General features: G+C 61.3%; 48 protein-coding genes and 1 pseudogene (2 of these 49 only partly in view). 25 read left to right on the top strand and 24 right to left on the bottom strand.

The window, feature by feature from the left end; all coding sequences use genetic code 11:
- Positions 1–893, bottom strand: partial view of a UDP-N-acetylmuramate:L-alanyl-gamma-D-glutamyl-meso-diaminopimelate ligase gene (mpl, locus tag PMI01S_RS10375; RefSeq protein ID WP_084319693.1) — the 5' portion only. The gene continues 457 nt to the left of window position 1, outside the view; the window shows 893 of its 1,350 coding nt (coding positions 1–893); the start codon lies at positions 891–893; its stop codon lies off the left edge, out of view.
- 187 nt (positions 894–1,080) lie between these two features.
- Positions 1,081–2,994, bottom strand: a complete 1,914-nt coding sequence (locus tag PMI01S_RS10370) for a sigma-54-dependent Fis family transcriptional regulator (protein WP_084319692.1) — start codon at positions 2,992–2,994, stop codon at positions 1,081–1,083.
- 397 nt (positions 2,995–3,391) lie between these two features.
- Here PMI01S_RS10370 and exaC point away from each other — a divergent pair, with 397 nt between their 5' ends.
- From exaC to PMI01S_RS10325, 9 genes are all read left to right on the top strand, one after another.
- Positions 3,392–4,912 (top strand): acetaldehyde dehydrogenase ExaC, encoded by a 1,521-nt coding sequence (gene exaC / locus PMI01S_RS10365; RefSeq protein WP_084319691.1) that lies wholly within the window; start codon positions 3,392–3,394, stop codon positions 4,910–4,912.
- 215 nt (positions 4,913–5,127) lie between these two features.
- Complete coding sequence (gene eat, locus PMI01S_RS10360) at positions 5,128–6,498, top strand: ethanolamine permease (RefSeq protein ID WP_084319690.1); 1,371 nt, start codon at positions 5,128–5,130, stop codon at positions 6,496–6,498.
- A gap of 196 nt (positions 6,499–6,694) precedes the next feature.
- Entirely contained in the window at positions 6,695–8,089 is a 1,395-nt protein-coding gene (locus PMI01S_RS10355; protein ID WP_084319737.1) for an ethanolamine ammonia-lyase subunit EutB, read from the top strand.
- A gap of 8 nt (positions 8,090–8,097) precedes the next feature.
- Positions 8,098–8,922 carry an ethanolamine ammonia-lyase subunit EutC gene (gene eutC, locus PMI01S_RS10350; protein ID WP_174602659.1) on the top strand — a complete coding sequence of 275 codons (825 nt, stop codon included), beginning with the start codon at positions 8,098–8,100 and terminating at the stop codon, positions 8,920–8,922.
- Between the two features lie 114 nt (positions 8,923–9,036).
- The gene (locus PMI01S_RS10345) at positions 9,037–9,498 is read left to right on the top strand and encodes a GNAT family N-acetyltransferase (RefSeq protein ID WP_008042983.1); all 462 of its coding nucleotides are present in this window, start codon (positions 9,037–9,039) and stop codon (positions 9,496–9,498) included.
- A gap of 295 nt (positions 9,499–9,793) precedes the next feature.
- A complete protein-coding gene (locus tag PMI01S_RS10340) occupies positions 9,794–10,450 on the top strand; it encodes a DedA family protein (protein WP_084319688.1) in 657 nt (218 codons plus the stop codon).
- Positions 10,451–10,453: 3 nt separating this feature from the next.
- Complete coding sequence (locus PMI01S_RS10335; RefSeq protein ID WP_084319687.1) at positions 10,454–11,266, top strand: M90 family metallopeptidase; 813 nt, start codon at positions 10,454–10,456, stop codon at positions 11,264–11,266.
- Positions 11,267–11,379: 113 nt separating this feature from the next.
- Positions 11,380–11,907, top strand: coding sequence for an inorganic diphosphatase (ppa, locus tag PMI01S_RS10330; RefSeq protein ID WP_003205933.1), 528 nt, complete (start codon positions 11,380–11,382; stop codon positions 11,905–11,907).
- 226 nt (positions 11,908–12,133) lie between these two features.
- Positions 12,134–12,886, top strand: a complete 753-nt coding sequence (locus PMI01S_RS10325) for a S24 family peptidase (RefSeq protein ID WP_084319686.1) — start codon at positions 12,134–12,136, stop codon at positions 12,884–12,886.
- A gap of 453 nt (positions 12,887–13,339) precedes the next feature.
- Here the strand turns inward: PMI01S_RS10325 and PMI01S_RS10320 are convergent, their stop codons facing one another.
- Genes PMI01S_RS10320 through PMI01S_RS10295 form a run of 6 tightly spaced genes read right to left on the bottom strand, consistent with a single transcriptional unit; the run spans position 13,340 to position 23,516 of the window.
- Positions 13,340–14,155 (bottom strand): YfaP family protein, encoded by an 816-nt coding sequence (locus PMI01S_RS10320; protein WP_084319685.1) that lies wholly within the window; start codon positions 14,153–14,155, stop codon positions 13,340–13,342.
- 3 nt (positions 14,156–14,158) lie between these two features.
- On the bottom strand, positions 14,159–15,778 hold the full coding sequence (locus PMI01S_RS10315; RefSeq protein ID WP_084319684.1) for a DUF2300 domain-containing protein: 1,620 nt from the start codon (positions 15,776–15,778) through the stop codon (positions 14,159–14,161).
- A gap of 1 nt (position 15,779) precedes the next feature.
- Complete coding sequence (locus tag PMI01S_RS10310; protein WP_084319683.1) at positions 15,780–20,345, bottom strand: alpha-2-macroglobulin family protein; 4,566 nt, start codon at positions 20,343–20,345, stop codon at positions 15,780–15,782.
- Positions 20,342–20,992: a DUF1175 domain-containing protein gene (locus PMI01S_RS10305; protein WP_084319682.1), complete on the bottom strand. Its 651-nt coding sequence runs from the start codon at positions 20,990–20,992 to the stop codon at positions 20,342–20,344. Before PMI01S_RS10305 ends, PMI01S_RS10310 begins: the two co-directional genes overlap by 4 nt.
- Positions 20,977–22,689 (bottom strand): DUF2138 domain-containing protein, encoded by a 1,713-nt coding sequence (locus tag PMI01S_RS10300; protein ID WP_084319681.1) that lies wholly within the window; start codon positions 22,687–22,689, stop codon positions 20,977–20,979. Before PMI01S_RS10300 ends, PMI01S_RS10305 begins: the two co-directional genes overlap by 16 nt.
- 35 nt (positions 22,690–22,724) lie before the next feature.
- Positions 22,725–23,516 carry a YfaP family protein gene (locus tag PMI01S_RS10295; RefSeq protein ID WP_084319680.1) on the bottom strand — a complete coding sequence of 264 codons (792 nt, stop codon included), beginning with the start codon at positions 23,514–23,516 and terminating at the stop codon, positions 22,725–22,727.
- 891 nt (positions 23,517–24,407) lie between these two features.
- Between PMI01S_RS10295 and PMI01S_RS10290 the strand changes: the two genes are divergently transcribed.
- The 4 genes and pseudogenes from PMI01S_RS10290 to PMI01S_RS10275 all read left to right on the top strand — a co-directional run bounded on the left by PMI01S_RS10290 (position 24,408) and on the right by PMI01S_RS10275 (position 29,525).
- Positions 24,408–24,650 (top strand): exodeoxyribonuclease VII small subunit, encoded by a 243-nt coding sequence (locus tag PMI01S_RS10290; RefSeq protein WP_007970180.1) that lies wholly within the window; start codon positions 24,408–24,410, stop codon positions 24,648–24,650.
- Entirely contained in the window at positions 24,647–25,534 is an 888-nt protein-coding gene (gene ispA, locus PMI01S_RS10285; protein ID WP_084319679.1) for a (2E,6E)-farnesyl diphosphate synthase, read from the top strand. The genes PMI01S_RS10290 and ispA overlap by 4 nt, the downstream gene beginning before the upstream one ends.
- Before the next feature lie 91 nt (positions 25,535–25,625).
- Positions 25,626–27,524 (top strand): 1-deoxy-D-xylulose-5-phosphate synthase, encoded by a 1,899-nt coding sequence (gene dxs, locus PMI01S_RS10280; protein ID WP_084319678.1) that lies wholly within the window; start codon positions 25,626–25,628, stop codon positions 27,522–27,524.
- 116 nt (positions 27,525–27,640) lie between these two features.
- A pseudogene (locus tag PMI01S_RS10275) lies at positions 27,641–29,525 on the top strand (TonB-dependent receptor domain-containing protein).
- Between the two features lie 138 nt (positions 29,526–29,663).
- Here PMI01S_RS10275 and PMI01S_RS10270 read toward each other — a convergent pair.
- The 12 genes from PMI01S_RS10270 to nrdR all read right to left on the bottom strand — a co-directional run bounded on the left by PMI01S_RS10270 (position 29,664) and on the right by nrdR (position 38,480).
- A complete protein-coding gene (locus PMI01S_RS10270) occupies positions 29,664–30,464 on the bottom strand; it encodes a cobalamin-binding protein (RefSeq protein WP_084319677.1) in 801 nt (266 codons plus the stop codon).
- Positions 30,464–30,883, bottom strand: a complete 420-nt coding sequence (locus PMI01S_RS10265; RefSeq protein ID WP_084319676.1) for an MFS transporter — start codon at positions 30,881–30,883, stop codon at positions 30,464–30,466. The genes PMI01S_RS10270 and PMI01S_RS10265 overlap by 1 nt, the downstream gene beginning before the upstream one ends.
- Positions 30,880–31,497, bottom strand: a complete 618-nt coding sequence (gene ribA / locus PMI01S_RS10260) for a GTP cyclohydrolase II (protein WP_008033730.1) — start codon at positions 31,495–31,497, stop codon at positions 30,880–30,882. The genes PMI01S_RS10265 and ribA overlap by 4 nt, the downstream gene beginning before the upstream one ends.
- A 252-nt stretch (positions 31,498–31,749) precedes the next feature.
- Positions 31,750–32,487: a substrate-binding periplasmic protein gene (locus PMI01S_RS10255; protein WP_084319675.1), complete on the bottom strand. Its 738-nt coding sequence runs from the start codon at positions 32,485–32,487 to the stop codon at positions 31,750–31,752.
- A 24-nt stretch (positions 32,488–32,511) separates the two neighbouring features.
- The gene (locus PMI01S_RS10250) at positions 32,512–33,015 is read right to left on the bottom strand and encodes a phosphatidylglycerophosphatase A family protein (RefSeq protein WP_008033735.1); all 504 of its coding nucleotides are present in this window, start codon (positions 33,013–33,015) and stop codon (positions 32,512–32,514) included.
- Positions 33,012–33,977, bottom strand: a complete 966-nt coding sequence (gene thiL / locus PMI01S_RS10245; RefSeq protein WP_084319674.1) for a thiamine-phosphate kinase — start codon at positions 33,975–33,977, stop codon at positions 33,012–33,014. Before thiL ends, PMI01S_RS10250 begins: the two co-directional genes overlap by 4 nt.
- A gap of 27 nt (positions 33,978–34,004) precedes the next feature.
- On the bottom strand, positions 34,005–34,505 hold the full coding sequence (gene nusB / locus PMI01S_RS10240) for a transcription antitermination factor NusB (RefSeq protein ID WP_008042952.1): 501 nt from the start codon (positions 34,503–34,505) through the stop codon (positions 34,005–34,007).
- On the bottom strand, positions 34,502–34,978 hold the full coding sequence (gene ribH / locus PMI01S_RS10235) for a 6,7-dimethyl-8-ribityllumazine synthase (RefSeq protein WP_003228649.1): 477 nt from the start codon (positions 34,976–34,978) through the stop codon (positions 34,502–34,504). Before ribH ends, nusB begins: the two co-directional genes overlap by 4 nt.
- Before the next feature lie 91 nt (positions 34,979–35,069).
- Positions 35,070–36,161: a bifunctional 3,4-dihydroxy-2-butanone-4-phosphate synthase/GTP cyclohydrolase II gene (gene ribBA / locus PMI01S_RS10230; RefSeq protein ID WP_017341037.1), complete on the bottom strand. Its 1,092-nt coding sequence runs from the start codon at positions 36,159–36,161 to the stop codon at positions 35,070–35,072.
- 16 nt (positions 36,162–36,177) lie between these two features.
- A complete protein-coding gene (locus PMI01S_RS10225) occupies positions 36,178–36,840 on the bottom strand; it encodes a riboflavin synthase (protein ID WP_084319673.1) in 663 nt (220 codons plus the stop codon).
- 45 nt (positions 36,841–36,885) lie between these two features.
- Positions 36,886–38,019 carry a bifunctional diaminohydroxyphosphoribosylaminopyrimidine deaminase/5-amino-6-(5-phosphoribosylamino)uracil reductase RibD gene (ribD, locus tag PMI01S_RS10220; RefSeq protein WP_084319672.1) on the bottom strand — a complete coding sequence of 378 codons (1,134 nt, stop codon included), beginning with the start codon at positions 38,017–38,019 and terminating at the stop codon, positions 36,886–36,888.
- Positions 38,016–38,480 carry a transcriptional regulator NrdR gene (gene nrdR, locus PMI01S_RS10215; RefSeq protein ID WP_003228656.1) on the bottom strand — a complete coding sequence of 155 codons (465 nt, stop codon included), beginning with the start codon at positions 38,478–38,480 and terminating at the stop codon, positions 38,016–38,018. Before nrdR ends, ribD begins: the two co-directional genes overlap by 4 nt.
- Before the next feature lie 128 nt (positions 38,481–38,608).
- Between nrdR and PMI01S_RS10210 the strand changes: the two genes are divergently transcribed.
- The 3 genes from PMI01S_RS10210 to trxA all read left to right on the top strand — a co-directional run bounded on the left by PMI01S_RS10210 (position 38,609) and on the right by trxA (position 40,797).
- Entirely contained in the window at positions 38,609–39,073 is a 465-nt protein-coding gene (locus PMI01S_RS10210) for a YbaY family lipoprotein (protein WP_084319736.1), read from the top strand.
- Entirely contained in the window at positions 39,070–39,726 is a 657-nt protein-coding gene (locus tag PMI01S_RS10205; RefSeq protein WP_084319671.1) for a class I SAM-dependent methyltransferase, read from the top strand. Before PMI01S_RS10210 ends, PMI01S_RS10205 begins: the two co-directional genes overlap by 4 nt.
- A 198-nt stretch (positions 39,727–39,924) precedes the next feature.
- A complete protein-coding gene (gene trxA, locus PMI01S_RS10200) occupies positions 39,925–40,797 on the top strand; it encodes a thioredoxin (protein WP_084319670.1) in 873 nt (290 codons plus the stop codon).
- 110 nt (positions 40,798–40,907) lie between these two features.
- Here the strand turns inward: trxA and PMI01S_RS10195 are convergent, their stop codons facing one another.
- Positions 40,908–41,252 (bottom strand): hypothetical protein, encoded by a 345-nt coding sequence (locus tag PMI01S_RS10195; RefSeq protein ID WP_084319669.1) that lies wholly within the window; start codon positions 41,250–41,252, stop codon positions 40,908–40,910.
- A 134-nt stretch (positions 41,253–41,386) separates the two neighbouring features.
- Here PMI01S_RS10195 and PMI01S_RS10190 point away from each other — a divergent pair, with 134 nt between their 5' ends.
- From PMI01S_RS10190 to PMI01S_RS10170, 5 genes are all read left to right on the top strand, one after another.
- A complete protein-coding gene (locus PMI01S_RS10190; protein WP_084319668.1) occupies positions 41,387–41,965 on the top strand; it encodes a DUF2796 domain-containing protein in 579 nt (192 codons plus the stop codon).
- A gap of 130 nt (positions 41,966–42,095) precedes the next feature.
- Complete coding sequence (locus tag PMI01S_RS10185; protein WP_084319667.1) at positions 42,096–42,806, top strand: ABC transporter ATP-binding protein; 711 nt, start codon at positions 42,096–42,098, stop codon at positions 42,804–42,806.
- A 1-nt stretch (position 42,807) separates the two neighbouring features.
- Positions 42,808–44,073, top strand: a complete 1,266-nt coding sequence (locus PMI01S_RS10180) for an ABC transporter permease (protein ID WP_084319666.1) — start codon at positions 42,808–42,810, stop codon at positions 44,071–44,073.
- Between the two features lie 11 nt (positions 44,074–44,084).
- Positions 44,085–44,603 (top strand): DUF3299 domain-containing protein, encoded by a 519-nt coding sequence (locus tag PMI01S_RS10175; RefSeq protein WP_084319665.1) that lies wholly within the window; start codon positions 44,085–44,087, stop codon positions 44,601–44,603.
- Positions 44,604–44,824: 221 nt separating this feature from the next.
- On the top strand, positions 44,825–45,523 hold the full coding sequence (locus PMI01S_RS10170; RefSeq protein WP_084319664.1) for an OmpW/AlkL family protein: 699 nt from the start codon (positions 44,825–44,827) through the stop codon (positions 45,521–45,523).
- An 86-nt stretch (positions 45,524–45,609) separates the two neighbouring features.
- Here PMI01S_RS10170 and pgnE read toward each other — a convergent pair whose 3' ends face one another.
- Entirely contained in the window at positions 45,610–46,542 is a 933-nt protein-coding gene (gene pgnE / locus PMI01S_RS10165) for a UDP-N-acetylglucosamine epimerase PgnE (protein ID WP_084319663.1), read from the bottom strand.
- The gene (locus tag PMI01S_RS10160) at positions 46,535–47,419 is read right to left on the bottom strand and encodes a sugar nucleotide-binding protein (RefSeq protein WP_084319662.1); all 885 of its coding nucleotides are present in this window, start codon (positions 47,417–47,419) and stop codon (positions 46,535–46,537) included. The genes pgnE and PMI01S_RS10160 overlap by 8 nt, the downstream gene beginning before the upstream one ends.
- 325 nt (positions 47,420–47,744) lie before the next feature.
- On the opposite strand from PMI01S_RS10160, the gene PMI01S_RS10155 reads away from it, so the two are divergent.
- On the top strand, positions 47,745–52,061 hold the full coding sequence (locus tag PMI01S_RS10155) for a DEAD/DEAH box helicase (RefSeq protein ID WP_084319661.1): 4,317 nt from the start codon (positions 47,745–47,747) through the stop codon (positions 52,059–52,061).
- Positions 52,062–52,193: 132 nt separating this feature from the next.
- On the opposite strand, the gene PMI01S_RS10150 is transcribed toward PMI01S_RS10155, so the two are convergent.
- Positions 52,194–54,302 (bottom strand): mechanosensitive ion channel family protein, encoded by a 2,109-nt coding sequence (locus PMI01S_RS10150; protein WP_084319660.1) that lies wholly within the window; start codon positions 54,300–54,302, stop codon positions 52,194–52,196.
- A 309-nt stretch (positions 54,303–54,611) separates the two neighbouring features.
- Here PMI01S_RS10150 and PMI01S_RS10145 point away from each other — a divergent pair, with 309 nt between their 5' ends.
- From PMI01S_RS10145 to PMI01S_RS10135, 3 genes are all read left to right on the top strand, one after another.
- Positions 54,612–55,823 carry an MFS transporter gene (locus PMI01S_RS10145; RefSeq protein ID WP_084319659.1) on the top strand — a complete coding sequence of 404 codons (1,212 nt, stop codon included), beginning with the start codon at positions 54,612–54,614 and terminating at the stop codon, positions 55,821–55,823.
- 210 nt (positions 55,824–56,033) lie between these two features.
- Positions 56,034–56,960: a DUF72 domain-containing protein gene (locus PMI01S_RS10140; RefSeq protein WP_084319658.1), complete on the top strand. Its 927-nt coding sequence runs from the start codon at positions 56,034–56,036 to the stop codon at positions 56,958–56,960.
- Positions 56,957–57,671, top strand: partial view of an endonuclease/exonuclease/phosphatase family protein gene (locus PMI01S_RS10135; RefSeq protein WP_084319657.1) — the 5' portion only. It continues 83 nt past the right edge of the window; the window shows 715 of its 798 coding nt (coding positions 1–715); the start codon lies at positions 56,957–56,959; the stop codon falls past the right edge of the window. The genes PMI01S_RS10140 and PMI01S_RS10135 overlap by 4 nt, the downstream gene beginning before the upstream one ends.

Below are 57,671 nucleotides of genomic sequence, written 5' to 3'. Positions count from 1 at the left end.
GGCACAACACCGACATGCCGCGCCGCCGCCAAGGTGGCCAAGGCGTTGGCGACGTTGTGCTGACCGGTCATGTCCCACTCGACCACGCCTTGAGCGACACCTTCAAACATCACTTCGAATTTCGAACCGTCTTCACTCAGCAACTTGACCTGCCACTGACCGCCCGCGCCGGTGGTTTGCACCGGAGTCCAGCAGCCCATCTCGATCACACGCTGCAAGGCCGGCTCGGTGGTCGGGTGGATCACCAGACCTTCGCTCGGGATCGTGCGCACCAAATGGTGGAACTGTCGCTCGATTGCGGGCAGATCGGGGAAGATGTCGGCGTGATCGAACTCCAGGTTGTTCAGGATCGCCGTGCGCGGGCGGTAGTGAACGAACTTGGAGCGTTTGTCGAAAAACGCACTGTCGTATTCGTCAGCTTCGATCACGAAGAACGGCGTGCCGCCCAGACGCGCCGACACCGAGAAATTCTGCGGAACGCCGCCGATCAGGAAACCAGGGCTCATGCCCGCGTGTTCCAGCACCCAGGCGAGCATGCTGCTGGTGGTGGTTTTGCCGTGCGTGCCGGCGACGGCGAGCACCCAGCGACCTTGCAGCACGTGATCGGCCAGCCACTGCGGGCCGGAGACGTACGGCAAGCCTTTGTTCAGCACGTATTCCACAGCCGGGTTGCCGCGGGACATGGCGTTGCCGATGACCACCAGGTCCGGGGCCGGATCGAGTTGCGCTGGGTCGTAACCCTGGGTCAACTGAATGCCCTGAGCCTCAAGCTGAGTGCTCATCGGCGGATAGACGTTGGCATCGGAGCCGGTCACGTGATGGCCCAGCTCTTTGGCCAGAACCGCCATCGAACCCATGAAAGTGCCGCAGATACCAAGAATATGAATGTGCATAGTCGACCTCGTAAAACATGGCCGCAGGTTAGCGTAGGGAGGCGAAAATCGCACCTTGTGTTTCGGATCTGAAGACGCCTTCGCGAGCAAGCCCGTTCCCACATTGGCTCTCCTGTGTACACAACATTGGTGAGCAACAGAAATTAAATGTGGGAGCGGGCTTGCTCGCCAATGGCGGCAACGCGTTTTACCGGGCGATCCCGTGTTTACGCAGTTTCCTGTAGAGGGTATTGCGGCTAACGCCAAGTTGCTCCGCGGTATGGGTCATATGCCAACGGGTTTGCTCCAGTGCATTCAACAATGCCAGCCGCTCGGCATCATCCAGGGGATGTTCGCAAGGCTGTTCAACGGCAACAACCGGCGCCGGTCGCGCCTGACGAATCATCGCCGGCAAATCCTCCAGCCCGATCCGCCCGCCATCACACAACGCCGCCAACGTGCGCAGCACATTGCGCAACTGCCGCACATTTCCGGGCCAGGTAAAACCCAGCAACGCCTGGCGTGCCGGCTCATCAATCAGAACCGTCTCCCCGCCCGCCTCTTCCGCCAGCAGAAAATCGAGTAACTGCGATTTGTCACTGCGCTCGCGCAACGCCGGCAGTGCGATCTCCAGGCCGTTGAGCCGGTAGTACAAATCCTCGCGGAAGCTGCCATCCTGCACCCGCTCCAGCAAATTACGGTGAGTGGCGCTGATGATCCGCACGTTGACCGACTCCGGTTCCCCGCCAATCGGCACCACTTGCCGGTCTTCGAGCACTCTTAACAGCCGGGTCTGCAATGCCAGCGGCATGTCGCCGATTTCATCCAGAAACAACGTCCCGCCATCGGCCTGCTGCAACTTGCCGCGCATGCCTTCCTTGCGCGCACCGGTAAAGCTGCCGCCGCGATAACCGAACAGTTCGCTCTCGATCAGGCTTTCGGGGATAGCCGCGCAATTGAGCGCGACGAAGGCTTTTTCCGCCCGTTGACTGGCCTGATGCACCGCTTTGGCAAAGGCCTCTTTGCCCGACCCGGTTTCGCCGTTGATCAACAGCGGCACGTCCCGCTCGAAGACGCGAAGGGACTTGCGAAAATCTTCCTGCAACCCAGCATCGCCCAGACAAATGCCCGACAACCGCGACGGCCCGGCAATCACCGCAGCGGGTGCCACGGGCACTGGAATGCTGCGCGGCTGACCGCGCAATACGGCGAACAGACTTCGCCCGTCACGGGTGCGCAGCGGCCAACTGGCACTGGCATTCACACTCGCGCGGCCCAGCAACTCGTCCAGCGAGCAGTCGAAAAACGCTTCGACCGGTTTACCCAGCAGTCCGCCGCGAACATGCCCCAGCAGGTTGAGCGCACTCTGGTTGACGGCACAGATCCGCCCTTCCCCGTCGAACGCCAGCAACCCTTCGCTGAATAACCCGACGGATTCGGCCTGCAGGTGAAAACGCAGCAACCATTGATTGTCGAAGTAACGCAGGAAATAGCAGCTTTCGATCATCTTCGCCGACAGATTGACCAGCGCCATGGTGTGGAACTGGCTTTGTCGCGAGACTTCGTGACGCGCCGAGGACACGTCGAGCACCGCCAACAGTTCGCCATGCGGGTCGAACACCGGGCTCGCCGAGCAGGTCAGGCCGGTGTGGCGGCCGCGAAAGTGTTCGTCCTGATGGATGGTCAGCGACTGGCGCTCAACCAGGCAGGTGCCAATGCCGTTGGTGCCTTCGCAGGCCTCACTCCAGTCGGCACCGAGCCAGAGGCCGGCGCGCTCGAAAATCTTGCGTTCGGCGGGCGCGGTCACGCAGTTGAGGATCACCCCGCGCGCATCGGTCAGCAGCACGGCATGACCGGCGCCGGAAAGCTGTTGATGCAGGCTGCTCATTTCGTTGCCGGCGATGTGCAGCACTTGCTGCAGGCGTTCGCGACTTTCAAGGACGCGGCCATGCTCCAGCACCGTTGGCGCCATGGTCAGGGCCGGGTCGAGGTGGTAGTCCTCAAGACAACGCAGCCAGGACCGGGCAATGGACGGATCGCTGCCCGGACCGTGCAGGTGGGACTTACCCTGGGTCACGGTCAGCACTTGCTGGGCATGGCGACTCAAATGGTTGTCGTGCATTTCTTATTGTTCTCCCCGAGCGGTTTACACCGCCCCTGCAGGAGCTGTCGAGTGAAACGAGGCGGCGATCTTTTATCTTGTCCCTTAAAGCAAAATCAAAAGATCGCCGCCTCGTTTCACTCGACAGCTCCTACAAGGGTTGTGCCGAGCATCCTCCAGCCTGGCCTTCATTGCAATGCTGGCAAGACCGCCCGGTCACAGGTTGTGCCACAAGCGGTACAAAGTGTCCCAGGCACCGTACCGAAAGCGCCACAGACGCCGCCCGCCTGTCCGACAAAAAACGCGCAAGACCTTGATTTGCCTGACCTGCAGGGCAGTGGCCCGACCTTTGCTCTACGCTTATAGCAAGCGCACATGCGCTCTCCCTTATAAGCACAAAAGCCAAGGAGAAATCACTATGCGTTACGCTCACCCCGGTACTGAAGGCGCTATCGTTTCGTTCAAGAGCAAATACGGTAACTACATCGGCGGCGAGTTCGTCGCGCCTGTCAAAGGTCAGTACTTCACCAATACCTCGCCAGTGAATGGCCAACCGATTGCCGAATTCCCGCGCTCCACGGCCGAAGACATCGACAAGGCCCTGGACGCTGCCCACGCCGCTGCCGACGCCTGGGGCGCCACGTCCGCCCAGGCTCGCTCGCTGATGCTGCTGAAAATCGCCGACCGCATCGAACAGAACCTGGAAGTCCTGGCAATCACCGAATCCTGGGACAACGGCAAAGCCGTACGTGAAACGCTCAACGCCGACATCCCATTGGCCGCGGACCATTTCCGCTACTTCGCCGGTTGCATCCGCGCCCAGGAAGGCAGTGCCGCCGAGATCGATGGCAACACCGTGGCCTATCACATCCATGAACCACTGGGCGTGGTCGGGCAGATCATTCCGTGGAACTTCCCGATCCTGATGGCCGCGTGGAAACTCGCACCGGCCCTGGCTGCCGGTAACTGCGTGGTGCTCAAGCCTGCCGAGCAAACCCCGCTGGGCATTACCGTGCTGATGGAGCTGATCGGCGACCTGCTGCCGCCGGGCGTGCTGAACGTGGTGCAAGGCTTCGGCAAAGAAGCCGGCGAAGCCCTGGCCACCAGTAAACGCATTGCCAAGATCGCCTTCACCGGCTCGACCCCGGTCGGCTCGCACATCATGAAATGCGCCGCCGAAAACATCATTCCGTCCACCGTGGAGCTGGGTGGCAAATCGCCGAACATCTTCTTCGCCGACATCATGCAAGCCGAAGAAACCTTCATCGAAAAAGCCGCCGAAGGCCTGGTGCTCGCGTTCTTCAACCAGGGCGAAGTCTGCACCTGCCCGTCTCGCGCACTGGTGCAAGAGTCGATCTACGACGACTTCATGAAAGTGGTGATGAAGAAAGTCCTGCAAATCAAACGTGGCGACCCGCTGGACACCGACACCATGGTCGGCGCCCAGGCGTCCGAGCAACAGTTCGACAAAATCCTTTCGTACCTGGAAATCGCCAAGGGCGAAGGCGCCGAATTGTTGACCGGTGGCAAGGTGGAAAAACTCGAGGGCAACCTGGCGAGCGGGTATTACATCCAGCCGACGCTGCTCAAGGGCACCAACAAAATGCGCGTGTTCCAGGAAGAAATCTTTGGCCCGGTGGTGAGCATCACCACGTTCAAGGACGAAGCCGAAGCCCTGGCCATCGCCAACGACACCGAGTTCGGCCTGGGTGCCGGCCTCTGGACCCGCGACATCAACCGCGCCTATCGCATGGGCCGCGCCATCAAGGCCGGTCGCGTGTGGACCAACTGCTACCACCTGTACCCGGCGCATGCCGCGTTCGGCGGTTACAAAAAGTCCGGTGTCGGTCGTGAAACCCACAAGATGATGCTCGATCACTATCAGCAGACCAAAAACCTGCTGGTGAGCTACGACATCAATCCGTTGGGGTTCTTCTAACCCGACGCGATACCGCGTTAACGGCCATCGCCAGCAAGCCGGCTCCTACAGGTTTGCGCAGTCCTGTAGGAGCCGGCTTACTGGCGATAGCGCCCTCAAACACACCGCAAATCATAGCCCTGCCGCTCTGGCACGGGCTTTGCGTGCCCGACTTACAGTAAAAGCAGCCCCCGAAAGTCCAACAGATCAAACAATAAAAAAGACAGCGAGGACTTATGACTTCTTCCACACAGCTCAAACCCACACTCGGCACCCTGCACTTATGGGGCATTGCCGTCGGCCTGGTGATCTCCGGCGAATACTTCGGCTGGAGTTACGGCTGGGGCACCGCAGGAACCCTGGGTTTCCTCGTCACCGCGTTGATGGTGGCGACGATGTACACCTGTTTCATCTTCAGTTTCACCGAATTGACCACCGCCATTCCCCACGCGGGCGGGCCGTTTGCCTATAGCCGACGGGCCTTTGGCGAAAAAGGCGGACTCATCGCCGGCATCGCCACCCTGATCGAGTTCGTCTTTGCGCCCCCAGCCATTGCGATGGCCATCGGCGCCTATCTGAACGTGCAATACCCGGAGCTTGATCCCAAGATTGCAGCCGTTGGCGCCTATTTTGTGTTCATGACCCTGAATATCCTCGGCGTCAGCATTGCCGCGACGTTTGAACTGGTGGTCACCGTCCTGGCCGTCGCCGAACTGCTGGTGTTCATGGGCGTGGTCGCGCCGGGCTTCAGTTTCAGCAACTTCGTGCTCAACGGCTGGTCGGGCTCCAACGACTTCACCATGGCCTCGATTCCCGGCATCTTTGCGGCGATCCCGTTTGCGATCTGGTTTTTCCTCGCCATTGAAGGCGCGGCAATGGCAGCTGAAGAAGCCAAGGACCCGAAACGCACGATTCCCAAAGCCTACGTCAGCGGCATTCTGACTCTGGTGTTCCTCGCGATCGGCGTGATGGTGATGGCCGGCGGCGTGGGCGACTGGCGCCAACTGTCGAACATCAACGACCCGCTGCCTCAGGCGATGAAAGCCGTGGTCGGCAACAATTCGACCTGGATGCACATGCTGGTCTGGATCGGTCTGTTCGGTCTGGTGGCGAGTTTCCATGGGATCATTCTTGGTTACTCGCGTCAGTTCTTCGCCCTGGCCCGCGCCGGTTACCTACCACGTTCGCTGGCCAAACTGTCGCGCTTCCAGACTCCGCACCGCGCCATTCTGACCGGCGGCGTGATCGGCATCGCGGCGATCTACAGCGACGGCCTGGTCAACCTGCAAGGCATGACCCTGACGGCGGCAATGATCACCATGTCGGTATTCGGCGCCATCGTGATGTACATCATCAGTATGCTGAGCCTGTTCAAACTGCGTAAAACCGAGCCGAACCTGGAACGCACCTTCCGCGCGCCGGGCTATCCGATCGTCCCGGGGATTGCGCTGTTCCTGGCGGTGGTGTGCCTGGTGGCGATGGCGTGGTTCAACCCGCTGATCGGTTGTGTGTTCCTGGGCTTCATGGCGGCCGGTTATTTGTATTTCCAACTGACCGCCAAGCAGCGCTTCGATGCGCCGGCGGATGCGATGCTCGAAGGCGTCTGAGTTGCACCGGCGCCGGGCCCGCTGCCTGGCGCCTGCTTTATTAGGGTGCACCAAGATCCATTGTAGGCGCCGGCTTGCTGGCGATGGCGGTCCTCCAGCCGGCGCAAGTGCTAACCGGCACACCGTTGTCGCCAGCAAGCCGGCTCCTGCAGGATTCGCGGTGCTGTCAGGTTATTTACAGAATCAGGAGGACACCGTGGCCACATTTGCCCATTCCGTCGGCGCCCAGACCTACCGCTTCGCCAGCCTCAAAGAGGTCATGGCCAAGGCCAGTCCGGCGCGCTCCGGCGATTTCCTGGCCGGCGTCGCCGCCCTCAACGATGGCGAGCGTGTGGCCGCGCAAATGGCCCTGGCTGATATCCCGCTGACTCATTTCCTGCAGGAAGTGCTGATTCCCTATGAGGCCGATGAAGTCACCCGACTGATCATCGACACCCACGACAAACAAGCCTTCGCCGCGGTTAGCCATCTCACTGTCGGTGGTTTCCGCGACTGGCTGCTCAGTGATGCAGCCGACGAACACAGCCTGCGCGCCCTCGCCCCGGGCCTGACGCCGGAAATGGCCGCTGCCGTGTCGAAAATCATGCGCGTGCAGGACCTGGTATTGGTCGCGCAGAAAATCCGCGTGGTCACGCAGTTTCGCGGCACGATGGGCCTGCGCGGGCGCTTATCCACACGCCTGCAACCCAACCATCCCACCGACGAACCGGCCGGCATTGCCGCGAGCATTCTGGACGGGCTGCTGTACGGTAACGGCGACGCGATGATCGGCATCAACCCGGCCACCGACAGCATTGCCTCGATTTGCGCGATGCTGGAAATGCTCGACGCGATCATCCAGCGCTATGAAATTCCTACACAAGCTTGCGTGTTAACCCACGTCACCACGTCCATCGAAGCAATCAATCGCGGCGTTCCGCTGGACCTGGTGTTCCAGTCGATCGCCGGCACCGAAGCGGCCAACGCCAGCTTCGGCATCAACCTGAACGTTTTGCAGGAGGGCTACGACGCCGGTTTGAGTCTGAATCGCGGCACGCTGGGACAAAACCTGATGTATTTCGAGACAGGCCAGGGCAGTGCCCTGTCAGCCAACGCCCACCACGGCCTCGATCAACAGACCTGCGAAACCCGCGCCTACGCCGTAGCGCGACATTTCAAACCGTTCCTGGTGAACACGGTTGTAGGATTCATCGGCCCGGAGTACCTCTACAACGGTAAACAGATCATCCGTGCCGGTCTGGAAGACCACTTCTGCGGCAAATTGCTGGGCGTGCCGATGGGCTGCGACATCTGTTACACCAACCACGCCGAAGCCGATCAGGACGACATGGACACCCTGCTGACCCTGCTGGGCGTGGCCGGGATCAACTTCATCATGGGCATCCCCGGCTCCGACGACATCATGCTCAACTACCAGACCACCTCGTTCCACGATGCGCTCTATGCCCGACAAACCCTGGGCCTGAAGCCGGCGCCTGAGTTCGAACGGTGGCTGGCCAGAATGGGCATCTTCACCCAGGCAGACGGCAAGATTCATTTCGGCGATAGATTGCCGCCCGCCTTCCGCCAGGCGATGGGGCAACTGGGATGAGTGTCGAAATGGATAAACCGCCCGTTGATGCAGAAAACCCATTGCTGGAACTGCGGCGTCTGACCCCCGCGAGGATTGCCCTGGGCCGCACCGGCACCAGCATGCCCACCAGCGCGCAACTGGATTTCCAGTACGCCCACGCCCAGGCTCGGGACGCGGTACACCTGCCCTTCGACCATGCAGGGCTCAGCACGCAATTGGCGGAGTGCGGATACGAAAGTGTGCTCCTGCACAGCGCCGCCACAAACCGCGACAGCTATTTGCAGCGCCCTGACTTGGGACGAAAATTGAGCGATGAGTCGGCGCAAATCCTGCGCAACCATGCTTCAGCCCATCCCGGCGGCGTTGATCTGGTGATTGTCGTGGCCGATGGTTTGTCGGCACTGGCTGTGCACCGCCACACCGTGCCCTTCCTTGCGCGCATGCGAGAGCAGATCGAAGTCGATGGCTGGACGGTTTCTCCGGTGATTCTGGTAGAGCAAGGCCGTGTCGCGGTGAGCGACGAGATCGGCGAGTTGCTGGGCGCCAAAATGGTGGTGATCCTGATCGGCGAACGCCCTGGGCTCAGCTCGCCAGACAGTCTGGGGTTATATTTCACCTACAATCCAAAGGTCGGCCTGACGGATGCTTACCGCAACTGCATCTCCAATGTGCGACTGGAAGGCTTGAGTTATGGCATGGCGGCACACCGCTTGCTTTATCTGATGCGTGAAGCCTGTCGGCGGCAGCTATCGGGGGTCAACCTGAAGGACGAAGCACAGCTTCAGACGCTGGAGTCGGACTCAGGGGCGGAAATGAAAGGTAATTTCCTACTGAATTCGCCGAAGGCCTGAACCGTTTCCGCATTGCGTTTCTCATTCGGTTTCAGGCAGGATCGAAACACGGCTGCCCGAGTGAGAACCGTTCGCCGTCAGAGCAAGACAGCCACTTGAAGACGAGACCTATCGATGCGGATTATTCAAGCGACCCTCGAACACCTGGACCTGCTGACCCCGTTGTTCGTCAAATATCGCGAGTTTTATGGTTCCCTGCCGTATCCGGACTCGTCCCGGGCGTTCCTCGAGAAACGCCTGCGCCGCAAGGAATCGGTGATTTACCTGGCACTGGCCGATGACGACGACAAGAAGCTGATGGGGTTCTGTCAGCTGTACCCGAGCTTTTCGTCGCTTTCGCTTAAACGCGTGTGGATCCTCAATGACATCTACGTCGCTGAAGACGCGCGCCGTCAGTTGGTCGCCGACAATCTGATGCGCACCGCGAAAAAAATGGCCAAGGAAACCAATGCCGTGCGCATGCGCGTTTCCACCAGCAGCGACAACAAAATAGCCCAGAAAACCTACGAATCCATCGGGTTCAAGGAAGACACCGAGTTCAAGAACTACGTGTTGCCGATCAGCGACGAGCTGTAACGCCGGTTATCTGAAGGAGCGAGCTTGCTCGCGATGGTCGTCAACGGAGACGCTTCAAGCCCGACACCCCACGGCGCGCTCAAGGCCATCGCGAGCACGCTTGCTCCTACAAGAAAACCGCGCCCGCCGCCGGTCTTGCACGACATCCCCCGCTACAAACTCGACGCGCTTTTCACTTCTCAGCCCGTATAATGCCGACCTTTCCGGCTTGTAAGAAAAACTACACCCGTCTGTAGCCTTACGCGAAGTCATCCGCACAGGCCTGCCGAGTCGGGCCGTCACCACAGGTGCCCCCATGGATTTCAACCCGCTCGACCTTATCCTGCATCTCGATGTTTACCTCGACTTGCTGGTGAACAACTACGGGCCATGGATTTACGCCATTCTGTTTCTGGTGATTTTCTGCGAAACCGGCCTGGTGGTGATGCCCTTCCTGCCGGGTGATTCCTTACTGTTCATCGCGGGTGCAGTGGCAGCCGGTGGCGGCATGGACCCTGTGCTGCTGGGCGGTTTACTGATGCTCGCGGCGATCCTCGGTGACAGCACCAACTACATCATCGGACGAACGGCAGGCGAGCGCCTGTTCAGCAACCCGAACTCGAAAATCTTCCGTCGCGACTACTTGCAACAAACCCACGATTTCTACGACAAGCACGGTGGCAAAACCGTGACCCTGGCGCGTTTCCTGCCGATCATCCGCACTTTCGCACCGTTCGTCGCCGGCGTAGCGAAGATGCCTTATCCGCGCTTCTTTGCCTTTAGCGTCCTCGGCACCCTCCTCTGGGTGGGCGGCCTGGTGACCCTCGGTTACTTCTTCGGCAACGTACCGTTCATCAAGCAAAACCTGTCGCTGCTGGTGGTGGCCATTATCTTGCTGTCGCTGGTGCCAATGATCATTGGCGTGGTCCGCAGCCGCTTCGGCAGCCGCGCGTCCAAAGCCGAACCCCACTGAGCAATGTGGTCGCTCAGCGCCTGGCGTCGCCGGCGCATCCTGGCCAGACACCCGATTGCCGACGATATGTGGCAGCGGGTGCGCCATCACCTGAGTTTTCTCGACGGCATCAGCGCCGCTGAAGACCAGTGGCTGCGTGAAGCCAGTGTATTGTTCCTCGAAGACAAACACCTGACCGCCCTGCCCGGCGTCGAACTCCATCAGGAGCAGCGCTTGCTGCTCGCCGCCCAGGCGCAATTGCCCTTGCTGAACCTGGGCGATCTGAACTGGTATCAGGGTTTTCACGAAATCGTCCTCTACCCCGACGACTTCCTCAGCCCCCAGCGTCATCGCGACGCCAGTGGGGTCGAGCACGAGTGGGACGGCGAACACAGCGGTGAGGCCTGGCAGCAAGGCCCGATCATCCTCGCCTGGCCCGGCGTGATGGCCAGCGGCGGCTGGGAAGGCTACAACCTGGTGATCCACGAACTCGCGCACAAACTCGACATGCTCAATGGCGATGCCAATGGCCTGCCGCCGCTGCACGCCGACATGCGCGTCAGCGACTGGGCCAGGGTCATGCAAGAGGCCTACGACGACCTTGACCGACAGCTCGAGCACAACCCTGACGCAGAAACCGCCATCGACCCCTACGCCGCGGAAAACCCCGCCGAGTTCTTTGCGGTCACCAGCGAATACTTCTTCAGCGCCCCGGATTTGCTGCACGAGGCTTATCCGCAGGTCTATGAGCAACTGAAGCTGTTTTATCGCCAAGATCCGCTGAGCAGATTGCGGCAACTTCAGGCCGAAGATCCGGTCTATCAGGCACACTACTAAGGTCTACACGACCTCTGGCACATAGCAACGGTGGCGGAATATGCCTATAATCGCCGCCACTTTTTGGTCAATCCGGCCAAGTGTTTTTGGTCAACTAACGGGGGCACCGCCCAATGAGCTACAGCAAGATTCCGGCTGGCAAAGACCTGCCGAACGACATCTACGTCGCGATCGAGATTCCGGCCAACCACGCGCCGATCAAATACGAAATCGACAAAGACAGCGATTGCCTGTTCGTTGACCGTTTCATGGCCACCCCGATGTTCTACCCGGCCAACTACGGTTACATCCCGAACACCCTGGCTGACGACGGTGACCCCCTCGACGTTCTGGTCGTGACCCCTTACCCGGTTGCTCCAGGCTCCGTCATCCGCGCCCGTCCGGTCGGCATCCTGAACATGACCGACGACGGCGGCGGCGATGCCAAAGTCATCGCAGTCCCACACGACAAGCTGTCCCAGCTGTACGTCGACGTGAAGGAATACACCGACCTGCCACCCCTGCTGATTCAGCAGATCGAGCACTTCTTCGCGAACTACAAAGATCTCGAAAAAGGCAAATGGGTGAAGATCGAAGGCTGGGCCGGTGCAGACGCCGCCCGCGAAGCGATCACCAAGTCGGTTGCTGCCTATAAAGGCTGAGACGCCACTGGCCTTGCGCCACTGACGACTTGAAAAAACCCCGGTTGATCCGGGGTTTTTTGTGCGCGCTTGAATCAGCTTAAACAGCACGTTTAACTGGTGGGCACAGCGGTTTTTTCTTGTTTAATTCTTACCAAAGACGTCTTACATCAAGACTTAAAATTCACGCCGAATTTGAACGTTTTGTTGAATCAAAGCCTTATGCCGCGCGGCTAGACTCGTGTTTATGAAAAAGAACAAAACCTGCGGCCCACGATTCAGAACGCTCCTGAAAGAGGTCCAAATCACGACAACGAGATTTGCCGAATTCCTGGGCATCACCGACCCTCAAACCGTCCACAACTGGTATTCCCGCGGAGTGCCCGACTACCGCATGGAGGATGTCGCCAGAAGACTGTCCGTGAACAGCGAATGGTTGAAAACCGGCGAAGGCCCCAAAGACGCCAGGGAACTACGTCTGATCGACGACTCCGGCAACGCCTTCGACGCCCAATCGATCCGCGGCACCTACCGGGTCATCGAACCAGTCGATATCGAACTGCCCTTCTTCAAAGAAACGGCCATCACTCCCGGCACCGACAAAACTCATGTCATCAAGGACCCCAGCGAATCGATCCGCTTGCCTCGCAGCGATCTCGACTCCCTGGAAATCAAGCACTCCGACGCCATCTGCGCCCGGATGGTCGGCAACAGCATGGCCGAAAGAATCGAAGACGGCTCCATCGTCGCCATCGATCGCGGGCTCACACAAATTGTCGACGGCGAGATCTATGCCGTCGAGCACGACGGCATGTTGCGCATCAAGTACCTGAGCCGTGTGCCGGGCAACGCGATTCGCATGCGCAGCCACAACAGCGCCGAATACCCCGAAGAGATCTTCAGGACCGCGCAAATCGAAGAAGAAAACATCAGGGTGCTGGGATGGGTGTTCTGGTGGTCGACCCTGAACAAACGCAGGCCACCGGTGCCATTCTTGTAGCTTGTTTGCCGACACGCCCATTTCTACAGGTATCACTTAAACCCTGTGGGAGCGGGCTTGCCCGCGAAGGCGATGGACCATTCACCTCAAATCCCGGATCAGCTACCCGATCCAGGGCAACTGACAGCTCTACCCCGCACACCAAGCTGGGAATTTCCCAAAAAAATCAGTATGCTGCGCCCCACATTTGCGCATCGACCCGCCCCGCGGCTCCGATCGCACCGACAAGGCAGATGATTTTCTCGCCGAGTCCCACAGCCGGACGCAAGATCCGGGTGTACGTTTTGAAGGCTGGCGCGGTTTACCAAAAATGAACCAAGCCAGTCCCCGAGAAGCCGGCCACAAGCCGGCTTTTTAATGCCTGTCGAAAAGTTTCCTTACGAGTGTCAGCGGTGCTGATGGTAGAACGCAAAATGTGCAAGAGGTGCTTGCACAAGTATTACGTTCGCAGCCTCACGGATAACTAAACCCCTTAACCAACGTCAACTCCCCCACCGCCCGCATTGGCACCAGAAAAGTCTCCATCTTCTCGTTCGGCGTCCCTTCCTCCGTGATTACCGTCACCTGCGCCGTCGTCAGTGGTTGAACCGCGTCCTCTTGCCCGTCCTCATCACTCCGATACCCGCCCCCGAAGTAGTTCACGTATACGAGGTACTGCCCTTTGATCGGCGCAGGCATGGCGAAAATCTCCGGGCCGTACCCCGTCGTGACGTCCACATCCAGCGCCGCACCATTAGCCACAACCCGATCGCCATACCAGATGTGTGCCCCATCGGGCGTGATGAGGTGCAAGTCCAGATCCGTACCGTCGCTGTCCCAGGCCAGCAACACCCGCAACTTGGCCGGTGTCGCACCACCGCGGGTGTTGAGGAATTGCGTGCGATGGCGTTGTTGGCCATCGGGGCTGCGGACTTCGACGCTGTTGCTGCCGTTGGGAAACGAGAACGGTCGATCGAAGCGGCCAGCGGGATCGATTTTCAGCGGCATGCTGACGCCGTTGACGATCAATCGGCCCGGTTCAGTGGACTTGGGGGTGGCTTTGATCTGGCCGGTGATGCGTGCGGTGTTGGCCTGTCCTGCCGGCGTGTTCACCGAGGAAGCCGGGTAGTTGACGGTCTGGCGGAAGTTTTCGCCTTCGCCCTCGACCGCACCGGTGCGCCAGCCGCCGACGGGGGTGTCGAGTTTGACCGCGCTTTCAGCCGCAGAAACCGTCGGCAACACGCAAACAGAACAAAGGAACAGGAAGACCTGTGGATAACGGAGTTTCATGGCCTATTCCAGCAAGAGGTGGCGGGCGAGCCCTTCAATGTAGGTTTCATCCTGGCCGTTTGGGTGTGCTTCGAAGGCCAGGTGCAGGTATTCGTGGGTAAGGTCGAGGCGATCTTGCAGCGACAGCACGCCGCGCACGTAGATGCGCTGACGCTCGCGGTCGACGTACGGGCGGCCGAAGGCCAGACGGCAGACGGCGAACGTGTTGACTTCGTTGTAGCCGACCTCGCTTTCCAACCGCGCACGCCAGCCGCGGCGCTGGGTTTGCAACCAGTCTTGCGCGGCGGGCAGGGGTTCGCAGGAGGCGACCGGGTTGTCCCAGCGGCTGAGGCTCGCGCGCGGATAGGCGTGCAGCAGGATGGCGTCGTAGCGTTGGCCGGCGCTGGCCTGTTCGACGGCGTGCTGCCAGGAGAGTTTGTCCGGGCCAGGCTGGTCGGAGTGGTAGGTGACGGTGCTGCCGGCGAGGACGAGGTCGCTGGTCCACGCGGCGATGTTGCGTGATTCGGCGGTGGCCGGGCGTGGCGCGACGCGTTGGCGGCTGCTGCTGTCGTCGATGCTCAGGCAGTCGCCGTTGCGGGTGGCGTTTTGCAGCAGATAGGTTCTTATCGCGATGGCCAGAGCTTTGGCGGCCTCGGCGGGTTCAGGCTTCGCTTCTCGCTGGAGGACGCGGGCGACGTATTCTTCGCGGTCCAGGCGGGCGACCAGCTTGTCCTTCAATAAAAACAGCTCGCCATCACTGTGGATGTCGAGTTGGTTGCCGTTCAAGAATTCGACGCGAAAGTCGCCCTGCAGCGGCCCGGAAGTAACAGCCCGATCCCCCGCCAAAACGCGTCCAATCGGATAACGAGAAAACAACCCGACTTCGACGCAACGCCCCGCATCCACAGGCCAATCCACCGGCAACACCGAAGCCAACGCCTGACCGTAATTGCGCAGAACCATTTGACTGGTCCCCCGCCCACCGGCCCAGACCGGCGTGCCATCCACTGTCCAGCCGGCAAACCCACCCTGACGCGACGACGGATCCTGATCACCCAACCAGCTCCAGGTTTTCACCCGCAACCGGCCACCGAGTTCGCCTACGACATTGCCGTCGGCCGCATTCAGCACCACGTCCAGCAACACCCGCCGCGCCTGATCCTGCGCGGGCATTACGGCAAGCATTCGCAGCAACTCCACCACCGAAACCCGCGTGGATGGCTGCAACGAAGGCAAATCCAGCAACCACTCCGGCGCCTGCCGTGCCTGCCAATACGTGCGCCAATCAGCACCGGAAATACCCAATCGCGCAGGCTCAAAATACAAACCGCAGGACTTCACCAACGCCTGATCACGCTCAATCTTGCCGCCCGCGGTGCAGCAATAAACGTCTTCTTTCGACTGCCCGCGACATTCATACGCCGGCTCTCGGGCACCGGTGTCCACCAGCCAGCCGTAGACAAACAACTTCCACACACTGCCCAACGGTGTCTGCAAGGCGTCAGGCAACGGCTCGCGAGAAATCACCTGGGTCCGGCTCAGCAACAGCAATTCACCCTTGAAGCCCAGCCGCAACGGCTCGTCCTGCGCTGTCGCCAGCGCAGGGATCAAACACAGCAGCCACCAGACCAAATGTCGGGTCATGTCAGTTGACCGTGACCTGACCAAGCGCCGGTTTCTGTTCCTGGGCCTGATGCTGCGGCGCGTAGACCTGAGTGAAGCGCACCGGCGGCAGGTTGAACTGGCCTTTCTGCGAGAAGCGCACCAGATGACGCAGACGCAATTCGCCGCTCAAGGCATCCACCGGAATCGCGTAAGCCATCTGCCCCGGCTCGAAGCGCGCCTTCTCCAGCGCCGTCGGTTCAGTGCCGGCCTTGCCCATCAACTTGATGCCCCACGTGGTGCGCTCGACGTCCGCGCCCGGTGGCAACGGCACTTCGATCATCCCGTAGCGCAGCGGTTTGGCGGCTTTGCTGGTGATGATCACTTCGTCCAGATACAGGCTGTCGCTGGACAACGGCTTGGTGCCGACCGCTTCCAGTTTGAACGTGAAAGCTTCGTCACCCGGCACCAGACGCGACAGGCGACGGGTGATGGTCACGGCCATCGGATCAATCGGCGGTTGCCGGGTCTGAAAACTCAACGCTGCCCGCAACGGGCGTTCTTGCGTTCCGGCCAGCGACAATACGGCGGGCACCGGCGCAGCGCCCTGCCACGTCCAGTACATCTCGCCGGTGTCACCGTAGTTTTTCTTCCAGCCCTCACCCGGAGCCAGTGCAATGGTCGGCGAAGCCTGCTCAATGCTGCGTTGCAACCAGGTCAGCGCCAACGCGCGTTCCAGGGTCGATTGCTGTGGCAACAGACGTTGCAACAAGGCTTGTGCGTGAGCCTGATCGAAGGCTTGCAGCGACAGGTTCAGCGCTTCGGCAAATGGCTGGGAACTCACCGCCAGACGCTGTTGCGCATCCGGCAATTGACGATTGAACGCCTCGGGCAAGGTCACCTTGGACTGACGAGCCAACGATGCCGTCAACGTCCGCGCCGCCGCCAACCCGAGCGCCGAATCCGGATCGCTCATGACAATGCTGTCTTCGCCATCCTCCATCAAGTTCGCCGCATTGCCCTCGCCCGCTTTCGCCAGGTCATCCATCAAACCGCTGAGCAAGGTATTCACCGGCAATTGCATCTGTTTGGCGAACGACAGGATCAACGCCCGTTGCAGCAGTGGTGTGTTTTTCGCCTGTTTCGAATAGACCTCCAGCACCCGCTGCCAATGCTCCGGCGGCAGGCTCAGCTCCAGCGCTTTGCTGGCGTGCCAGTCGGCGTAGTAGGCGTACGCGGTGAGGAACGCATCCGGCTCACCGTCCATGCCCCACCAGGTGAAACTCGCGGATGGGCCGGCCATTTGCACCAGGCGCAGACGGCTGTTCTGCATGATCAGGCGCAGGCGATCGCGGATCGGCGGATTCGACGACAAGGTCGGGTACGCGATGCTCAATGGCAGCAAACGACTGGCCGTCTGCTCGACGCCGCCGTACGGATAGCTCAGCAAATCATCGAGCGCCGAGCGGAACAGCGCTTGCGGACTGTCATCCAGACGCAGGCGAATGTCCGTTGCGTCCGCCGGCAAGCTCAGCGGTGTATCACCGCTGGCCACGTCCAGGCTTTGGCTTTGGGTGACCTGCCAGCCTTCGCCGGTCGCGGTCAGGCGCACGGCCAGCGCGTCAGCGGTTTTGCCGTCCTGCACCAGCTCGGCGGTCCACTCGCCAGTGGCCAAGGCAAACGCCGGCAAAGCGATGTAGTTGATGCCGTTGTTCAGCGTCACCGGCACCCGCTGTTCGGCGCCGGCGTAGTGAATCACTAGCTCAGCCTTGACCGGTTTTTCCGCCTGACTGAAGGCGAACACACCGAGATCCGGTTTGTCGCCCGTGCGGAATTTGCTCGGGCCACTCCACTTCAGGTACAGCGGTTTTTCCGAACGCACGAACTGCTTTTTCTGCCCGACCTGACCGTCATCGGCGATGGCTCGCGCGGTGATGCGCCAGCGGGTCAGCGAGTCCGGCATCTTGAAGGTGAAGCGGGTTTTGCCGTTGGCATCGGTGATCAATTCCGGCTGCCATGCGGCGGTGTCGACGTCTTCACGACGCGGCCGCTCCAGCACTTTCACGCCGCGTTCGCTGCGATTGGCTTTGCCCGGTGCACCAGGGCTGCCCGGCAACGCGACGTCGTAGCTGATGAACGACAGACTGGCGCTGGTGCGCACGTTGTTGCGGCGCGGGTGGTAGAAGAACTGGTCGATGGTCGGCGCGACTTCCGGTTGCAGCGCGTAGACCATTTCATCGACCACGCTGACCGTCAGGTGCGCCGGAATCGGCTTGCCGGCGAACTGGGTGGTGAGGTCTACAGACACGGTATCACCCGGTTGATACGCCTCTTTATCCGTGGCGATGGCCACGTCGATCTGCGGCGCAATCACCTTGATCCCGGCATTCTGGAAGCTGTATTGACCGCCCTTGGTGTACAGCACCGAGAACGTCAGGTTCGGCGCGAAATTGTCCTTCACCGGAATGCGTGCGCGGTATTGAGTGTCGCTGAGTTTTTCCATCTTCAGCCAGTCGCCGCCCTTGGACAGCAGCGCCGTGGCCTCGACTTTGTCGCGTTCCAGCGACAGCAAGGCATCGCTGACGGGCTCCGGGAAAGTGATCAGCGCAAGAGCTTCGTCGCCCGCCTTGTACTCGGGTTTGTCGAGGACGATTTCCACGGTGCCGGGCACGGCTTTGACGCCGTCACCGGTGACAGAATGACCGGCCGCACCGACCACGCGACCCTGCTCATCCTTCAATGTCAGGTTGTAGGTGCCGGGACGCTCAAAGGCCAACGTGAAGCTTTTATCGCTCGCAGCGAGTTTGCCTTCGCCGGTGCTCTGGTCTTCCAGACGCACCCAGCGGTAACTGCTCGGCGTGACCGCTTTGCTCTGCTCGCTGCCACCTTCATTCACATAGCTGAACGCAACCTTGTCGCCCACCGCACTGAAGCGCTGCGGCGCACGCAGGCTGAAACTCGCCGCGCCTCGATCGATGAGGATTTCCTTGGTGGTCCTGACCCGGTATGCCGCGCCATCGCTGGCGAAAACGGTGAGCATGTAACGGCTCGGTTTCTCGGCGGCCGGCAGGTCGAGGGTCGCGTTGCCTTTGGCGTCAGTGGTCAATTCAGTGCTGGTCAGTTCCACCGGGAATTGCCCGAGGTATTGCAGCTCGTTATCGACCATCGACAGTTGCTGTGCTCGCAGGCTCAGGGTCAACCTGGCATCGGCCACCGGTTTGCCGTCGGGGTACAGCAACACCAGATTGCCTTTCACCGGTTCGCCGGTGCGGTAATCCTGCTTGGCCAGGTTCAACGAGATTTCGAAGTGCGGCTTGATGTATTCGGCCACGCGGAAGGCGCTGCTGTAGGCCTGATCCTTGTAGCTGAAACGCAGTTCATAACCACCGGCCACGGCGTTGTCCGGCAACTGGAAACGACCTTGGGTGCCGGCCTTGGAATCGAGTTTCAGCGCCAGCGTTTGCAGCGCGGTGCCCGTGGCATCGAGCACCGTCACATTGACGTCGGCAGCGGTTGGCGCCACGGAATCCCGGGCATTCTTGAACTCGCGACCGACGATTTTCAGCGACACCCAATCCCCCGGCCGATACAGCGGCCGGTCGGTGAACGCATAGAGTTTGGTGTCGTAGATTTCGCTGTCGTAATAGAAGTTCTCGGAGACAAACACCCCGCCCTCTTCGTCCTCGCCGATCACGAACGAACGCTCGGGGCTGACGTGTTTCAGGCGCAACAAACCATCGGCATCGGTGGCGCCGCTGCTCATCACGCCGAGGCCATCGGTCCACAGCACATTCACTTTCGGCACTGAACTGCCTTCGTGTTTGCGCGCAGCCCAGACCAGCAGTTCATCACCGGCAATCTTGCTCACGGCCACGGTGTTGGAGACGAAAACCATGGTGGTTGCGCGGTACTTGCCGATCAGCGCTTCCACCAGATACAGGCCCGGTTTCAGATTGCCCAACGGGATGTAGACGTTGCCCGGCGCGACAGTGACGAACTCGCTGGAAGAACCGGCCAGATTCACGCCTTCTGGCGGCTGGATCGGTTTGGCTTGCCACAGTGGATAACGGAACTGACTGACCACCGGCAGGCCCGGAATCAATGCGAATTGTGGCTGGGCGTCATAAGGCGTTGGCGCGGCGATGGCGGTGCCCATCTTCAGTTCCGGCACTTCCTCGGTGACTTGTTTGCGCGACTCGTAGGAAAACGCCCGCTGCATCACGCGACGGGATTTGCGGTACCAGTTGTCCCACAGGTACGCGAGGGTATTCGACAGGCCTTCGCCCTTGAACTGGCCGTCGCTGACCACGCGGTGCAGGTTCTTCTGGCGCTTGAGGAAATCCAGCGGCTTGTCGATGCGGTACACGCGAATGTCGGCACCGCCGTAAGGCTCCATGCGGAAACGGCGATAGTCGCGGCCCGGTGCTTCGAGACGCACCATCGCCTGTTCGTCGCTGGCGAAACTACTGTCGGCCAGCAGGAAAAAGCTTTCACCGGCCACCGGCGTGTAGCCGCTCGGCTCGACAGTGTCTTCGGCATTCACGGCCGAAAAAGGCAGCACCAATACCAACAGTAGAGACAGAAAACGCAGCATGCGGGCACCGGTCATTGGGAGAGAAAGTTCAGTCGATAGACGCCGATGAAGTTGGGGTTGGCTGCGTCGGGTATCCATCGGGTGTCCTTCCATGTCATGAGTTGCTGCAGGCTCGCGGATCGCATGCCGTTGTCAGTGGGGGTGGTAGTGCCGGTGTGATAGGCGATGTAGCGGCCCATCCAGATCATCAGGTGCTGGTCGTCGCCCTGATCGAAAAACATCAGGTCACCGGGCCGGGCTTGCGCCAGGTCGCGGCCCACCAGATGGCTGTTGAACTGAATCAGTTTGATCGCGTTGACGTACGGCCCGACCTTGCCGCCGCCCTGCTGCCATTGCTGGGCGAGGCTGCGTTGGGCCTCGCTCAGTTGCAGTTCCGGCGGCAGGTAGCGGTTGGACAGGCCATTGCTGCGCAGCCATTTATCGTCGTGGACTTTCAGCGCTTCGTTGGCGGCGAAACGCACAAGCCCGGCGCAGTCCTGCTGATACCAGCGCGGGCTCGGGCCCTGGGTCAGTTGCTCCTGGGCGATGCGCACGAACCAGGCACGGAACACTTGGGATTGCTGCGGGTCGAGCGGCGCAGCGTCGCTGGCAAATGCGCGACTGCCCAGCAACATCGCCAGCAGGCCGAGGCCTCGGATAAGTGCGGTCACAGGGCTTTCCATTCCAGCGGCAGCCATTGCCAATGGCCGTCAGGCTCGCTGCCTTCCGGCAACGTCAGCGCGTATTTTCCGTAGCCGCCGAGCTTGCGCAGTTTCGGGATCAGGTAGGTTTGCGCGGCGTTGTAGAACACCGGCTCCATGTCCTGCGGCAGGCTGTCGAGGGTTTCCTGCTGCATCAGTTGCGCCATGGAATCCGGGCCGAAGTAGACCGGCATCAGCAGGTCTTTGGGCACCACATCGGCCATCGGCGGGAAGCGTTTGTCGAGGGTGCCGACGGCTTTTTCAACCAGCTTGTCGTCAAGGGAAAACAGCAGCGTCGAACCGTGACGCGCCAGGCTGACTTTCATGAACGCCTTGCCGGTGATCGCGTCCGGGTTCTCGGCATCCTTGGCTTTGTAAGGGCCGAAGTTGGAGCTGACCTGGCGCTGCCACTGGTGGTTTTCGCCTTCCTGTTTTTCCACCACCGGGAACGCGTGTTCTTCGACGTTGCCTTCATAAGCGCCGACCATCGAGTTGAACAGGTTGCCCAGGTCGCCGTCGAGTTTGGCGCTGTCGTCATCATTCAGGCTGGCCACCAGCAGCGGCGTGTACAGCCGCGAATCGGCGTACCAGCACAGGCCGGCGGCACCGGCCATGTGTTCGGTCAGGGCCTGGGCCACGGTTTCTTCGGCGCCGAGTTTCACCAGCAATGGTTTCTGTTGTTCGGCAGCCAGTGGCAGCGCTACGCAAGCGCTCGCGCCCATCGGCATGGCTCGCCAGATCGGTTTGAAATCGAAGTCCGGCTGGTTTTCCAGTTCGTCCATGGCGAGAAAGCTGTGCCAGCCCTTGTCGTCCATGTCGAAGCGCAGGCCGGCGAAGTTCGGGATGAAACGCTGGTAACCCATGGCCAGAACGCTGGAATTGACCGACAGGCGTTGTTTCACTTCAGGGGCACGGGGTGGCAGGCCGAAGGCTTCAGGGAACAGTTTCTGGCCGCCGAGCAATGCTTCCAGCGCTTGGGTCGACACCATGCCGCGCTCGTCAGTCGAGCCGTGGCCGGTGTCATACAGCTTCGAAGGGTTGGACAGCACCACCAACTTGTCGCCATAGGAGGCGAACACCAACGTTTTGCTGTTGTTGTAGGTCAGTTGATACAGCGGCACCACATCGCCACCGACCTTGATTTCACTGAGCTGGGTCAGCTGCGAATCATCCAGCGCCACTTTCGCCAGCGGCTCCAGCACCTTGGCCAGACCACCGCGATCCATCACCAGCAAAAAATCTTTCAGACGACCATCCGCCCCCCGCCACAGCGCCACATCCGCCGGTTGATCGAAAAGCTGTTCGATCAGGCTGTCCTGCAACTTCAGGTCATGCTCGTAGATGATCCGCCGCAGACTGCCGATCAAGCCGAGGCGATCGGCATGGGCTTCGTAATAGAAGACGAAATCTTCGGTGAGGGTTTCCTTGAGGAACGGCACCGCCAGCAAGTCCTTGGGCAACTGGCTCAAGGAATGGGTTTCCAGCAAGCCGTCCGGGCGGCTCATGCCCAGTTTGTCGCTGGCCAACTCTGCGGGCGGCGCCTTGGGTTTGTGCATGAACCAGCCAAGTCCGGCCGCCACGCCAGCCACCAGGCATAACCCGACCAGCAGCGCCGGCCAGCGACGGGAAGGTTTGGCAGCGGGTGCGGCCGCGGCCGGAGTCACAGTGTTATCGCTCATTTCACAAAGCCCAATTCATCCGTGGTGCGGGATGCTTAATAGTTGAAAGTCTTGACCAGCAGCAGGTCACCGATCGCGCGCAGGGGCACGATGAAGGTCTCGCGTTTTTCGTCGACGGTGTTTTCATTGAGCACCAGATTGATTTGCGAGGTGATCACCTCGTTCTGGTTGCTGGTCTCATCGAAGTTATAGCCGCCACTGCCGAAGTTGCCCCAATAGTTCACGTAAACCAGATAGGTGCCATGCAGCGGGGCGGTCATGGTGAACATTTCCGGGCCGGGACCGTCGACGCCGTCCGGGTCCAGGCCTCCGCCGTTGTTCATCGCCGGGTGAGCCCAGAACGCATGCTGGCCGTCGGGCGTGACGATGTGCAGGTCGAGCTCGGCTTTCGGATCGTCCCAACCCAGCACCACGCGAATCCGCGCCGGGGTGCGCAGGTTGTTGGCTTCGTAGAATTGGACGCGCTTGAGGGATTTGCCTTCGACACTGCGCACTTCGACGCTGTTGGAGCCGGCACCGAATGCATACGGCCGGGCGAAACGCCCCTGGTCGTCGGTGTAGAGGTTCAGTGGATTGCCGTTGACTGCCAGCGTGTGCGGCCCGCGTTGCGTGCCGATGGCCTTGAGCTGGCCTTGAATCATCGTGCGATTGCGCTGCACGCCCCGGTCGATGGGCGGTGTGGGATAGGCGACTTGGGGGTTTTCGCTTCGATCGAGCAGGCCGTTGTAGCGCCAGCCGCCCACCGGTTCCGACAGCTCTGCCGTCGGCTCGGCCCAGGCTGCGATTGCGCAGACCCACCCTATCAGGCATAGAAAAAATGAACGCATGTGACGCCTCCTGCCATGCATAACGAAACCTTGCGCCTGATCCTCGGCGCGTTACAGATCCAAATACTGCGTTTCGTCAGAAAGACCCGTGACTATTGGGTCGTTGAAGGCGCGAAGGTTAGCCATTTGGCGGGTTTTTAACAATCAGACACATCTTTATTTGTGGCGGGAATCACGGTGAAAGCGAGGCGTGAGCCGAATAGCGGCCTTATTCGGCTCACAAAATGAGCCGAATCATCCTGTACTGCGGGTGTACCCGGCCCCCCTGTAGGAGCTGGCTTGCTAGCGATGGCTGAGCATCAGGCCACTTGTTTTTTGAGGGTGTACACATCCATTACTGCGGTAACGGCCGCTATGGGTTCCGCCCTTACGGCGGGTTACTTTGAAAAGCGCAAAGTAACCAAACGCCTGCGCCCCTGACGTACGGTGCAGATCAAGATCAAAAACAAAAGCCAAAGCGAGGCGGCCTGCCAGCCGACCTGTTTCTATGATCGTACACATCCCCCTGTAGGAGCCGGCTTGCTGGCGATGGCGGTGGGTCATCCAACAAATTTATTGACTGGACGGACGCTATCGCCAGCAAGCCGGCTCCTACAGGGAATCGCGTTTGCTTTTGACTTTCACCACTCATCAGCCCGAGCGTTAGCTCGCCTTCCGCTTTTGATCTTGAGGTGCACGTCCCCTCGAGGCACCGAACGAAAGGGGCAAAAGCGCTTGGTTACTTGGCGCTTTTCAAAGTAACCCGCCGTAAGGACGGAACCACATAGAAGCCGTTACCGCAAAAACGGATATCCCCCCAACCAACCACACAGCAGACAATGCCCTCATTTGCCCATAACCCCCATGTCTGCTAGTGTCGCGCCGGTTTAACGTCAACCGGAAATCGCCGCCATGGCCCGCAAAAAAGCTGCACTGGATTTCGAACAATCCCTCGCCGACCTGCAAACGCTGGTGGAGCGACTGGAGAACGGCGAACTGTCGCTGGAAGACTCGCTGGCGGCTTTCGAGCAAGGCATCGGTCTGACCCGCGATTGCCAGGCAGCGCTGGCCCAGGCCGAGCAAAAGGTTCAAGTGCTGCTCGAACGTGATGGCGAGCTGGCCGAGGAACCCTTTGACGCGGATCAACCAGAATGATTGCAGCGTATTCGGCGACCAGCCAGGCCCGCGTCAATGCGGCACTGGAAACCTTGTTCAACGCGCCAAGCCCTGAACTCGTGCGGCTGTACGAAGCCATGCGCTACAGCGTGATGAACGGCGGCAAACGCGTGCGTCCGCTGCTCGCCTACGCCGCCTGCGAAGCGCTGGGCGGCAAGGCTGAGCAAGCCAACGGCGCGGCCTGCGCGGTGGAGCTGATCCACGCTTACTCGCTGGTTCACGACGACTTGCCGGCGATGGACGACGACGATCTGCGTCGCGGCCAGCCGACCACCCACAAGAAATTCGACGAAGCCTGCGCGATTCTCGCCGGCGACGGCTTGCAGAGCCTGGCCTTCAGCGCCCTGCTCGACCCGCGCCTGAGCTCGTCGGACGCAGAAATTCGCCTGAAAATGGTCAGCGCACTGGCGCTGGCGGCAGGTCCGGCCGGTATGGTCGGCGGCCAAGCCATCGACCTCGGTTCGGTCGGTCTGAAACTCGATCAAAAAGCCCTCGAGACCATGCACCGGCACAAGACCGGCGCGCTGATCGAGGTCAGCGTCAAACTCGGCGCCCTCGCCAGTGGCCGTGCAGAGAAGGACGAACTGAAGTCCTTGCAGGCGTATGCACAGGCCATCGGCCTGGCGTTCCAGGTGCAGGACGACATTCTCGACGTCGAAAGCGATACCGAAACCCTCGGCAAACGCCAGGGCGCCGACATCGCTCGCGACAAGCCGACCTACCCGGCCCTGCTTGGCCTCGATGCAGCCAAGGCCTACGCCCTGGAACTGCGCGACCAGGCCCTGCACGCGCTGCGACCGTTTGACGCGGCCGCCGAGCCGTTGCGCGATCTGGCCCGTTATATCGTCGACCGCCGCAACTGACGGCGTATCCGCCAAAAAAGACCAACGCGTGGGCAGGGGGCGATGCATCAGGTAAACTGCCGCATCTTTTATACCTATAACGATTCGCCTGATGCCCACGACGTTTCATGAGATTCCCCGCAAGCGCCCGACCACGCCCCTGCTCGACCGTGCCAACACGCCGGACGGCCTGCGCCGGTTAGGCGAAGCCGAGCTGGAAACCCTGGCCGATGAGTTGCGCCTGGAATTGCTCTACACGGTCGGTCAGACCGGCGGGCATTTCGGTGCCGGCCTGGGCGTCATCGAGCTGACCATCGCGTTGCATTACGTCTTCGACACCCCGGACGACCGGCTGGTGTGGGACGTGGGTCATCAGGCTTATCCGCACAAAATCCTCACCGGCCGTCGCGAGCGCATGGGCACCCTGCGTCAGAAGGACGGCGTCGCCGCCTTCCCGCGTCGTTCCGAGAGCGAGTACGACACCTTTGGCGTCGGTCACTCCAGCACCTCGATCAGCGCAGCCCTGGGCATGGCCATTGCCGCCCGCCTGCAAAACAGTGATCGCAAGGCGATTGCGGTGATCGGCGACGGCGCGTTGACCGCCGGCATGGCGTTCGAGGCGCTGAACCACGCGCCGGAAGTGGACGCCAATATGTTGGTGATCCTCAACGACAACGACATGTCGATCTCGCGCAACGTCGGTGGCCTGTCGAATTACCTGGCGAAAATCCTTTCCAGCCGCACCTACGCGAGCATGCGCGAAGGCAGCAAAAAGGTCCTGTCGCGCCTGCCCGGCGCCTGGGAAATCGCCCGCCGCACCGAAGAATACGCCAAAGGCATGCTGGTCCCCGGCACGCTGTTCGAAGAACTGGGCTGGAACTACATCGGCCCGATCGATGGCCACGACCTGCCGACCCTGATCGCCACCCTGCGCAACATGCGCGATCTGAAAGGCCCGCAATTCCTCCACGTCGTCACCAAGAAAGGCAAAGGCTTCGCCCCCGCGGAAGTCGACCCGATCGGTTACCACGCGATCACCAAACTCGAACCTGTCGACGCACCGGCCGCCGCACCGAAAAAAGCGGGCGGGCCGAAGTATTCCGGCGTGTTCGGTGAATGGCTGTGCGACATGGCCGCTTCTGATCCACGCCTGGTCGGTATTACGCCTGCCATGAAGGAAGGCTCCGATCTGGTGGCGTTCAGCGAGCGTTTTCCGCTGCGCTATTTCGACGTGGCCATTGCCGAGCAACACGCCGTGACCCTCGCGGCCGGCATGGCCTGCGAAGGCGCAAAGCCGGTTGTGGCGATTTACTCGACGTTCCTGCAGCGCGGCTACGACCAATTGATTCATGACGTCGCGGTGCAAAACCTCGACGTATTGTTCGCCATCGACCGCGCAGGTCTGGTGGGCGAAGACGGCCCGACGCACGCGGGCAGCTTCGATCTGTCGTTCCTGCGCTGCATCCCCGGCATGCTGGTGATGACCCCTAGCGATGAAAACGAGCTGCGCAAAATGCTCACCACCGGCCACCTGTACAACGGCCCGGCGGCGGTGCGTTACCCACGCGGCAACGGTCCGAACGCAACGATCGAGAAAGACCTGCAACCGATCGAAATCGGCAAAGGCGTGGTTCGCCGCCAGGGCAGCAAAGTCGCCCTGCTGGTGTTTGGCGTGCAACTGGCCGAAGCGCTGAAAGTCGCCGAGACGCTGGATGCCACTGTGGTCGACATGCGTTTCGTCAAACCGCTGGATGAAGCGCTGGTTCGCGAGATTGCCGGCAGCCATGAGCTGCTGGTGACCATCGAAGAAAACGCGATCATGGGCGGTGCCGGTGGTGCGGTCAGTGAATTCCTCGCCCGGGAAAACATCCTCAAGTCTATGCTGCACCTGGGCTTGCCGGATGTGTATGTCGAACACGCCAAGCCTGCGCAAATGCTGGCCGAGTGTGGGCTGGATGAAGCAGGGATCGAAGCGTCGATCCGCGAACGCCTGCAACTGCTGGCCTTGTAAACCCGATTTCACACCTGTAGGAGCCGGCTTGCTGGCGATGGCGTTTTCAAGGACGCCATCGCCAGCAAGCCGGCTCCTACAGGGACCGTGTACTTCTGCGCTTCTACGAAAAAATCATGAATTTCTCCCCCCTCGCCTTGACGTTGACGCTTCTGCCGTCCGGCCCACTCCTGGCTGACACTTTCGAACGCAACCAGGCCCTGAAGCTGCCCGATGTGCTGATCAGCGCCAACCGCCAGGTCGAGGCCCGCAACGACAGCAGCGCCGCCAATACCGTGTTCACCCGCGAAGACATCGACCGTTTGCAACCCGACAGCGTCACGGACCTGCTGCGTCGTGTGCCGGGCGTGCAAGTCGGGCAAACAGGTGGGCGCGGGAGCCTGCCGGGGATTTACATTCGCGGGACGAAATCGGCGCAAAGTCTGGTGCTGGTGGATGGTCAACGCATCGGCAACTCGACTTCCGGCGACAGCAACCTGCAACACCTCAACATCGAACAGGTCGAGCGCGTGGAAGTGCTGCGCGGCTCCCGTTCGGTGATTTACGGTAGCGATGCGATTGGCGGGGTGATCCAGATTTTCACCCGCCGAGGCACCGAACAAGGCCTGCAACCGCGTCTGCATGTGGGCTTCGGCAGCCACCAAACCTGGGAGCGCAGCCTCGGCGTGTCCGGGGGCGATGAGCAAACCCGCTTCAACCTGGGCGCCAGCCTCGATGAAACCGCCGGGATCAATCGCACCCACGAGTCGTACCCGAGCGATGGCGATCACGATGAGTATCGCAACAAGTCGTTGAGTCTGAGCCTGAGTCACGCCCTCACCGATGACATCGAAATCGGCGCCAACCTTCTGGATAACCGCGGCAAAAGCGCATTCGACAATCCGTTCGGCCGCTTCGACAGCACCACCTTCAAATCGGCCCAGCAGCAGCCTTACAACGAGTTCACGGTGAGTAGCCTCAGCAGTTACGTCGATGCGCGCATCAACGACCTGTGGAAAACCCGCGTCGAATTCGGCCACGGCGAAAACCGCGAAAAATCCCTCGACAAGCTCAGCGACGAACGCGGCGTGTTCAACACTTACCGCGACTCGCTGAACTGGCAGAACGACCTGGCGCTCGACGCGCGCAACAGCCTGATCCTCGGCGGTGACTGGTACGAAGACCGCATCAACAGCAGCACAGCGTTCGACGAGGACAGCCGCTGGAACCGCGCGGCGTTTATCCAGCATCGCTATCAGGCAGACAGTTTCTCCACGGAACTGGGCCTGCGCCGAGACCAGAACCAGCAGTTCGGCAGCCAGAACAGCTGGAGCGGCACGTTCACCTTGCCGTTGAACCCGGACAACGACGTGCTGCTGACCTACAGCGAAGGCTTTCGCGCACCGACGTTCAATGACTTGTATTACCCGGATTTCAGCAATCCGGACCTGAAGCCTGAAACCTCGAAGAGCTACGAGCTGCAATGGCGCAGTCAGCTGACCGATACCAGTCGCCTCGAAGCGTCGCTGTATCGTACCGACCTCAAGGACGCGATCATCTTCGGCAGCAACGACCGCCCGCAGAACGTCGCCTCGGCGCGGATCAACGGATTTGAAGCGGCGTTGAAGCAAGAACTGTTCGGCTGGCAGAGCGCTCTTGGCGTAGCGATCATCGACCCGCGGGATCGCGACAGTGGCCACACCCTGGCGCGTCGCGCACGGCGGACGTTGAGCCTGGATCTGGATCGGCAGTTCGATCGACTGGGTGTCGGCGCCAGTTGGCAAGCGGTGAGCAGCAGTTATGACGATGAGAACAATCAGCAACCGTTAGGCGGATACGCGCTGCTGGGATTGCGCAGCAGTTGGGAGCTGAATCGTGAGATCAAGTTTGAGCTGAAGGTTGATAACCTGCTGGACAAGGAGTACAGCCGGGCTGTTGTACAGTCATGACGGCGGTCAGTTCGGGTATCGCGAGGAAGGTCGGGCGTGGATGTTTGGGGTGACCTGGACGCCGAAGATCTGATCTGAAATTCAGGGTGTCTGAGCAGGCCTCTTCGCGAGCAAGCCCGCTCCCACATTTGATCTCGGCCGCACACAAATCCTGTGCCCACTGAAGATCAAATGTGGGAGCGGGCTTGCTCGCGATGGCCGCACCTCGGTCTTAGCGGTCGGGCGCGATGACTTGGCACAGCCTGGCCGTCGCCTCGATCATCTGCCCACTCGGCCGCTCCAGCCCTTTATCCGTCACCATCCGCAATCGCCCCTGCGCCACCGCAGCCACCTGCGGCCAAGCCTTCCACGCCTCCAACTGCGCCTGATCACCGGCCAAAATCACCTCGGGGTTACGCTGCAACACCGCTTCCACGCTGACCTGCGGCGCCGGTAGCGCCAGATCAGCAAACACATTGCGCGCGCCGCACACTTGCAGCGCATCGCTGATGATCTGCCCGCCGCCGACGGTGTACAGCGGACGATCCCAGACCTGATAAAACACTCGCAACGGTTCATCCCGTCGATAGTGCTGGCGCAGTGAATCGAGGCGCTGACGCAGATTGCTGGCCAATGAAACGCCACGTTCGGGACGGCCCAACTGCAGGGCGATCGCCTCGATTTGCGTGGTCAGTTGTTCAAGATTGTGGGGGTCAGCGACGTAGGTGGGAATGTTCAATCGCTTGAGTTGCTCACGCTGAGCCGGGCCGACACTGCCGGGCCAGAGCAGCAGCAAATCGGGTTTCAGGCTGAGCAGCCGCTCCATGTCCAACTGGCCGTAGCGGCCAACGGAAGGAAGGTCTTTGAGTTCAGCAGGACGATCACCCGCATCGAGCACACCGACCAGAAGATCAGCCGAACCCAGTTCAACAACGATTTCAGACAGGGACGGCGCGAGACTGACGACGCGTTCGACTGCAGAGGCCAGGCCGCTGATGGCCAGCAGCAAAACCGCCAGCCCGATGCGGCACATCAGCCGAGTTGACGCGGAATACGGTAGAGGTAGAACAGCACCGTCGTCGACAACGCCAACAACACCAACGGCACCGCTTCGAGCCCGACGAAGACGGCCAACGCACCGATCCACGCCGGTAAAGCGGCGGCCAGAAACGCAGCACGGCGCTTGGCAGCCAGGATAATCCACGCGGCAGGCTCTTCAGGAGTATCGAGGGCTTTCTGGGTGGCGATCAGCGCGTGTTTGTAGCCACCGAAAAACTTCAGGCTGACAAACATCGACGCCACACCGGCGATGAACAGCGGCATCGCCAATACGGGCAGAAGCGCCTCGCCCTGGCCAAATACGCCGTTGATCACGAACAGCGGCAACAAGGCCAGCGCCAGGTATTGCCACCAGTTGACGGACAATCGCCGCCGCACCTGACCGCGGGTCACGCCCGGTCTACCTCGCCCTGATGCTCGTTGCCCATCATGTGGTCAAGCTTGCTGGCCTTGGTGGCCAGGTAGAGTTTGTTGTGCGGATTGTGGCCGGTATGCAGCGGCACGCGCTCGGCAACCACAATGCCCATGTCGGTCAGGGCTTTGACCTTGCGTGGATTGTTGGTCATCAGACGCAGGGATTTCACGCCCAGATGCTCAAGCATCGGCAGGCACATGGCGTAGTCGCGCTGGTCGGCGGCAAAGCCCAGACGTTCGTTGGCTTCAACGGTATCGGCACCGCCGTCCTGCAATTCATAGGCGCGGATCTTGTTCAGCAGGCCAATGCCGCGACCTTCCTGACGCAGGTACAGCAACACGCCACGGCCTTCACGGGCGATGGCCTGCAAGGCGGCCTCGAGTTGCGAGCCGCAGTCGCAGCGCTGGCTGAACAAGGCATCGCCGGTCAGGCATTCGGAGTGCAAGCGACCGAGTACCGGCGCACCGTCGTCGAACTCACCGAGGCTCAGCACAACGTGCTCGCGCCCGTTTTCTTCATCGAGAAAGCCGTGCATGGTGAATTGCGCAAAAGGCGTTGGCAGCTTGGAAGCGGCGACAAAAACGACAGGCACCGGTGTGCTCCTGATCAATAAGTACTGGAGATTCGCAGACGCGGCATTGTAACAGCACGTTCCTACAGACGCTTAGGCTGAATTATGGAGCATAACGATCTAAAAGTTTGATCACCGCCCCCGCATAAGAACCTGTAGGAGCCGGCTTGCTGGCGATAGCGGAGGTTCAGCCTGCATATTTATCGCCTGAATGGACGCCATCGCCAGCAAACCGGCGCCTACGAACTTCGCGGTGTACCGCGGTATCTGCGCTCAGTTCCGATCGAACGGGTACGGCTGTTTCCAGCGTTCGAAGATCGGTTTCAGCCGGCCGCTTTTGACCAGCACCTCCATTCGCTGGTCAAACAGCGCCATCAACTTCCGCGCCTTGGGCGTATCGGCAAAACACAGGTACAGCGGCAGTTCTGCAATATGCGTGCGCCGGAACAGGGACGGATCCGTGGCCCGGCGGACCATGTCATCAATTTCGGTCAGCGCATCAATGTAGTAGTCGGCGCGATTGTAGGTCAGCATCGACAGAATGCCGGTGCGCCGAGCGACTTCTTTATAGCGGTTAATGCTGGGCAGGTAATTCTGGAAATCGTAGCCGCGGACCCAGGCCAGTCGATAATTGCCCAGGGTCTCCAGAGTCGGTGCCGGGTTACTCGCCAGCCCCAGGGCATAGATGTGATCGGTGTCGTAATTCCAGCGCGGATACAGCAGATCGCTGACCTCGTCGCGATAACCGCCGACACAGGCGTCCACTTCTCCCCGCTGGGCCAGCCCGATGGCACGGATATAAGGTTCGGTACGAATGTTCAATTTGACGCCGGCCGGTTCGAAAACCTCCCGCAACACGTCCCAACCCAGGCCATGGCCATCGGCGGCGGTGTAGCCTTCCCAGTCTTCGCTGGCCAGATGGATCACTGATGGCGTTGTCACTGCCTCCCCCGCCTGGGCGAGCGAAGCAAACAGGGCGAAACCCATTACAGCCAACCAGCGTCGAGCCATCCTAGTCCCCTGCTCCGCCAGGCATCAGGCGAAAATCCATACCAGCCCCTGCATCGCCAACCATGCGAACACCCCGGCCAATACGTCGTCGAGCATGATCCCGACGCCACCGTGCACATGGCGGTCAATCCAGTGAATCGGCCACGGCTTGAGAATGTCGAAGAAGCGGAACACCAAAAAACCCGCGAGCAACCAGTACCAGCCTTCCGGCACCAGCCACAGGGTGATCCACATCCCGACCATTTCGTCCCAGACGATGCCTTCGTGGTCGTGCACCCGCAAATCGTCGGCCACTTTGCCGCACAGCCAGAAGCCGAACAGCATGGTGATGCCCAGCATCAGCCAGTAGCCCCAGTCGGGCAGCATCTGCCACAACGGAATAAAGGGTAGCGCAACCAACGACCCCCAAGTGCCCGGCGCCTTTGGCAAGGTGCCCGAACCGAAGCCGAACGCCAGGAAATGCCATGGATTGCGCCAGACCGACGGCGGTACGAATTCCGCCGGAACCTGTTTGGGATGATCTGTCACGGTGTCTCCCGAAAATGTTGATAGCCCCGTTTTTGCGGGGTGATGTCTTGCCCGGCAGCATCCAGCAGCACGACGCCCTGCCCCGTCACCACACGCCCGACCACATGGATCGGCCAGCCATCGGCCACCAGTTGCGGCAATTCGACGGACGGCAAGGTAAAAGCCAGCACGTAATCGTCTCCGCCGCTCAGTGCGGAGTGTTCGGCGCCCGATTGACCGAGGAAAGCCACTAAAGCCTTGGACAGCGGCAAGCGGTCCCGTTCAACCTCAATGCCGACCCTCGACGCCAGCGCGATGTGCCCGCAGTCGGCGAGCAGGCCATCGGAGATGTCCAGTGCCGACGTCGCCTTGCCACGCAATGCCTGACCCAACGCGAGTTGCGGTTGCGGCGCCCAGTAATGTGCCAGCAACGGATCGGCGATGACGGCTTCGGCGGTTCGCTGACCAAGCACCAGCGGCAAGGCCCCGGCGGCGTTGCCCAGCTCACCGCCGACACACAACAAATCGCCGACCTGCGCACCGCTGCGGGTCAGCGCCAAACCGCTCGGCACACGCCCGAACACGGTCATGGTCAGGCTCAACGGCCCACGAGTGGTATCGCCACCCACCAGCGCCACACCGCAGCGTTGCGCCATGAGGCTCAAACCACGGGCATACGCTTGCAGCCAATCGGCAGTCGCCGAAGGCAAGGTCAGGGCAAGGGTAAAGGCAATGGGGGTGGCGCCCATGGCAGCCAGATCACTGACGGCCACGGCCAGCGAGCGCTGACCGAGCAGAAACGGGTCGCAAGGGTCTGCGAAGTGCACGCCGGCAACCAGCGTGTCGGTGGAAATCGCCAACTGTTCCCCAGAAGGAACAGCGAGCAAGGCGCAGTCATCGCCGATCCCGAGAGCAACGCCTTCGCCGCCCTGCGCACAAGGCGCGGCGGCGAAAAAATTGCGGATCAGCTCAAACTCGCCCATGGCTGAGACAAAGAGTCCAAGCGCCAATCAGCGCTTGAACGCCTTCACTTCAGCTTCACGCAGACGCGGGGCCAGCTTGTCGAGTACACCGTTGACGAACTTGTGGCCGTCGGTGGAACCGAAGACTTTCGCCAGTTCGATCCCTTCGTTGATCACAACGCGGTACGGCACGTCGACGCGCTCGAGCAGTTCCCAGGTGGACAGGCGCAATACCGCCAGTTCAACCGGGTCCAGCTCTTCGATGGTCAGGTCCAGGCAAGGCGTGAGCGCGGCATCGATCCTGTCCTTCTGCGCGGGAACCCCGTGGAGGATTTCACGGAAGTAGGCACCGTCGACATCGCTGAAATCGTTATCGACCCGGAACTGCGCTTCGATCTCGTTCAGCGACTGCCTGGCCATGTGCCACTGGTACAGCGCCTGAGTCGCAAGCTGACGGGCTTCGCGACGCTTGACGCTTTTCGATGGCTTGCCGGCATCCGCAGGCTTTGGATCGCGCGGGTTGAAACGATCGCTTTCGTCGCTAATCACTTGGCCTCCAACTGCGCCAGCAGGCTGACCATTTCCAGAGCGGACAGGGCAGCTTCGGCACCTTTGTTACCGGCCTTGGTGCCGGAACGTTCGATGGCTTGCTCGATGGAGTCAACGGTCAGCACGCCGAAAGCGACCGGAACGCCGAACTCCATGGACACTTGGGCCAGGCCCTTGGTGCATTCGCCCGCCACGTATTCAAAGTGCGGAGTACCGCCACGAATGACCGCGCCCAGAGCGATGATGGCTGCGAACTCGCCCTTCTGAGCGACTTTCTGCGCAACCAGCGGGATTTCGAAGGCGCCAGGCGCACGGATGATGGTGATGTCGCTTTCGCTCACGCCATGGCGAACCAGGGCATCAACTGCACCGCTGACCAGGCTTTCAACGACGAAGCTGTTGAAACGGCCTACTACCAGAGCGTAGCGGCCTTTAGGGGCGATGAAGGTACCTTCGATGGTCTTCAGGGTCATTCGTTAGATCTCTTAAAGAGCCGGGACGCGTCTTCTACGCGTCCCTCAGTGATATTTGAACCGCGAATACAGGGCCGGAAACAACCGGTCATTATTCGGAGGGCACGTATTCTACAACTTCCAGATCGAAACCGGATATCGCATTAAATTTCATCGGCGCACTCATCAGGCGCATTTTGCGTACGCCCAGGTCCCGGAGGATCTGCGAACCGGCACCGACAATGCTGTAGGTGGTCGGTTTTTTCACCGGTGCGTGCTCCGCTGTTTCACGGATGTGCGCCAGCAACACGTCGCCATCGAGCGGGTGACCGAGCAACAGCACCACACCGCTGCCAGCCTCGGCAACCGCGGCCATGGCGGCACGCAGGCTCCAGCGGCCAGGCTGCTTGACCATCAACAGGTCGCGCAGCGGGTCCATGTTATGCACGCGAACCAGGGTCGGTTCTTCGGCGCACACGTTGCCCAGGGTCAGGGCCATGTGCACGTCGCCTTCCACGGAATCACGATAGGTCACCAGGTTGAATTGGCCCAGTTCGCTGTCCAGCGGCTGCTCGGCAATCCGCTGAACGGTACGTTCGTGGATCATCCGGTAGTGAATCAGGTCGGCGATGGTGCCGATCTTGATGTTGTGCTCGGCGGCGAACGCTTCCAGTTCGGCGCGACGGGACATGGTGCCGTCGTCGTTCATCACTTCGCAGATCACGCCGCTCGGCTCGAAACCGGCCATGCGCGCGAGGTCGCAAGCCGCTTCAGTGTGGCCGGCGCGAGCCAGGGTGCCACCCGCTTGCGCCATCAGCGGGAAAATGTGGCCAGGGCTGACGATGTCTTCAGCCTTGGCGTCTTTCGCGGCAGCGGCCTGCACGGTGCGCGCACGGTCGGCGGCGGAGATGCCGGTGGTCACGCCGGTGGCGGCTTCGATGGAGACGGTGAACTTGGTGCCGAAACCGGAACCGTTGCGCGGAGCCATCAGCGGCAGCTTCAGCAGTTCGCAGCGTTCGCGGCTCATCGGCATGCAGATCAGGCCACGGGCGTGCTTGGCCATGAAGTTGATGTGTTCAGGCTGGCAGCACTCGGCGGCCATGATCAGGTCGCCTTCGTTCTCGCGGTCTTCGTCATCCATGAGGATGACCATCTTGCCTTGGCGGATGTCTTCAACCAGTTCTTCGATGCTATTGAGCGCCACAAGGCACCCCCTTGGGTCAGGATTTTAGGTAGCCGTTGGCGGCCAGAAAGCTTTCGGTAATGTTACTGGAGGCTGGCTCTGCAGCCTTGTCGCCCAGCAACAGGCGCTCCAGATAACGTGCCAGCAAGTCCACTTCCAGATTCACCCGGCGACCTGGCTGGTACGACGCCATGATGGTTTCGCTCAGGGTGTGCGGAATGATCGTCAGCAGGAACTCGGCGCCATCGACCGCGTTCACGGTCAGGCTGGTGCCGTCGACGGTGATCGAGCCTTTGTGGGCGATGTACTTGGCCAACTCTTTCGGTGCACGGATGCGGAACTCCACGGCGCGTGCGTTCTCGGTGCGGGCAACGACCTCGCCCACGCCATCAACGTGACCGCTGACCAGGTGCCCGCCGAGGCGAGTGGTCGGGGTCAGGGCTTTTTCCAGATTGACCGGGCTGCCGCTTTTCAGGTCGTTCATGGCGGTGCAGTCGAGGGTTTCGCGGCTGACGTCCGCCGCAAAGCCGTTGCCTGGCAATTCAACGGCTGTCAGGCACACGCCGTTGACCGCGATGCTGTCGCCCAGTTTGACGTCGCTCAGATCGAGCTTGCCGGTTTCTACATGGACCCGCACATCTCCGCCTTTTGGGGTCAATGCACGAATACTGCCGATGGATTCGATGATGCCGGTAAACATGAAGTCCTCCTCGAGAACAGGGCCGTCGCGTGGCGCAGGCCGGAATTATACGCTCGCCGCTGGCGCAGGAATGGCAATGACTCGCCAGTCATCGCCAACCGCGCGGATTTCGGTGATTTTGAGCTCGGGCGCGTCTTTCATCTGCGCCAGCGGCCAGTCCAGCAATGGGCGGGCGGAAGAACCGAGGAACTTGCCGGCGATGAAAATCTGGAACTCATCCACCAAGCCTTGCTGGGCGAAAGCCCCGGCCAGACGCGGGCCTGCTTCGACCAGCACCTCGTTGACCCCGCGATTGGCCAGTTCGACCAGCAACTTGCGCAGGTCAACCAAACCATCGTCGCCCGCCACAATCAGGCATTCCGGACCGTTGGCGTATTGCTCTTCGATTGCCATGCAGGTGGCGACCAATGCCGGGCCGGCCTTGAAGAACGGCGCGTCCAGCGGCACTCGCAGACGGCCGTCGATCAGCACGCGCAGCGGCGGTCGGCTCATGGCCAAAGCGGTTTGCTCGGCGTCCAGTCCCAACTCGTCAGCGCGCACGGTCAAGCGGGCATTGTCCGCCAGCACCGTGTCGGCGCCGGTCAGCACCACACTGGCCTGGGCGCGCAGGCGCTGCACCGCAGAACGTGCGGCCGGGCCGGTGATCCATTGGCTCTCGCCGCTTTCCATCGCCGTACGACCGTCGAGACTCATGGCCAACTTGACCCGCACGAACGGCAAGCCATGCTCCATGCGCTTGAGGAAGCCTTGATTGAGCTTGCGCGCCTCGCCTTCCAGCACGCCGCTTTCGATAGCGATGCCGGCCTGGGCCAGACGCTGCATGCCGCGACCGGCCACCGACGGGTTCGGGTCCTGCATCGCCGCGACCACGCGGGCGACGCCGGCATTCACCAGTGCATCGGCGCAGGGCGGCGTGCGGCCGTGGTGGCTGCACGGTTCGAGGGTCACGTAAGCGGTGGCGCCACGGGCCTTGTCGCCGGCGGCACGCAGGGCGTGGACTTCGGCGTGGGGTTCGCCGGTACGCTCGTGCCAGCCTTCGCCGACAATCTGCCCGTCCTTCACGATCACACAGCCAACACGCGGGTTGGGGTGTGTCGTGTAATGGCCTTTGCGCGCCAGTTCCAGGGCGCGGGCCATGTAATGGGCGTCGAGGATGGCTTGTTCTGGGGAGGTGGTCATTCTTTCACCGGCTCACGGGCCAGGCGATCGATCTCTTCTCGGAACTCGTTGAGGTCCTGGAAGCGCCGATACACGGAGGCGAAACGAATGTAGGCGACTTCGTCGAGCTTTTGCAGCTCGGCCATCACCAGTTCACCGACCACGAGGGACTTGACCTCGCGCTCGCCGGTGGCGCGCAGTTTGTGTTTGATGTGCACCAGCGACGATTCGAGGCGCTCGACACTCACCGGGCGCTTCTCCAGCGCACGCTGCATGCCGGCGCGCAGTTTTTCTTCGTCGAACGGCTGGCGGCTGCCGTCGGTTTTGATCAGGCGCGGCAACACCAGTTCAGCGGTTTCGAACGTCGTGAAACGCTCGCCGCAGGCCAGGCATTCGCGCCGGCGGCGCACCTGTTCGCCCTCGGCGACCAGACGCGAGTCGATGACCTTGGTGTCGTTGGCACCGCAGAAGGGACAGTGCATGGTGGCAGGCAACAAAAAAAGGGAGGGCCATGGTAGCGCATCCCGGTGGCAAGACAAGCCATAGGGTTTGCGGTATACAGACGGGCTATATAGAACGATCCATGGATTTCACCTTGCTGGAGCCGCTAATGTCACTCAGACCGCTCGTATTGCTCAGCCTTTTCAGCCTGTTGGTGGCCTGTAGCAGCGATGCACCCAAGCCCCAGCCGCCGACGCCAGGGCCTGCCCCTCAGGCGGCGCAGAAAAAAGCCAAAGAGTCCGCCAACCTCGGCCCGCTGCCCGCCTATCAGCGTGAATTGAGCGGCACCCTGCAAGGCGTGCCGGCCGGCGCCGAAGTCGAACTGGCGCTGCTGGTGATCGACGAAAAGGACCGCCCGCAGCAACTGCTCGCCAGTTCGAGCCTGATCGGCACCAATCAGGTGTTGCCGTTTCATTTGCGTTTCAACCCGGAATCCTTCCCGGTCGGTGCCCGCGTTGAACTGCGGGGCCGCGCCAGCCAGTCCGGCCAGCTGATTTTGCACCTGCCGTCGCAAACCATCACGCAGCCAACCACGCAGGCCCTGGGCCAGCTGCAATTCGTCAAAGCGCCATGATTGCACCGCTCGACCTGCAACAGGCGTTAAGTGAACTGCTGGGTGATGCGCAGCTTGTCCCTGTCGCATTGCCCGATACCGAGCTGAAACTCTGGCTGATCGACGGCGACAACATGGATCGCGCCTTCAGCCCGGAAGAAACCCGACGGATCCTGCATGAGCCGCCGTACTGGAGTTTCTGCTGGGCCAGCGGGCTCGCAGTGGCCCGTTATCTCGCCGAATGTCCCGAGTGGGTCAAAGGCAAACGCGTGCTGGATTTCGGCGCAGGTTCCGGGGTCGCGGGGATTGCCGCCGTGAAGGCCGGGGCGCTGGAAGTGGTGGCCTGCGACCTGGACCCTCTGGCGATTGCCGCGTGTCGGGCGAATGCCGAACTCAATGAAGTGGAACTCAGCTACTCGACGGACTTTTTCGCCGAGGCGGACCGGTTTGATCTGATTCTGGTGGCCGACGTGTTGTATGACCGGGCGAACCTGCCGCTGCTCGATGAGTTTTTGAGCCGTGGCCGGGAGGCGCTGGTGGCGGATTCGCGGGTGAGGGATTTTCGTCATCCGCTGTATCGGCACATCGAAATGCTGGAAGCGATGACGTTGCCGGATCTGTGTGAGCCGGAAGAGTTTCGGCATGTGAGCCTGTACCACGCGCGACGCGGCTAAAAGCTTTCGCGAGCAAGCCCGCTCCCACGCTTGTTTTGTATCGTTCATAAAAGCCCGGTTCACCGCAGATCCGATGTGGGAGCGGGCTTGCTCGCGAAAGCGTCCTGTCAGACAACCCATCACCAACAGCCACTCCGCTTCCGGCCACCCCCCACCAAGCCGTATAGTTGCCCCATTCACGCTTTTACGAGATCTCCCATGAGTCAGGAAACGCCGTACATCTTCGACGCCACGACCGCTGATTTCGACCAGTCGGTGATCGAGAACTCTTTCCACAAACCGGTGCTGGTGGATTTCTGGGCCGAATGGTGTGCGCCCTGCAAAGTGCTGATGCCGATGCTGCAGACCATTGCCGAGAGCTATCAGGGTGAGTTGCTGTTGGCCAAGGTCAACTGCGACCTCGAACAGGACATCGTTGCCCGCTTCGGCATTCGCAGCCTGCCGACCGTGGTGTTGTTCAAGGATGGCCAGCCGGTGGATGGCTTTGCCGGTGCGCAGCCGGAATCCGCCGTCCGTGCGATGCTTGAGCCTCACGTACAGATGCCGCCACCGGCGGCGGCTGATCCGTTCGAACAGGCTCAGGCGCTGTTCGACGAGAGTCGTTTCGCCGACGCCGAAGCCATTCTCAAAGTGCTGCTGGGTGAAGACAACACCAACGCCAAGGCGCTGATTCTCTATGCCCGTTGCCTGACGGAGCGCGGCGAGCTGGGTGAAGCGCAGACCGTGCTCGACGCGGTGAAAAGCGATGAACACAAGGCTGCGCTGGCCGGCGCAAAAGCGCAGATCCAGTTTCTCGGCCAGGCCAAGGACCTGCCGGATGCCGCGGACCTGAAGGCGCGTCTGGCGAAGAATCCGCAGGACGATGAAGCGGTGTATCAATTGGCGATCCAGCAACTGGCCCGTCAGCAGTACGATGCCGCGCTGGATGCGTTGCTCAAGCTGTTCATCCGCAATCGCAGCTACAGCGAGGGCTTGCCGCACAAGACCTTGCTGCAGGTGTTCGAACTGCTGGGCAATGATCACCCGCTGGTGACCACGTATCGCCGCAAGTTGTTTGCTGCGCTGTATTGATCTGTAGGAGCCGGCTTGCTGGCGATGGCCGAGACGCGGTTGATCAGTGACACCGCGGCGCGGCCATCGCCAGCAAGCCGGCTCCTACAGGATCGGGACCCTCCTCGGGCTTACGATTCGATCCAGCTGTAGAGCGGCGTATCCCCGCCGCTCGACACTTTCACCTCGGCGCTATGGCGCAAGCGCACCAACAAGCGCTTGCCCGACGCCGCGCTGCCGGTCAGTCCTTCCAGTTGATCCAGCAAATCCGGCCCGCTCAACTGCCCGGCCTTGCGCAACAAATCCTTTGCGATCTGCCACTGCGCATCGTCCTGATTCACCGGTTTGGCCGGCACCGCACTGGCTTCGGGCTTGACCACCTGCAACTGCGCGCCGAGCCGTGCCCAGTCACCGTCGTCCATCTCCAGGGTCAAATCCACCGGCCAGTCGCCGACAGTTCCGCGTATCCGCAACATAAGCCTGCTCCTGCACATTTCTGACCCACATGCTCCCATGGGACTTGTGCAACGCCAAGCGGGCGGTCAAACTCTCCGCACTTACGTTATAAGATTACATAACAATCTCTTCACTTTACTTACGGAGACCCACCATGCGTCGTCTGCTGCTCGCTTTGCCGTTTGCCCTGTTGCCGCTGGCTGTCGCCCACGCCGCTGATGAACATGACCATGAGCACGGCAGCCTTGGCGCCCACGAACATGGCGTCGGTCGCCTGAACGCGGCATTGGATGGCCAGACTCTGGAGCTGGAACTGGAAAGCCCGGCGATGAACCTGGTGGGTTTCGAACACGCGGCCACCACCGATGCCGACAAGGCCAAAGTCGCCGCCGTCCGTGCGCAGCTGGAAAAACCGCTGGCCCTGTTCAACCTGCCGAAAGCCGCAGGGTGTGTGGTGGCGACCCAGGAACTGGAAAGCCCGCTGTTTGGTGACAAGCCAGACGCCGATGATGATCACGACGCCGATGCCAAAGACGAACATCACCACGATCACAGCGAAATCCACGCGCACTATCAATTCACCTGCGCGGCCCCGGGTGCGTTGAAAACCCTGGACCTGGCGAACATTTTCAACACCTTCCCGGCGACCCAGAAAATTCAGGTACAACTGATCAGCCCGAGCGGGCAGCAAGGAGTAGAAGTGACGGCCAAGGCTGCCGCCCTCAAACTCTGAATCCACCATGATCCTGTAGGAGCCGGCTTGCTGGCGATGAACGATAACGCGGTTTCATTCATGGACCGCGACGCATGTATCGCCAGCAAGCCGGCTCCGACAGGTCATCAGCACTCATGAAATCGGCGCCATGACCCAAGCACTCATCGAACTGTCCGACCTGGGCTTCAGCTGGCCCGGTCACCCGCCACTGCTGGACATTCCGGCCTTCCGCCTGGAACCCGGTGAAACCCTGTTCCTCAAAGGCCCGAGCGGCAGCGGCAAGACCACCCTGCTCGGCCTGCTCGGTGGCGTGCAAAAACCCGATCGCGGCAGCATTCGCCTGCTCGGCCAGGAACTGACCGAGCTCGGCGCCGGCGCGCGTGACCGCTTCCGGGTCGATCACACCGGCTACATCTTCCAGCAGTTCAACCTGCTGCCGTTTCTCTCAGTGCGCGAGAACGTTGAATTGCCCTGCCACTTCTCCAAGCTGCGCGCTCAAAGGGCGATCCAGCGCCACGGCAGCGTCGATCAAGCGGCCGCCACCCTCCTCGCCCACTTGGGGCTGAAGGATGAAAGCATCCTCAGCCGCCGCGCCGATTCGCTGTCCATCGGTCAGCAACAACGCGTCGCCGCCGCCCGTGCCTTGATCGGTCAGCCGGAACTGGTGATCGCCGACGAACCGACTTCCGCGCTGGATTACGACGCTCGCGAAAACTTCATTCGCCTGCTGTTCGCCGAATGCCGTGAAGCCGGGTCGAGCCTGTTGTTTGTCAGCCACGACCAAAGCCTCGCGCCGCTCTTCGATCGCCACCTGTCGCTGGCCGATCTCAATCGCGCCGCCACCCCGTCCGAGGTCTGAGATGTATTTGTTTCGTCTAGCCATGGCCAGCCTGGCTAACCGCCGCTTCACCGCGATCCTCACTGCGTTCGCCATCGCCCTGTCGGTCTGCCTGCTGTTGGCCGTGGAACGGGTGCGCACCGAAGCCAAGGCCAGTTTCGCCAGCACCATCAGCGGCACCGATTTGATCGTCGGCGCCCGCTCCGGCTCGGTGAACCTGTTGCTGTACTCGGTGTTCCGCATCGGCAACGCCACCAACAACATCCGCTGGGACAGCTTCGAACACTTCGCCAATAACCCGAAAGTGAAGTGGGCGATCCCGATGTCCCTCGGCGATTCCCATCGCGGTTATCGGGTGATGGGCACCACCGAGGCGTACTTCGAGCATTACCAGTACGGCCATCAACAACACCTGGAAGTGGCCGAAGGCCGCGCCTTCGCCACCGACCCGTTCGAAGTGGTGCTCGGCGCAGAAGTGGCCGATGCGCTGCACTACAAGCTCGGCGACAAACTGGTGCTGGCCCACGGTGTGGCGGTGATCAGCCTGGTCAAACACGACGACAAACCGTTCACCGTGGTCGGCATTCTGAAACGCACCGGCACCCCGGTGGACCGCACGCTGCATATCAGCCTCGGCGGCATGGAAGCGATTCACATCGACTGGCACAACGGTGTGCCCGCCCAGGGCCAAGGCCGGATCAGTGCCGATCAGGCGCGCAACATGGACTTGACGCCGCAAGCGATCACCGCGTTCATGCTCGGCCTCAACAGCAAGATTTCGACCTTTGCGCTGCAGCGCGAAATCAACGAATTTCGCGGTGAACCGATGCTGGCGATCCTGCCGGGCGTGGCGCTGCAAGAGTTGTGGAGTTTGATGAGCACGGCGGAAAAAGCCTTGTTCGTGGTCTCGCTGTTCGTGGTGCTGACCGGGCTGATCGGCATGCTCACGGCGATTCTCACCAGCCTGAATGAACGTCGGCGCGAGATGGCGATTCTGCGTTCGGTGGGTGCCCGGCCGTGGCACATCGCAACGTTGCTGGTGCTGGAGGCGTTCGCCCTGGCGCTGTCGGGCGTGATCGTCGGCGTAGCCCTGCTTTACGTGTGCATCGCCGCCGCACAGGGTTATGTGCAAGCCAATTACGGCTTGTATCTGCCGCTGGCGTGGCCAAGTGAATATGAATGGACGCTGCTCGGTGGCATCCTGATCGCCGCCCTGCTGATGGGCAGCGTGCCGGCCTGGCGCGCGTATCGCCAATCCCTGGCCGATGGCCTGTCGGTCCGACTATGAGGACGTTAACGATGCCCCGCGCTCTGCTTGCGCTGTTGATGCTGGTTGCCCTGCCGTTGTGGGCGGCCGAGCCGAAAGAGCTGACCTGGTCGGAAATGATTCCGCCGGACGCCATGCCGGAAGTGCCGAACATGACGCCCCTGCATGACCTGTCGCAGATGGGCAATGCGTTGTCCGCCGAGTCGGCGCCCGCCGCCAAACAGGACATGCCCAATGCGCCGGTGGTGAAGAGCCTCGACGGTCAGAACATTCGCCTGCCGGGCTACATCGTGCCGCTGGAAGTGAGTGAAGAAGGCCGTACCACGGAGTTTCTGCTGGTGCCGTATTTCGGCGCCTGCATCCATGTGCCGCCACCACCGTCGAACCAGATCGTGCATGTGAAAAGCGAAGTCGGCGTGAAGCTCGATGAGCTGTATCAGCCGTACTGGATCGAGGGGCCGTTGCAGGTCAAGGCGTCGACCAGTGAGTTGGCGGATGCGGGGTATCAGATGGAGGCGGACAAGATTTATGTGTATGAATTACCGGAGTGAATCCGGTGGTCATGGGGTGTTTTATAAATAGCCTTCGCGAGCAAGCCCGCGCCCACAGGATTTAGGTGATCCCTGTGGGAGCGGGCTTGCTCGCGAAGGGGCCAGCAAAGGTTCCGCAAAAATCGGGGCCATCACCGTTTCATTGAGCTGAATCAAAAGACCGTACCAGACGGCTCCGTACCATTGGACATCGAACATTTTCAACGTCCTTTGGAGCCCACATGCACAAGTCTTTGCTCAGCGCTTCGCTGTTTGCCCTCGCGCTCGCAGCCCCGCTCGCCTACGCCCACGAGGCGGGCGACATCATCGTTCGCGCCGGCGCGATCACCGTCAACCCGAAAGCCGACAGCTCCAGCGTCAAGGTCGATCAAGGCCCGTTGGCCGGCGCCGATCTGGGTGGCAAGGCCACTATGAGCAGCGACACTCAACTGGGTCTGAACTTCGCCTACATGCTCGACAGCCACTGGGGTATCGAGCTGCTCGCCGCCTCGCCGTTCGAGCATGACGTGAAAATCAAAGGCACTGCCCTGGGCTCGGCCAACGGCAAACTCGGCACCCTGAAACACCTGCCGCCGACCCTGAGCGTCGTGTACTACCCACTGGACGCGAAGTCCGCATTCCAGCCGTACGTGGGCGCCGGTATCAACTACACCTGGATCTACGACGAACACGTCGGCAGCGAAGCCCAGGCCAACGGCTTCAGCAACTTCAAGGCGAAAAGCTCCTGGGGCATGGCGTTCCAGGTCGGTGCTGATTACATGATTACCGACAACATCATGCTCAACGGCCAGGTGCGCTATATCGACATCGATACCCAGGCGACCGTGGAAAACAACGCCGTTGCCCCTGGCACTCGGGCCAAGGTCAATGTGGATGTCGATCCGTTCATCTACATGGTGGGTCTGGGTTACAAGTTCTAAGCCGCCTTCGCGAGCAAGCCCGCTCCCACATTAGACCGCGTTCATCTGAACGACCCGGTCACCTGTGGGAGCGGGCTTGTTCGCGCCTACAGAAGTCCCAACAACCGTGCCAGGCCGACACTCATCGGTGTCTGCGTCGGGCAAGTAAAACGCTCCAGCAACCGCTGGTTGTTCGCCCGCGAATGGCGGATATCACCGGAACGCGCCGGGCCGTAGTTCACCGACGGCAGCTCGCCGACGACCACTTTCAGCGCTTCCAGCATTTGCTTGAGCGTGGTTGCCTGGTTCCAGCCGACATTGACCGCGCCGCTTTCAACCTGCGGTTTCTCGATGGCTTGCACCAGCACGTGGACCAGGTCCTCGACGTACACGAAATCCCGCGTCTGCTCACCGTCGCCGAACACCGTGATCGGCAGGCCCTTCTGCGCCCGCTCACTGAAAATGCTGATGACCCCGGAGTACGGCGAGGACGGATCCTGGCGTGGGCCGAAGATGTTGAAGAAGCGGAAAATCACCGGTTCCAGCCCATGCTGGCGACGGTAGAAATCGAAGTAATGCTCACTGGCCAACTTGTCCGACGCGTAGGGTGTCAACGGTGCCTTGGGCGTGTCTTCGTTGATCGATTCGCCTTCACCATTATTGCCATAGACCGCTGCGCTGGACGCAAACAGCACACGCTTGACGCCGGTCTGGCGCATGGCTTCGCAGACATTCAACGAGCCGATGAAGTTGCTCTGGTGCGTCTTCACCGGATCGTCAACCGAGGCCTGCACCGAAGCCACTGCCGCCAGGTGCGCGACTGCACTGCAACCGGCCATCGCCTTGGCGACCAGCGCCGCATCGGCGACGTCGCCGACCATCAGCTCGACCCCAGGGTTATCCAGCGGCAGGTTGCTGCGCTTGCCGGTGGACAGGTCATCGAGAATCCGCACCGTATGGCCCTTGGCGAGCAAGGCGTCGGTCAGGTGCGAGCCAATGAAACCGGCGCCGCCGGTGATTAAAACGGGGCCGTCAGCCATGGCGATAGAACCTGTCCAGTAAACCCGGGAGTGCAGCACGCCAGGCGCGGGGCTTGATCCCGAAGGTGTGGAGGATTTTCTTGCAGGCCAGCACCGCATGTTGCGGTTCTTCGGCAGCGTCCGGGCGCGCGGCGTGAGCCTGGGCGGTCGGCGCTTCGATGGCCAGCGGATGCAGCGCGCGGGCTTCGGTGAGAATGGCCTGCCCCAGCGCCAACGGCGTGGTCGCTTCGTGCCCGGCGTAATGGTAGGTGCCCCACAGCGGCGCCGCGCAATCGAGTTGCTTGAGCACGGAAATGATCACCCGAGCGGCGTCGTCCACCGGCGTCGGGTTGCCACGGCGATCATCGGCCATCAGCAGCTCGTCAGGTTGTTCTGCGCGGGACAGGAAACGTCCGAGGGTGCCTTCGGGGCTGTCATCGAGCAGCCAGCCGAACCGCAGCAGCACATGCTGCGGGCAGGTCGCGCGCACGCTTTGCTCGATCCGCCACAAGGCCTGACCACGCAGGCCCAGCGGCACCGGCTCGTCTTTTTCGCTGTAAGCGGTCGCCCGGGAGCCATCGAACACGCGATAGCTCGAGGGTTGCAGCAGAACGATGTTGTGGTGCTGGCACAGTTCGGCCAGACGCTCGATGGCGCGCTCCTGCCCGGCCAGACGCAGCTCGCTGACCGTCTCCGCCTGAAACCAGTCGAAGTAGTAGGCGAGGTTGATCAACGCATCCGGCCGAGTGTCGTCGAGCAGTTGCGTCAGGCTCGCGGCATCCCAGCCGTCTTGCGGTGGGCGGGGGGCGAGGAAGCCGATGTCTTCTTCCGCACCGAGGCGAATCAGCGCCTGCCCAAGGGCATTTCCGCCGCCCAGTAACATAAGGCGCATTCGCATAGAGTCAGCAGGCCCAGTCTGATTGGAACAATGGCTTTATCGACACCGCTCGCGGGCGATGCCGTTGATAGATGCCGGAATCGTTGCATTTTGCGGGTTTAGTGCGCAACCGTCATCCGTAAAGTGTAGTTCCCCGGGATTTGTGGTGCTGCTTCCGGCCTCATCGCGGGCAAGCCCGCTCCCACAGGTTTATCGGATGGCCACAGAATATTGGCTCAACACATAACCCTGTGGGAGCGGGCTTGCCCGCGATAGGGCCCTGAAGTACAGCGCAGATCCCAAGCGGTACTTGCATCTTCAGCTCCCCATCCGCATTAATTACCCCATGAATCTGCCCATCTCCACGGACACGGCCCTGGCAGGCTTCCACCCCGCCGTCAGTGCCTGGTTCAGCAACACCTTCCCGACGGCCACCACCGCCCAGGCCCGGGCGTGGCCGCTGATCCGCCAGCACCGTTCGACCCTGATCGCTGCGCCCACCGGCTCAGGCAAGACCCTCACGGCATTTCTCGCGGTCATCGACGATCTGGTCCATCGCGGACTGGAAAATGAAGGCGGGCTGCCCAACGAAACCCTGGTGGTGTACGTCTCACCGCTCAAAGCCCTGTCCAACGACATCCAGATCAACTTGCAAAACCCGCTGGCTGGCATCACCGAGCAATTGCGCGTCATGGGCCTGCCCGAATTGCAGATCAACACCGCCGTGCGCACCGGTGATACGCCGCAGAAAGAGCGCTCGGCCATGCGCCGAACGGCGCCGCACATATTGGTCACCACCCCGGAATCCCTTTACGTGCTGCTCGGTTCCGACTCCGGCCGGCAGATGCTCGGCACCACGCGCACGGTCATCGTCGACGAAATCCACGCCATCGCCGCCAGCAAACGCGGCAGTCATCTGGCCCTGAGCCTGGAACGCTTGCAGGCGTTGTGCGCAGCACCGTTGATGCGCATCGGCCTGTCTGCCACACAAAAACCGATCGAAGCCGTCTCACGCTTTTTGGTCGGTCGTGACCGTGACTGCGAGATCATCGACATCGGCCACGCCCGCCCACGGGATCTGGGCATCGAAGTACCGCCGGTGCCGTTGTCCGCCGTCATGGCCAATGATGTCTGGGAACGGGTCTACGACCGTCTCGCCGTCCTCGCCCGCGAACACCGCACCACGCTGATTTTCGTCAACACCCGACGCTTGGCCGAACGCCTGAGCCGGCATTTGAGCGAACGTCTCGGCAAGGAAGCGGTTGCCGCCCACCATGGCAGCCTGGCCAAGGAGTTTCGCCTCGACGCCGAACAGCGGCTCAAGCGCGGCGACCTGCAAGTGTTGATCGCCACGGCGTCGCTGGAATTGGGGATCGACATCGGCGACGTCGATCTGGTCTGCCAGATATCTTCGCCGCGCTCCATTGCCGGATTTCTGCAACGGGTCGGCCGTTCCGGACACCAGGTCGGCGGCACGCCAAAGGGACGCTTGTTCGCCATCACCCGCGATGACCTGATCGAATGCACCGCCCTGCTCGACTGCGTGCGTCGGGGCGAACTCGATACCTTGCAGATTCCTCAGGCGCCGCTGGACGTGCTGGCCCAACAGATCATCGCCGAGGTCAGTTGCCAGGAATGGCAGGAGCAAGCGCTACTGGAGGTTTTCCGTAAAGCCTCGCCCTACGCCGGACTCGACGAAACGCATTATCAGGCACTGCTGCAGATGCTCGCCGAAGGCTACAACAGTCGCCAGGGCATCCGCAGCGCCTACCTGCACCGCGACGCCGTGACGCGCACGCTGCGTGGTCGCCGCGGCAGCAAACTGACCGCCGTGACCAGCGGCGGCACCATTCCGGACAACGCCGACTACAGCGTGCTGCTGGAACCGCAAGGGCTGAACATCGGCAGCGTCAACGAAGACTTCGCCGTGGAAAGCATCGCCGGCGATATCTTTCAGTTGGGCAATACGTCGTACCGAATCCTGCGGGTCGACACGGGCAAGGTCCGGGTCGAGGACGCTCACGGGCAGCCGCCGACCATTCCATTCTGGCTGGGTGAAGCGCCGGGGCGCAGCGCGGAATTGTCCTTCGCCGTGGCACGTCTGCAAGCACAACTCGATGAACTGCTCGGCGCCACGCCCGGCAACTTGCAGCCCGCCCTCGACTGGCTGACCGATACCCTCGGCCTGAACCTCGCCAGCGCCGAACAACTGGTGGATTACCTCGCCCGCGCGCGCCTGACACTGGGGGCCCTGCCGTCGCAGGACACGCTGCTGATGGAGCGTTTTTTCGACGAGTCCGGCGGCACGCAACTGATCATCCACACGCCGTTCGGCAGCCGCATCAACCGTGCGTGGGGCCTGGCCTTGCGCAAGCGATTCTGCCGCACCTTCAATTTCGAATTGCAGGCCGCTGCCAGCGAAGACGCGATTGTCCTTTCGCTGTCCACCAGCCACAGTTTCGAGCTCGATGAGGTCTGGCGCTACCTGCACAGCAACAGCGCCGAGCACCTGCTGATCCAGGCAGTACTCGATGCGCCGCTGTTCGGCGTGCGCTGGCGCTGGAACGCCGGGGTCGCGCTCGCGTTGCCGCGTTACACCGGCGGGCGCAAAGTCGCGCCGCAGATTCAGCGGATGAAAAGCGAAGACCTGATCGCCAGCGTGTTCCCCGACCAGATCGCCTGCGTGGAAAACCTCGCCGGCGAGCGCGAGATTCCCGAGCATCCACTGGTGGAACAGACCCTCGACGATTGCCTGCACGAAGCCATGGACTGCGAAGGCTGGCTGGCCTTGTTGCGGCGCATGGAAAGCGGTGACGTTCGCCTGATCAGCCGCGATCTGCCGGCGCCATCGCCGCTGGCCGCAGAAATTCTCAGCGCCCGGCCTTACACCTTTCTTGATGACGCGCCGCTGGAAGAGCGCCGCACCCAGGCTGTGCTCAACCGGCGCTGGACCGATCCGCAATCCACCGACGACCTCGGCGCACTGGATGCCGAGGCGATTCAAGCGGTGCGCGATGAGGCCTGGCCGACGCCGACCGGCCTTGATGAAATGCATGAGGCCCTGATGAGTCTGGCGTGCATCAGCGAAGCCGAGGCGCAGGCCAATCCGCAGTGGCCCGATTGGCTGAACGCACTTGCCGAGAGCGGTCGCGCCAGTCGTTTGCAGGTCGATGCCAAGCGATCCCTGTGGCTGGCGCTTGAACGACTGACGTGTCTGCGGGCGATTTATCCACAGGCAAAATTAGTCCCGTCGCTGGAGGCGCTTCCGGGGTTCGATGAGGCGTGGGAGCCGGACGAGGCGGTGCTGGAAGTCATCCGCGCGCGGCTCAGCGCGTTTGGCCCGTTGCCGCTGAACGCGATTGCCGAACCGCTGGGATTACCGTCGATACACATCACCCAGGCGCTGGCGCAACTTGAACGCGAAGGTTATGTGTTGCGCGGGCGATTTACCCCTGGCGCCGATCAGGAAGAATGGTCCGAACGGCACCTGCTGGCACGGATCCATCGCTACACGGTCAAGCGCTTGCGGCGGGAAATCGAACCGGTGGCGCTGCAGGATTTCATGCGTTTTCTGTTCGACTGGCAGCATCTTTCTGCGGCGACCCAGGGCCAGGGCAACGCCGTGTTGCCAGCGATTGTCGGTCAATTCGAAGGCTACCCTGCCGCTGCTTCCGCCTGGGACAGCGACATTCTGCCAGCGCGGATCAAAGATTATTCGACAAGCTGGCTGGATGACCTGTGCCGCAGCGGCAAACTGGTCTGGACGCGCCTGACTGCGCGCAGCAAAAGCGCCAGCACCGCGTTGCGCAGCACGCCCATCGTGCTGCTGCCGCGCAGTCAGGTTGGGTTGTGGAGCAGTCTGACTGAGCAGACATCGGTCAGTGAACTGTCGCCGAAAACGCAAAAGGTCTACGAAGCCCTCAGTCAGCACGGCGCACTGTTTTTCGATGAGCTGATTCACGAGGCTCACCTGCTGCGCTCGGAGCTGGAAATCGCCTTGCAGGAACTGGTCGGCGCCGGGCTGGTGAACGCGGACAGCTTTGCCGGTTTGCGGGCGCTGATCACGCCGGCGAGTAAACGCCAGGCCCGCAGCAGCCGACGCGGACGCGGGGCGTTTATCGGCGGCATGGACGATGCCGGGCGCTGGGCCTTGCTTCGACGCGGACCACCCGCGCCGGTGGTGGATAACAAACGTCCGGCACCCACACCGAACGAAACGCTGGAACACATCGCGATGACCTTGCTGCGCCGCTACGGCGTGGTGTTCTGGCGCCTGCTGGAGCGCGAAGCGGACTGGTTGCCGAGCTGGCGCGAATTGCTGCGCACATTCCATCGGCTGGAGGCCCGCGGCGAGATTCGCGGCGGGCGGTTCGTCAGTGGTCTGGCCGGTGAGCAGTTTGCCTTGCCCGAGGCGATTCCGTTGCTGCGGGAAGTGCGGCGCCGGGCGCATGACGGGAGTCTGATCGCGGTGTGCGGGGTTGATCCGCTGAACCTGGCGGGCACGCTGTTACCCGGCGCGAAAGTACCGGCGTTGGCGAGTAATCGGCTGGTGTATCGCGATGGTCTTCCGGCGGCTGCCGAGATCGCGGGCAAGCAGGTTTATTGGGTAGAGCTGGATCAGCAAATGACTGCTGAATTGCACAACAAACTGACCCGGCATTGAGGTTGTCTGGACGGGCCTCATCGCGGGCAAGCCCGCTCCCACAATGATCTCTGTTGTTAATAAGATCTGAATTCACCGAAAAACCTGTGGGAGCGGGCTTGCCCGCGATGAGGCCAGTAGTAACAACGCAAACTATTGAGTGCGCGGCTGATCTGGCAGCATCACCGGCGAATTTTCGGCCACCGGCCCATCATCTGCCAGCGCATGTTTCGGCATCAAAACCTGCTGTGGGTAAGTCTGCGCGAAATGCACCCACGGGCTGTTATCCACAAGCTTTTTCAAGCGCTGGTTAAATGCCCGGCTCACCGCATACTGCCCACCCGACACCGTACGGAACTGCGCCGTCAGCACCACGCCGTTGAGGTCCATTTTGTCGACACCAAACACATCCAGCGGCCCTTGCAGGTTGTACTTGAGAAACGCGTCCTCACGGATCGACTCCCCCGCCTCGCGGATCAGCTCGATGGCCTTGTCCACGTCGGTGTCGTAGGTGAACTGCACCGAGAAAAACGCATAGGCGAATTGCCGCGACTGGTTTGTCACAGCTTTGATCTGCCCGAACGGCACCGAGTGCACAAACCCTTTGCCGTCGCGCAGACGCAAGGTGCGGATGGTCAGGCCTTCGACGGTGCCGGCATGCCCGGAATCGAGCACCACCCAATCACCAATCGACAGCGTGTCTTCAATGATGATGAACAGGCCGGTGATCACGTCCTGCACCAATTGCTGCGAGCCGAAACCGATGGCCAGGCCGACCACCCCGGCACCCGCCAACAGCGGTGCGACGTTGATCCCGAGGTTGGCCATGGTAGTGATTGCGCAGATCACCACGAGGATGATTTTGATCGCGTTGCGCAGCAGCGGCAGAATGGTTTTTACCCGCGTACTGGGCTGTGTCGTGCGTTTATTGATCGGCGGCTTCAGTGCCTCCTGAATCGCCGTATCGAGCACCACCCACAGCAACCAGGTCACCAGGAAGATCAGGCCCATGCTGCTCAGCGATTCACTGATCGCCCGGCCCACCGAGTTGCGCTCGGCGAACTCGAACAGTGACACGCCCCAGATCCGCCCGAGGATTTCGATGAACGCCACGGCCATGACAATCCGCAACAGCGCATGCAGCAAGCTGAGAAAGCGCTCCTTGTAGGCACTGCTGCGCTGGATCGCCTGGGCTTTTCCGGACTTGAACAGGTGCTGGAAAATCGTGCTGAGGAACACCGTGGCGATCAGCAGAATGGTGGTGAACAACGCACAGCGCAGGGCTTTCTGATTGTCCTCGCCGACGCCGATCAGGTTGATCGCCGAGACCATCACCATCAGCAGAATCGGCCAGTACCAGAGCCCTGAAAAAATCCGCAGGGATTCCTGCAATGAAGGCTGTTTCAAGCGCTGCGCCAGCGCCCGGTTGCGGATCAGATGCGCCACCGGACGCCTCAGGCGGATCACCAGTAATCCAAAGATGATTGAAGCAAACAGGCCGGTAAACACGGCGATGCTGCTGGTGATGTTGCCACCCAGTTGCCGGGCGATCTGCGGGCTGGTCAAGGCGTCACTGAGCGCCGCAAGGAAGCCGATCAGAAACAGCGGTTTGGGGCAGTAATCACGAATGATCTGCACCGCCCGGCGCTTGTGCCCGGTGTTGAACATGACGATCACGCACAAGAACATCGAGGTGGAGAAAATGCCGCTGCTGGTGGCGTAGGCAAAACACAAGGCCAGCGCGCGGCCCACCGAGTTCGGCAGAAAATGGCTGACGTATAACGTCAGCGGCAGGCAGATCAACGCGGGAATCGTGTACGGCAGCAGGTAGCCGAGCAGGTCCTGGCTGCGCTGCCGTTTTCGGAAAAAACGCCCTTCACTCAAGCGTTTGTCCAGCAGTGCACCGAGCACTGTGAGCAAGGCGAACACACCGAGCCAGACGCCGGACAACAACAGGAAATCGCCGACCACGCTCATCGGTGATCGAGACGAAGGCTGATTCACCAGTTTGTCGACTTCATCCGCCGCCCGATCCGCCCGTATGCGCCAGGCGTCGACCAGGTTTTCGTTGAGGTCGAGCTTGTCCTGTACGTCGTCGATGCTGGAACTGATCGCCCCGAGCAAACCGCCCTGGACCAGCGGTTCAGGTTTTGCCGGCTCTTCGGCTGCGGCGGGAAGTCCCGGCACAGTGGCGGCTTCCAGTTCGTTGCTGCCCAGAAACAGCAACGCTCCCAGCAATATTGCGGTCTTGAACTTGAGCAAAACGGGGGAGCTCCTTGAAAAGGGTCTGTAAGGAACTGATTGGCAAATGCCCGGCAAGTTCGGTTTTCACCCCGATTTCCTCTGACACTCAACCTTGTAGGAGCCGGCTTGCTGGCGATGAGTCCCTCAAGAACGGCGGTGCATTGGTGGCCACCTTCGCCAGCAAGCCGGCTCCTACAAAGGACTGCGTGTTCGCTCGGAGGCGATATTTGCGCCTAAGGCAAATATCAAATGCCCACCCCTCTATTTTTCCGCACAACCCAAACCCGGACACTGCGCTCCATCAATCAATCCACCGGAGTTGCAGCCATGCCCATTGCCTTGCTCGCGCTGACCCTCAGCGCCTTTGCCATCGGGACGACCGAGTTCGTCATCGTTGGCCTGTTACCCACCATAGGCGCCGACCTCGGCGTCAGCCTGCCGTCCGCCGGCCTGCTGGTCAGCCTCTACGCCCTGGGCGTTGCCATCGGCGCCCCGGTGCTGACCGCCCTCACCGGCAAGGTCCCGCGCAAACTGCTGTTGTTGTCGCTGATGGTGCTGTTCACCCTCGGCAACCTGCTGGCCTGGAAAGCGCCGAGTTACGAATCGCTGATCATTGCGCGAATCGTCACTGGCCTGGCCCACGGGGTGTTTTTCTCGATCGGCTCGACCATCGCCACCAGCCTGGTGCCGAAGGAAAAAGCCGCCAGCGCGATTGCGATCATGTTCACCGGCCTGACGGTCGCGCTGGTCACCGGCGTGCCGCTGGGGACGTTCATCGGTCAGCATTTCGGCTGGCGTGAAACCTTCCTCGCCGTCTCTGCACTGGGTGTGATCGCCTTCGTCGGCAGCCTGCTCTACGTGCCGAAGAACATCGCCCACAGCAAACCGGCTTCGCTATTGCAGCAATTGCAGGTGCTCAAGCAACCGCGTCTGCTGCTGGTGTATGCGATGACAGCGGTCGGTTACGGCGGCTCGTTCATTGCGTTTACGTTCCTGGCGCCGATTCTTCAGGACATCTCCGGTTTCAGCGCCAGCACTGTCAGCCTGGTGTTGCTGGTCTATGGCATCTCGGTGGCGGTCGGCAACATCTGGGGCGGTAAACTGGCCGACAAACGCGGTCCGATCAGCGCCCTGAAAATCATCTTCGCCCTGCTCGCCGCCGTGTTGTTCGTGCTGACCTTCACCGCCGGTAACCCATGGTTGGCGCTGGCCACCGTGCTGGTCTGGGGCGCGGTTGCTTTCGGCAACGTGCCGGGCTTGCAGGTGTATGTGGTGCGTCAGGCCGAACATCACACGCCGCAGGCGGTGGACGTGGCGTCGGGGCTGAACATCGCTGCGTTCAACCTCGGCATTGCCGGTGGCGCGTGGGGCGGTGGTTTGATCGTCGCTCACATGGGCCTGATCCACACCGCGTGGATTGGTGGTCTGGTGGTGCTGGTGGCGCTGGCGCTGACCGCGTGGAGCGGTCGTCTTGATCGTCTGGGCCCGGTGTACGCCGAGCCGGCTGAAGGCTCGACCCGCGTCGTCGCCGGCCACTGAGTCCCCCTGCAGGAGCCGGCTTGCTGGCGATAGCGGTGTGTCAGTCACATAGATGTTGAATGTGCCATCGCTATCGCCAGCAAGCCGGCTCCTGCAGGTCTGTGTGTCTATTCAAGCTGTGCACCGTCCGTAGCCCCGTCGAAACTTTCTCGCTTGCCCCGCAGTCATCAAAAGACAGGGGCAACCGGGGACCATCAGGCGGGAGGCGATATGGCGGCGATCCACATTGGTATTTCAGGCTGGCGCTACACACCCTGGCGGGGGGATTTCTACCCGAAGGGGCTGACCCAGAAGCGCGAATTGCAGTTCGCGTCACGGGCGGTCAACAGCATCGAAATCAATGGATCGTTTTACGCCCTGCAACGGCCCGAACGTTACGCTGAGTGGTACGACGAAACCCCGGCAGACTTCGTCTTCAGCATCAAAGCCCCGCGCTTCATCACCCACATCAAACGCCTGCGGGATATCCACAAACCCCTGGCGAATTTCTTTGCCTCAGGGGTATTGGAACTCAAGGAAAAACTCGGCCCTGTCCTCTGGCAATTCCCGCCCAGCTTCAAATTCGACGCCGAGCTGTTCGAACACTTTCTAGAACAATTGCCCCGCGACACTGAAGAAGCGGCCAGCCTCGCCCGCCAGCATGATTCGCATGTGAAGGGTCACGCCAGCATGAAGGCGTACAAGAAAAAGCCACTGCGTCATGCCGTCGAGATCAGAAACGACACGTTCGTCGACCCGGCGTTTGTGCGCCTGCTCAAACGCCACAACGTCGCCCTGGTGATCGCTGACACTGCCGGAAAATGGCCGTATCGCAAAGACATCACCGCCGACTTCGTCTACCTGCGCCTGCACGGCGCCGAAGAACTCTATGCCAGCGGTTACACCGCCCAAGCGCTGGAACGCTGGGGCGAGCGGATCGACGCCTGGAACCACGGCCGACAACCCTCGGACCCGCAACTGATCGCACCGCGGCAAAAGCCCAAGGCGCGCAAATCCCGGGAAGTGTTTTGCTATTTCGACAATGACATCAAGGTCCGCGCCCCCTTCGATGCCCGTCGCTTGCTCGAATATTTTCATCTCGACAAGCGCCTCGCCACCACCCCCGGCGTGCCTGCTGCCGAAGGGGTGCTGCCATGAATGGGCCCGAGCCGTTCAATGCCGCCGATGATCAACCGCCAGCCATGGCCGCTGCGCGCCGTTTCACTGTGCTGACGGTCAACACGCACAAGGGTTTTACCGCGTTCAACCGGCGTTTTATCCTGCCGGAACTGCGTGAAGCGGTGCGCAGCGTATCCGCCGACGTGGTGTTTTTACAGGAAGTCCACGGTACCCACGAACATCACCCTCGGCGCTATAGCAACTGGCCGACGATGCCGCAGTACGAGTTTCTCGCCGACACGCTGTGGCCGCAATTCGCCTACGGACGCAACGCGGTGTACCCGGAGGGCGATCACGGCAATGCGCTGCTGTCGAAATTCCAGATCATTCGCCACGACAATCTCGACGTGTCCATCAGCGGACACGAGAACCGCGGCATCCTGCATTGCGTATTGCGCCTGCCCGGCGACGGCCCGGAAGTGCACGCCATTTGCGTCCATCTGGGGCTGCGCGAAACCCATCGCAATGAACAGCTGAAGCTGCTGGCCCAGCGTCTCGAAGAGTTACCGAGCGCTGCACCGGTGATCGTCGCCGGCGACTTCAACGACTGGCGCCAGCGCGCCGATGCACTGCTCAAGCCTTGTGGTTTGCGCGAGGTGTTTGCCGAACACCACGGCAAACCGGCGCGCAGTTTTCCGGCCCGCTTGCCGGCCTTGCGCCTGGACCGCATCTACGTGCGCAACCTCAAGG

This window comes from Pseudomonas migulae NBRC 103157, assembly GCF_002091715.1.
Lineage (GTDB): Bacteria > Pseudomonadota > Gammaproteobacteria > Pseudomonadales > Pseudomonadaceae > Aquipseudomonas > Aquipseudomonas migulae_A.
The sequence above is the reverse complement of the archived record's forward strand: the minus strand, read 5'-3'. Positions and strand labels throughout refer to the sequence as shown.

Coding starts and splice junctions, on each gene's coding strand:
- PMI01S_RS10205 (WP_084319671.1), top strand. CDS start 39,070: ATGATTGCACCGCTCGACCTGCAACAGGCGTTAAGTGAACTGCTGGGT.
- PMI01S_RS10305 (WP_084319682.1), bottom strand. CDS start 20,992: ATGGAAAGCCCTGTGACCGCACTTATCCGAGGCCTCGGCCTGCTGGCG.
- PMI01S_RS10195 (WP_084319669.1), bottom strand. CDS start 41,252: ATGTTGCGGATACGCGGAACTGTCGGCGACTGGCCGGTGGATTTGACC.
- PMI01S_RS10160 (WP_084319662.1), bottom strand. CDS start 47,419: ATGCGAATGCGCCTTATGTTACTGGGCGGCGGAAATGCCCTTGGGCAG.
- dxs (WP_084319678.1), top strand. CDS start 25,626: ATGCCCACGACGTTTCATGAGATTCCCCGCAAGCGCCCGACCACGCCC.
- PMI01S_RS10335 (WP_084319687.1), top strand. CDS start 10,454: ATGTGGTCGCTCAGCGCCTGGCGTCGCCGGCGCATCCTGGCCAGACAC.
- PMI01S_RS10320 (WP_084319685.1), bottom strand. CDS start 14,155: ATGAAACTCCGTTATCCACAGGTCTTCCTGTTCCTTTGTTCTGTTTGC.
- trxA (WP_084319670.1), top strand. CDS start 39,925: ATGAGTCAGGAAACGCCGTACATCTTCGACGCCACGACCGCTGATTTC.
- PMI01S_RS10185 (WP_084319667.1), top strand. CDS start 42,096: ATGACCCAAGCACTCATCGAACTGTCCGACCTGGGCTTCAGCTGGCCC.
- PMI01S_RS10295 (WP_084319680.1), bottom strand. CDS start 23,516: ATGCGTTCATTTTTTCTATGCCTGATAGGGTGGGTCTGCGCAATCGCA.
- PMI01S_RS10345 (WP_008042983.1), top strand. CDS start 9,037: ATGCGGATTATTCAAGCGACCCTCGAACACCTGGACCTGCTGACCCCG.
- eutC (WP_174602659.1), top strand. CDS start 8,098: ATGGATAAACCGCCCGTTGATGCAGAAAACCCATTGCTGGAACTGCGG.
- ppa (WP_003205933.1), top strand. CDS start 11,380: ATGAGCTACAGCAAGATTCCGGCTGGCAAAGACCTGCCGAACGACATC.
- PMI01S_RS10140 (WP_084319658.1), top strand. CDS start 56,034: ATGGCGGCGATCCACATTGGTATTTCAGGCTGGCGCTACACACCCTGG.
- PMI01S_RS10290 (WP_007970180.1), top strand. CDS start 24,408: ATGGCCCGCAAAAAAGCTGCACTGGATTTCGAACAATCCCTCGCCGAC.
- PMI01S_RS10190 (WP_084319668.1), top strand. CDS start 41,387: ATGCGTCGTCTGCTGCTCGCTTTGCCGTTTGCCCTGTTGCCGCTGGCT.
- ispA (WP_084319679.1), top strand. CDS start 24,647: ATGATTGCAGCGTATTCGGCGACCAGCCAGGCCCGCGTCAATGCGGCA.
- nrdR (WP_003228656.1), bottom strand. CDS start 38,480: ATGCACTGTCCCTTCTGCGGTGCCAACGACACCAAGGTCATCGACTCG.
- thiL (WP_084319674.1), bottom strand. CDS start 33,977: ATGGGCGAGTTTGAGCTGATCCGCAATTTTTTCGCCGCCGCGCCTTGT.
- PMI01S_RS10270 (WP_084319677.1), bottom strand. CDS start 30,464: ATGTGCCGCATCGGGCTGGCGGTTTTGCTGCTGGCCATCAGCGGCCTG.
- PMI01S_RS10180 (WP_084319666.1), top strand. CDS start 42,808: ATGTATTTGTTTCGTCTAGCCATGGCCAGCCTGGCTAACCGCCGCTTC.
- PMI01S_RS10155 (WP_084319661.1), top strand. CDS start 47,745: ATGAATCTGCCCATCTCCACGGACACGGCCCTGGCAGGCTTCCACCCC.
- PMI01S_RS10170 (WP_084319664.1), top strand. CDS start 44,825: ATGCACAAGTCTTTGCTCAGCGCTTCGCTGTTTGCCCTCGCGCTCGCA.
- PMI01S_RS10255 (WP_084319675.1), bottom strand. CDS start 32,487: ATGGCTCGACGCTGGTTGGCTGTAATGGGTTTCGCCCTGTTTGCTTCG.
- PMI01S_RS10315 (WP_084319684.1), bottom strand. CDS start 15,778: ATGACCCGACATTTGGTCTGGTGGCTGCTGTGTTTGATCCCTGCGCTG.
- PMI01S_RS10225 (WP_084319673.1), bottom strand. CDS start 36,840: ATGTTTACCGGCATCATCGAATCCATCGGCAGTATTCGTGCATTGACC.
- ribD (WP_084319672.1), bottom strand. CDS start 38,019: ATGACCACCTCCCCAGAACAAGCCATCCTCGACGCCCATTACATGGCC.
- PMI01S_RS10340 (WP_084319688.1), top strand. CDS start 9,794: ATGGATTTCAACCCGCTCGACCTTATCCTGCATCTCGATGTTTACCTC.
- PMI01S_RS10310 (WP_084319683.1), bottom strand. CDS start 20,345: ATGACCGGTGCCCGCATGCTGCGTTTTCTGTCTCTACTGTTGGTATTG.
- eat (WP_084319690.1), top strand. CDS start 5,128: ATGACTTCTTCCACACAGCTCAAACCCACACTCGGCACCCTGCACTTA.
- PMI01S_RS10300 (WP_084319681.1), bottom strand. CDS start 22,689: ATGAGCGATAACACTGTGACTCCGGCCGCGGCCGCACCCGCTGCCAAA.
- PMI01S_RS10210 (WP_084319736.1), top strand. CDS start 38,609: ATGTCACTCAGACCGCTCGTATTGCTCAGCCTTTTCAGCCTGTTGGTG.
- PMI01S_RS10145 (WP_084319659.1), top strand. CDS start 54,612: ATGCCCATTGCCTTGCTCGCGCTGACCCTCAGCGCCTTTGCCATCGGG.
- PMI01S_RS10325 (WP_084319686.1), top strand. CDS start 12,134: ATGAAAAAGAACAAAACCTGCGGCCCACGATTCAGAACGCTCCTGAAA.
- pgnE (WP_084319663.1), bottom strand. CDS start 46,542: ATGGCTGACGGCCCCGTTTTAATCACCGGCGGCGCCGGTTTCATTGGC.
- PMI01S_RS10370 (WP_084319692.1), bottom strand. CDS start 2,994: ATGCACGACAACCATTTGAGTCGCCATGCCCAGCAAGTGCTGACCGTG.
- exaC (WP_084319691.1), top strand. CDS start 3,392: ATGCGTTACGCTCACCCCGGTACTGAAGGCGCTATCGTTTCGTTCAAG.
- ribH (WP_003228649.1), bottom strand. CDS start 34,978: ATGACCCTGAAGACCATCGAAGGTACCTTCATCGCCCCTAAAGGCCGC.
- PMI01S_RS10175 (WP_084319665.1), top strand. CDS start 44,085: ATGCCCCGCGCTCTGCTTGCGCTGTTGATGCTGGTTGCCCTGCCGTTG.